Annotated in this window: 54 protein-coding genes and 1 tRNA gene (2 of these 55 only partly in view); 37 read left to right on the top strand and 18 right to left on the bottom strand. The window is 36.1% G+C overall.

The window, feature by feature from the left end; genetic code table 11:
* The 6 genes from LUA90_RS01145 to sppA all read right to left on the bottom strand — a co-directional run.
* Positions 1 to 527, bottom strand: partial view of a DUF4290 domain-containing protein gene (locus LUA90_RS01145; protein ID WP_231489833.1) — the 5' portion only. The gene continues 166 nt to the left of window position 1, outside the view; 527 of the gene's 693 nt are visible here — the first part of the coding sequence; it begins with the start codon at positions 525 to 527; the stop codon falls past the left edge of the window.
* Between the two features lie 544 nt (positions 528 to 1,071).
* Entirely contained in the window at positions 1,072 to 1,569 is a 498-nt protein-coding gene (locus tag LUA90_RS01140; protein ID WP_231489832.1) for a histidine phosphatase family protein, read from the bottom strand.
* On the bottom strand, positions 1,562 to 2,590 hold the full coding sequence (locus tag LUA90_RS01135) for a glycosyltransferase family 9 protein (protein ID WP_231489831.1): 1,029 nt from the start codon (positions 2,588 to 2,590) through the stop codon (positions 1,562 to 1,564). The genes LUA90_RS01140 and LUA90_RS01135 overlap by 8 nt, the downstream gene beginning before the upstream one ends.
* A 92-nt stretch (positions 2,591 to 2,682) precedes the next feature.
* Positions 2,683 to 3,285 carry a DUF4254 domain-containing protein gene (locus LUA90_RS01130; protein WP_231460114.1) on the bottom strand — a complete coding sequence of 201 codons (603 nt, stop codon included), beginning with the start codon at positions 3,283 to 3,285 and terminating at the stop codon, positions 2,683 to 2,685.
* Between the two features lie 140 nt (positions 3,286 to 3,425).
* A complete protein-coding gene (locus LUA90_RS01125; protein WP_231460115.1) occupies positions 3,426 to 5,108 on the bottom strand; it encodes a DNA polymerase/3'-5' exonuclease PolX in 1,683 nt (560 codons plus the stop codon).
* A 129-nt stretch (positions 5,109 to 5,237) separates the two neighbouring features.
* Positions 5,238 to 7,004 (bottom strand): signal peptide peptidase SppA, encoded by a 1,767-nt coding sequence (sppA, locus tag LUA90_RS01120; protein ID WP_231489830.1) that lies wholly within the window; start codon positions 7,002 to 7,004, stop codon positions 5,238 to 5,240.
* Positions 7,005 to 7,054: 50 nt separating this feature from the next.
* On the opposite strand from sppA, the gene folK reads away from it, so the two are divergent.
* Both folK and LUA90_RS01110 read left to right on the top strand, forming a co-directional pair.
* Positions 7,055 to 7,549 carry a 2-amino-4-hydroxy-6-hydroxymethyldihydropteridine diphosphokinase gene (folK, locus tag LUA90_RS01115; RefSeq protein ID WP_231460117.1) on the top strand — a complete coding sequence of 165 codons (495 nt, stop codon included), beginning with the start codon at positions 7,055 to 7,057 and terminating at the stop codon, positions 7,547 to 7,549.
* 17 nt (positions 7,550 to 7,566) lie between these two features.
* Complete coding sequence (locus LUA90_RS01110) at positions 7,567 to 7,950, top strand: Hpt domain-containing protein (RefSeq protein ID WP_231460118.1); 384 nt, start codon at positions 7,567 to 7,569, stop codon at positions 7,948 to 7,950.
* Here LUA90_RS01110 and pssA read toward each other — a convergent pair whose 3' ends face one another.
* Together pssA and rho are read right to left on the bottom strand one after the other, a co-directional pair.
* The gene (gene pssA / locus LUA90_RS01105; protein ID WP_231460119.1) at positions 7,951 to 8,637 is read right to left on the bottom strand and encodes a CDP-diacylglycerol--serine O-phosphatidyltransferase; all 687 of its coding nucleotides are present in this window, start codon (positions 8,635 to 8,637) and stop codon (positions 7,951 to 7,953) included.
* Positions 8,638 to 8,712: 75 nt separating this feature from the next.
* Complete coding sequence (gene rho, locus LUA90_RS01100) at positions 8,713 to 10,422, bottom strand: transcription termination factor Rho (protein WP_231460120.1); 1,710 nt, start codon at positions 10,420 to 10,422, stop codon at positions 8,713 to 8,715.
* Positions 10,423 to 10,847: 425 nt separating this feature from the next.
* Between rho and pyrF the strand changes: the two genes are divergently transcribed.
* From pyrF to LUA90_RS01075, 5 genes are all read left to right on the top strand, one after another.
* Entirely contained in the window at positions 10,848 to 11,678 is an 831-nt protein-coding gene (gene pyrF / locus LUA90_RS01095; protein ID WP_231460121.1) for an orotidine-5'-phosphate decarboxylase, read from the top strand.
* A 152-nt stretch (positions 11,679 to 11,830) separates the two neighbouring features.
* Entirely contained in the window at positions 11,831 to 12,733 is a 903-nt protein-coding gene (locus LUA90_RS01090; RefSeq protein ID WP_231460122.1) for a DMT family transporter, read from the top strand.
* Between the two features lie 119 nt (positions 12,734 to 12,852).
* A complete protein-coding gene (locus LUA90_RS01085) occupies positions 12,853 to 14,136 on the top strand; it encodes a DUF2851 family protein (RefSeq protein WP_231460123.1) in 1,284 nt (427 codons plus the stop codon).
* A gap of 48 nt (positions 14,137 to 14,184) precedes the next feature.
* The gene (locus LUA90_RS01080; RefSeq protein ID WP_231460124.1) at positions 14,185 to 14,400 is read left to right on the top strand and encodes a hypothetical protein; all 216 of its coding nucleotides are present in this window, start codon (positions 14,185 to 14,187) and stop codon (positions 14,398 to 14,400) included.
* A gap of 110 nt (positions 14,401 to 14,510) precedes the next feature.
* Positions 14,511 to 14,729 carry a PspC family transcriptional regulator gene (locus LUA90_RS01075; RefSeq protein ID WP_231460125.1) on the top strand — a complete coding sequence of 73 codons (219 nt, stop codon included), beginning with the start codon at positions 14,511 to 14,513 and terminating at the stop codon, positions 14,727 to 14,729.
* Between the two features lie 122 nt (positions 14,730 to 14,851).
* On the opposite strand, the gene LUA90_RS01070 is transcribed toward LUA90_RS01075, so the two are convergent.
* A complete protein-coding gene (locus LUA90_RS01070; protein WP_231489829.1) occupies positions 14,852 to 15,505 on the bottom strand; it encodes an ankyrin repeat domain-containing protein in 654 nt (217 codons plus the stop codon).
* 237 nt (positions 15,506 to 15,742) lie between these two features.
* On the opposite strand from LUA90_RS01070, the gene LUA90_RS01065 reads away from it, so the two are divergent.
* The 6 genes from LUA90_RS01065 (at position 15,743) to LUA90_RS01040 (ending at position 20,936) form a co-directional block, all read left to right on the top strand.
* The gene (locus LUA90_RS01065) at positions 15,743 to 15,892 is read left to right on the top strand and encodes a hypothetical protein (RefSeq protein WP_231489828.1); all 150 of its coding nucleotides are present in this window, start codon (positions 15,743 to 15,745) and stop codon (positions 15,890 to 15,892) included.
* 218 nt (positions 15,893 to 16,110) lie between these two features.
* On the top strand, positions 16,111 to 18,705 hold the full coding sequence (locus LUA90_RS01060) for a DNA translocase FtsK (RefSeq protein ID WP_231489827.1): 2,595 nt from the start codon (positions 16,111 to 16,113) through the stop codon (positions 18,703 to 18,705).
* A 59-nt stretch (positions 18,706 to 18,764) separates the two neighbouring features.
* Positions 18,765 to 19,415, top strand: a complete 651-nt coding sequence (locus LUA90_RS01055; protein ID WP_231460129.1) for an outer membrane lipoprotein carrier protein LolA — start codon at positions 18,765 to 18,767, stop codon at positions 19,413 to 19,415.
* A 306-nt stretch (positions 19,416 to 19,721) separates the two neighbouring features.
* The gene (locus tag LUA90_RS01050; protein ID WP_231489826.1) at positions 19,722 to 19,994 is read left to right on the top strand and encodes a hypothetical protein; all 273 of its coding nucleotides are present in this window, start codon (positions 19,722 to 19,724) and stop codon (positions 19,992 to 19,994) included.
* 48 nt (positions 19,995 to 20,042) lie between these two features.
* The gene (locus tag LUA90_RS01045) at positions 20,043 to 20,807 is read left to right on the top strand and encodes an MBL fold metallo-hydrolase (RefSeq protein ID WP_231489825.1); all 765 of its coding nucleotides are present in this window, start codon (positions 20,043 to 20,045) and stop codon (positions 20,805 to 20,807) included.
* A gap of 45 nt (positions 20,808 to 20,852) precedes the next feature.
* Positions 20,853 to 20,936 (top strand) — tRNA-Leu (locus tag LUA90_RS01040).
* A gap of 144 nt (positions 20,937 to 21,080) precedes the next feature.
* On the opposite strand, the gene LUA90_RS01035 is transcribed toward LUA90_RS01040, so the two are convergent.
* Positions 21,081 to 21,848, bottom strand: coding sequence for a GntR family transcriptional regulator (locus tag LUA90_RS01035; protein ID WP_231489824.1), 768 nt, complete (start codon positions 21,846 to 21,848; stop codon positions 21,081 to 21,083).
* A gap of 382 nt (positions 21,849 to 22,230) precedes the next feature.
* On the opposite strand from LUA90_RS01035, the gene LUA90_RS01030 reads away from it, so the two are divergent.
* The 23 genes from LUA90_RS01030 to LUA90_RS00925 all read left to right on the top strand — a co-directional run bounded on the left by LUA90_RS01030 (position 22,231) and on the right by LUA90_RS00925 (position 48,355).
* Complete coding sequence (locus LUA90_RS01030) at positions 22,231 to 24,006, top strand: class I mannose-6-phosphate isomerase (RefSeq protein WP_231489823.1); 1,776 nt, start codon at positions 22,231 to 22,233, stop codon at positions 24,004 to 24,006.
* A gap of 5 nt (positions 24,007 to 24,011) precedes the next feature.
* Positions 24,012 to 24,896 carry an MFS transporter gene (locus LUA90_RS19465; protein WP_255717532.1) on the top strand — a complete coding sequence of 295 codons (885 nt, stop codon included), beginning with the start codon at positions 24,012 to 24,014 and terminating at the stop codon, positions 24,894 to 24,896.
* A gap of 47 nt (positions 24,897 to 24,943) precedes the next feature.
* A complete protein-coding gene (locus LUA90_RS19460) occupies positions 24,944 to 25,432 on the top strand; it encodes an MFS transporter (protein ID WP_370635301.1) in 489 nt (162 codons plus the stop codon).
* Between the two features lie 70 nt (positions 25,433 to 25,502).
* Entirely contained in the window at positions 25,503 to 28,655 is a 3,153-nt protein-coding gene (locus LUA90_RS01020) for a TonB-dependent receptor (RefSeq protein WP_231489822.1), read from the top strand.
* Positions 28,656 to 28,678: 23 nt separating this feature from the next.
* Positions 28,679 to 30,301 (top strand): RagB/SusD family nutrient uptake outer membrane protein, encoded by a 1,623-nt coding sequence (locus tag LUA90_RS01015; RefSeq protein WP_231489821.1) that lies wholly within the window; start codon positions 28,679 to 28,681, stop codon positions 30,299 to 30,301.
* A 13-nt stretch (positions 30,302 to 30,314) separates the two neighbouring features.
* Positions 30,315 to 31,442, top strand: a complete 1,128-nt coding sequence (locus tag LUA90_RS01010) for a SusE domain-containing protein (RefSeq protein ID WP_231489820.1) — start codon at positions 30,315 to 30,317, stop codon at positions 31,440 to 31,442.
* Positions 31,443 to 31,490: 48 nt separating this feature from the next.
* Positions 31,491 to 32,696, top strand: a complete 1,206-nt coding sequence (locus LUA90_RS01005; protein ID WP_231489819.1) for a glycoside hydrolase family 76 protein — start codon at positions 31,491 to 31,493, stop codon at positions 32,694 to 32,696.
* Between the two features lie 22 nt (positions 32,697 to 32,718).
* Positions 32,719 to 35,073, top strand: a complete 2,355-nt coding sequence (locus tag LUA90_RS01000; protein WP_231489818.1) for a GH92 family glycosyl hydrolase — start codon at positions 32,719 to 32,721, stop codon at positions 35,071 to 35,073.
* A 19-nt stretch (positions 35,074 to 35,092) separates the two neighbouring features.
* Positions 35,093 to 36,271 (top strand): glycoside hydrolase family 76 protein, encoded by a 1,179-nt coding sequence (locus tag LUA90_RS00995; protein ID WP_231489817.1) that lies wholly within the window; start codon positions 35,093 to 35,095, stop codon positions 36,269 to 36,271.
* An 8-nt stretch (positions 36,272 to 36,279) separates the two neighbouring features.
* Complete coding sequence (locus tag LUA90_RS00990) at positions 36,280 to 37,137, top strand: ROK family protein (protein WP_231489816.1); 858 nt, start codon at positions 36,280 to 36,282, stop codon at positions 37,135 to 37,137.
* Positions 37,138 to 37,413: 276 nt separating this feature from the next.
* Positions 37,414 to 38,091, top strand: a complete 678-nt coding sequence (locus tag LUA90_RS00985; RefSeq protein WP_231489815.1) for a response regulator transcription factor — start codon at positions 37,414 to 37,416, stop codon at positions 38,089 to 38,091.
* Complete coding sequence (locus LUA90_RS00980; protein ID WP_231489814.1) at positions 38,088 to 39,344, top strand: HAMP domain-containing sensor histidine kinase; 1,257 nt, start codon at positions 38,088 to 38,090, stop codon at positions 39,342 to 39,344. The genes LUA90_RS00985 and LUA90_RS00980 overlap by 4 nt, the downstream gene beginning before the upstream one ends.
* 5 nt (positions 39,345 to 39,349) lie before the next feature.
* Entirely contained in the window at positions 39,350 to 40,012 is a 663-nt protein-coding gene (locus LUA90_RS00975; RefSeq protein WP_231489813.1) for a cytochrome b/b6 domain-containing protein, read from the top strand.
* Positions 40,013 to 40,047: 35 nt separating this feature from the next.
* Positions 40,048 to 40,734 carry a VIT1/CCC1 transporter family protein gene (locus LUA90_RS00970; RefSeq protein ID WP_231489812.1) on the top strand — a complete coding sequence of 229 codons (687 nt, stop codon included), beginning with the start codon at positions 40,048 to 40,050 and terminating at the stop codon, positions 40,732 to 40,734.
* Positions 40,735 to 40,983: 249 nt separating this feature from the next.
* Entirely contained in the window at positions 40,984 to 41,409 is a 426-nt protein-coding gene (locus LUA90_RS00965; RefSeq protein WP_231489811.1) for a ubiquinol-cytochrome c reductase iron-sulfur subunit, read from the top strand.
* Between the two features lie 6 nt (positions 41,410 to 41,415).
* Positions 41,416 to 41,850 carry a thioredoxin family protein gene (locus tag LUA90_RS00960; protein WP_231489810.1) on the top strand — a complete coding sequence of 145 codons (435 nt, stop codon included), beginning with the start codon at positions 41,416 to 41,418 and terminating at the stop codon, positions 41,848 to 41,850.
* Between the two features lie 5 nt (positions 41,851 to 41,855).
* Positions 41,856 to 42,788, top strand: a complete 933-nt coding sequence (locus tag LUA90_RS00955) for an FAD:protein FMN transferase (RefSeq protein WP_231489809.1) — start codon at positions 41,856 to 41,858, stop codon at positions 42,786 to 42,788.
* A gap of 2 nt (positions 42,789 to 42,790) precedes the next feature.
* Positions 42,791 to 43,021: a DUF4266 domain-containing protein gene (locus LUA90_RS00950; RefSeq protein ID WP_231460150.1), complete on the top strand. Its 231-nt coding sequence runs from the start codon at positions 42,791 to 42,793 to the stop codon at positions 43,019 to 43,021.
* Positions 43,022 to 43,036: 15 nt separating this feature from the next.
* Entirely contained in the window at positions 43,037 to 44,248 is a 1,212-nt protein-coding gene (locus LUA90_RS00945) for a DUF3570 domain-containing protein (protein WP_231489808.1), read from the top strand.
* 269 nt (positions 44,249 to 44,517) lie between these two features.
* Positions 44,518 to 45,909, top strand: coding sequence for a DASH family cryptochrome (locus tag LUA90_RS00940; protein ID WP_231489807.1), 1,392 nt, complete (start codon positions 44,518 to 44,520; stop codon positions 45,907 to 45,909).
* A gap of 113 nt (positions 45,910 to 46,022) precedes the next feature.
* Positions 46,023 to 46,610, top strand: a complete 588-nt coding sequence (locus tag LUA90_RS00935; protein ID WP_231489806.1) for a Crp/Fnr family transcriptional regulator — start codon at positions 46,023 to 46,025, stop codon at positions 46,608 to 46,610.
* 68 nt (positions 46,611 to 46,678) lie between these two features.
* Positions 46,679 to 47,452 carry a hypothetical protein gene (locus tag LUA90_RS00930; protein WP_231489805.1) on the top strand — a complete coding sequence of 258 codons (774 nt, stop codon included), beginning with the start codon at positions 46,679 to 46,681 and terminating at the stop codon, positions 47,450 to 47,452.
* A gap of 294 nt (positions 47,453 to 47,746) precedes the next feature.
* On the top strand, positions 47,747 to 48,355 hold the full coding sequence (locus LUA90_RS00925) for a GIN domain-containing protein (RefSeq protein WP_231489804.1): 609 nt from the start codon (positions 47,747 to 47,749) through the stop codon (positions 48,353 to 48,355).
* Positions 48,356 to 48,506: 151 nt separating this feature from the next.
* On the opposite strand, the gene LUA90_RS00920 is transcribed toward LUA90_RS00925, so the two are convergent.
* Positions 48,507 to 48,836 carry a hypothetical protein gene (locus LUA90_RS00920; RefSeq protein ID WP_231489803.1) on the bottom strand — a complete coding sequence of 110 codons (330 nt, stop codon included), beginning with the start codon at positions 48,834 to 48,836 and terminating at the stop codon, positions 48,507 to 48,509.
* 227 nt (positions 48,837 to 49,063) lie between these two features.
* Here LUA90_RS00920 and LUA90_RS00915 point away from each other — a divergent pair, with 227 nt between their 5' ends.
* Positions 49,064 to 52,468 carry a glycosyltransferase gene (locus LUA90_RS00915; RefSeq protein WP_231489802.1) on the top strand — a complete coding sequence of 1,135 codons (3,405 nt, stop codon included), beginning with the start codon at positions 49,064 to 49,066 and terminating at the stop codon, positions 52,466 to 52,468.
* 38 nt (positions 52,469 to 52,506) lie between these two features.
* Here the strand turns inward: LUA90_RS00915 and LUA90_RS00910 are convergent, their stop codons facing one another.
* The 7 genes in view from LUA90_RS00910 to LUA90_RS00880 are tightly spaced (at most 47 nt apart) and all read right to left on the bottom strand, a layout consistent with a single transcriptional unit that may run on beyond the window.
* Positions 52,507 to 54,054 carry a cryptochrome/photolyase family protein gene (locus LUA90_RS00910; RefSeq protein ID WP_231489801.1) on the bottom strand — a complete coding sequence of 516 codons (1,548 nt, stop codon included), beginning with the start codon at positions 54,052 to 54,054 and terminating at the stop codon, positions 52,507 to 52,509.
* Positions 54,055 to 54,093: 39 nt separating this feature from the next.
* Positions 54,094 to 55,242, bottom strand: coding sequence for an FAD-binding domain-containing protein (locus LUA90_RS00905; RefSeq protein WP_231489800.1), 1,149 nt, complete (start codon positions 55,240 to 55,242; stop codon positions 54,094 to 54,096).
* 1 nt (position 55,243) lies between these two features.
* Positions 55,244 to 55,528 (bottom strand): TIGR03643 family protein, encoded by a 285-nt coding sequence (locus LUA90_RS00900; RefSeq protein ID WP_231489799.1) that lies wholly within the window; start codon positions 55,526 to 55,528, stop codon positions 55,244 to 55,246.
* Positions 55,529 to 55,562: 34 nt separating this feature from the next.
* Entirely contained in the window at positions 55,563 to 55,715 is a 153-nt protein-coding gene (locus LUA90_RS00895) for a DUF2256 domain-containing protein (protein WP_231489798.1), read from the bottom strand.
* Between the two features lie 7 nt (positions 55,716 to 55,722).
* The gene (locus LUA90_RS00890) at positions 55,723 to 56,559 is read right to left on the bottom strand and encodes a phytoene/squalene synthase family protein (protein ID WP_231489797.1); all 837 of its coding nucleotides are present in this window, start codon (positions 56,557 to 56,559) and stop codon (positions 55,723 to 55,725) included.
* An 11-nt stretch (positions 56,560 to 56,570) separates the two neighbouring features.
* The gene (locus LUA90_RS00885) at positions 56,571 to 57,185 is read right to left on the bottom strand and encodes a MarR family winged helix-turn-helix transcriptional regulator (RefSeq protein ID WP_231489796.1); all 615 of its coding nucleotides are present in this window, start codon (positions 57,183 to 57,185) and stop codon (positions 56,571 to 56,573) included.
* Positions 57,186 to 57,232: 47 nt separating this feature from the next.
* Positions 57,233 to 57,671: the 3' portion of an SDR family NAD(P)-dependent oxidoreductase gene (locus LUA90_RS00880; protein ID WP_231489795.1), read on the bottom strand. 281 nt of this gene lie beyond the right edge of the window; only the last 439 of its 720 coding nucleotides appear in the window; the start codon falls outside the window, past its right edge; it ends in the stop codon at positions 57,233 to 57,235.

The following is a 57,671-nucleotide window of genomic DNA, read 5'->3' as shown; positions in this document are numbered from 1 at the left end:
ACACCCTCATCTAAAGAAAGTAATCCGCCAGATAGATATTTCAAATCTTTAATAATCGTATCGTCGCTCACATTATCCTTATTCCAGGTAACATAAGCCATTTTCATAAAGTTTGCAATACCTTGTACCATTGCTTTTTTGTGCTCCGGATTTTGCTCACCCATCGCTTTTTCAATCAAATTCTCAACCGTTTTACCATAGTGTTTATAGGTAATTCTTTGTTGAGGATAGGGCAGAGGCTCTGGTTTTTTAAAAGCATTTTCGGGCAAAGGCTTTGGATAAGGACTTTCTACATCAATCTGGTAACCAGAAATAATGTGTAAATGGTCCCAAAGTTTGTGCTTAAAATCGGCAACATCGCGTAAATGCGGTTGCAAAAATCCCATCAGGTCAATTACTGCCTGGGCATATTTATTACGTTCTTCAATGGTTGGCAATTCGCAAATATACTTCACCATATTCTGAACATTGCGGCCATATTCCGATAAAATCAAATGGCTACGCGTAGTATTATAATCAAAATTCATGTACAGATAATTTAATGGATAAATCTTCCGGCGATACGAATTATGAAATAACCAGGAGAGATTAGGTTAAGAATTCACCGAAATGTCTATTGCCGGACTTTCGTTATTTATTTTCAAAGATAATTAAATTTACGATTTCAGGGTTACGATTTTAGATTTTATTTTGGAAATGAGCGTTCAGTATTCCTTTGAATCTGCAGTCCTGCTATCACTTCAAGTCCTCGCTCGTTCCTCACTCCGGGCTTTCCGTTTTTATCAGGTTTATTTAACAAAGAACTGTGCTTTCTAGGCTAGTGTACGTCATTGCGAAATCGATTTTTCATCGGTTGAAGCAATCTGTAGAAATAGAAACTGTAAAATAACGTGTTACGGATATAAAATAAAAAAAAATCGTAAAATAAGATTGCCACGGCTGAAGAAGCCTCGCAATGACGAATTCTCAATTTTCCGTGTTTCCGTAGCAAAAAAACAACAAATTTCAAAGATTTCTCGGCTTCGCTCGAAATGACGAGACTATATTTTTCCGTGTTTCCGTGGCAAAAAATTACATTTCATCACTATTCTTCGGATAATCAAAGAAAACCAATTCTCCGGTTCCTTTGCTTACCATCTTCCAAGAATCAAAAGGAAAAGACATTAGCACCATTCCGGCTGTAGGGATGTTGTAAATATCAGCATCACTTAATTCATTGGCTAAATCTGTAAATCCAGGATTGTGGCCAAACATAACTATAATATTGGCAGCATCGTCTAATCCATTCACAACCTTTAAAAGCGTAGTCGTATTCGCTTCGTAGATAGATTCTTCATATCGAATATCATCAACGTTATAAGCTTCCGCGAAAAATTTTGCGGTAGTTTTTGCTCGCTTCGCCGGACTGCTCACTATCAAATCGAATTTAAAGCCTTTTTTCAATAAACGTTCTGCCATTTCAGGCGCATTTTCTTTACCACGTTTGTTTAATGGTCTGTCGAAATCTTTTAAATCTAAATTTCCCCAATCCGATTTTCCATGACGTACCAGAAGTAATTGCTTAGCCATTTAGTTTTTCTTTAATTTTATTTACAACTATTTCAGGATGAATTAAATCCATGCAGTTTTCAACACCGCACAAGCACGGTTTGTTTCCATAAATTGAATTTGGCCTTGCCGGATGGTCGATTTGAATGCAGTCGGTTTCAGATTGACCATAACCTAAAAAACCTGCATAAGGATGTGTTGGTCCCCAAATAGAAACTACAGGCACACCAACCAGGGCAGCCATGTGCATGCCAGAAGAGTCCATGCTTAGCATTAAATCGAGGTTTGAGATAATGGCTAATTCTTCCGTTAAATTAAAATTTCCAATTAAATTATAGGTGTTTAAGTAAACTTTAGCCCATTTCTCAGCAGTGGCTTGTTCGGTTTTACCACCACCAAAAATTAAAAGCTCGTAACCTGCCAAACTTAACGAAGAAATTACCCGCTCCATTTTTTCAAGAGGGTAAACTTTATAAATGTGTTGTGCAAAAGGGGAGATGCCTATTTTTTTTGCATTATTAAGAAATAAATTTTTAGCCTTTGCCGGAATTTTTTGCGGTGCGTTATTAAGCTTATGACTCAAATTAACATCAAAATCTAATTGCCTGAAAACATCTGCATAACGTTCAACAGTGTGGCGCAAAGGCTTAAATATTTTATTAACCGAACGGGTTAAACCTTTTTTTTCAGCTCTGCCTTTATCAATTCTTTTGATTTTTAAGCCTGATAATCTAAAAAAGGTACAAAGCGCTCTGCTCCGCAAATTATCATGCAAATCGGCTATAGAAGTGGGATTGTAGTTTTTAAGTTCCTGAAAAAGCTTATACAAGCCATTTAAGCCTTTATGAATGGTTTTAGGCTTTATGGCATGAAACGTTACATTATCAATACCATTAAAAAACGGTTCAAAAGCCTCTCTGCTAACCATTATCAGCTCTGTTGATGGATGCTGTTCTGAAAATTCCTTTAAAACAGATGCAACCATAGCTACATCGCCCATAGCCGAAAAACGTAAAACGATGATTCTTTTGGTTGTTGCCATGGTATTTTAACTCGGTCGCCATTGCGAGGTACGAAGCAATCTCTCTATAGAACATAGATTGCTTCTTGCCTCGCAATGACGAGTTGAAACTATCATTTTTCTTGATACAAAACCGGGTTTAAACTTGGGTCGTTGTACATTTTCATCTGTTTATACACTTTCATGTATTTTTTGCCGGCCTCAATATCGGCTAATAATTCATCAATACTTTTAGATAAATCATCGCGTTGCGATAATAAAATATTTAGTTTGATTTGGCATGTTTCACGGTGCTCAGCCGAGGCACTTTCACGCCCGGCTTCTTCTTGCATGTGGTAAATTTTCAAAGCCAAAATAGAAAGTCTGTCTATTGCCCAAGCCGGACTTTCGGTATTAACTTTTGCATCCGGCAGAGCCGATATACTTTTGTAAAGATTTAAGAAATAGCCATCAATAAACTCAACCATATCTGTACGAACCTGGTTTTGTGCGTCAATGCGTCTTTTCCAATTTAAGCCTTCAACAGGGTCAATCTGTGGATTGCGAACAACATCTTCCATGTGCCATTGGGCGGTGTCAATCCAGTTTTTAATGTAAAAAAGATGCTCTAAACTATCAGCAGTATATGGGTTTTCAACCAGATGGTCTATATCATCAAACTTATGGTAATCTGTTATAACCTGATTAAATACGCGGTTGGCAATTTCACTTATCATTGGACAAAGATATTAAAAGATTATATAGATTTTTCCTTCGGGTTGATTACACAGATTTTGAGATTGCACAGATTTAAGGATTACACTGATTTTTACCTTTGGTTTGTTTTCCCTAAACCCTAAACCCTAAACCCTAAACCCTAAACCCTAAACCTTTTGCCTTCAAAATACGCTGTTATCTCCTGCAAGGAAAATGCATTAAGGCATTTGTCTGCACTTAAGCCGCCTTTTCTGGCAACCAAAATTCCGTAGCGCATATCATGAAAACCTTCAGTTCTATGTGCATCAGGATTAACAGAAAGCAAAACACCTTTTTCCAGAGCATAATGATGCCAACGCCAGTCTAAATCTAAACGTAAAGGATTCGCATTGATTTCGATAACTACATTGTTGGCGGCACAAGCATCGATAATTTTTTTATAATCTATTGGATAACCTGCACGGCTTAACAATAAACGGCCAGTTGGGTGTCCTAAAATTGTTGTGTATGGATTTTCAATCGCTTTTAACAAACGATTTGTAGCTTTTTGCTCATCCATACGCAAATTGCTGTGAACAGATGCGACCACAAAATCAAATGTTTTCAAAATCTCATCCGAATAATCTAAAGAGCCATCGCTTAAAATGTCGCTTTCTATTCCCTTAAATATTTTAAATGGCGCTAGTTTTTTATTCAGTTCGTCAATTTCCTGATGCTGACCAAAAACACGTTGCTCACTTAAGCCTTTTGCGTAAACAGCAGTTTTTGAATGGTCGCAGATGCCTAGATATTGCAGATTTAAAGTGTCTTTGCAATAAACGGCCATCTGTTCGAGCGTATGTACACCATCACTCCAGGTAGAGTGATTATGCAAACTGCCTTTTAAATCATCGTAGGTGATTAATTTGGGCAGTTTGTTATCCTTGGCTATGTTAATTTCGTCAAAATCTTCACGTAGTTCAGGTTCAATGTAGGCCAATCCGGCTTTGCTGTAAATTTCTTGCTCATTTGCAAAAGGACCATCGCCAGCTAAAGCCAAAACTTTTCCTACATGTTCTGCATTTCCGGTTAATTTAAACCATGCTAAGTAGAAATCAGCTTTATCATAAACATATATCTTAATTCTTAAACCGGCTTCGGTAGTGGCAATAAATGCTTCCTCAGCAGGAATTAGTGAGAGTTTATCGAAATTTGGCAATTCAGCAATAACATCCTCTAAATGCTCTGCACCAATAACAATTTCTAATTCATCAATAATTTCGCAAGCCCTGCGGTATTGTCCCGCAAAAGCGATTAAAGAATGGTTATCAACAGGAATTAACCATCTTGAGAGTTCATCAAGAACAGAAATGGCGAAGGCCTCAACCTGAGCGTATAAAAATCTTCCGTTTGCGGCAAGTTTAAATTCTATAGCATTTTTGATTTCCTCCTGGGTTTTTAAACCAAAGCCTTTGGCTTCAATCAGTCGGTTTTCATTGCAGGCATAATACAATTCCCCAATACTTTCAATTCCAAGTGTTCGCCAAATAATTAAAATCTTTTTAGGTCCGATTCCCTTAATACCAAGCATTTCAATAATGCCTTCGGGTGTTTGCTGAACAATATCATTCAGTTCCTTTAATTCTCCCGTTTCTAATAATTCAATAATTTTTGCCGCCAAACTTTTACCAATGCCTTCAATTTTATCAATCTCATCAACAGGTTTATCTTTTAAAGCAAATGGTAGTTTATCAACCTTAAAATAAGCGTTTGCAATTGATTTTATTTTAAAAGGGTTCTCTTCATGCAGCTCCATTAGCTGTGAAAGCAGGCGCAAAGTACGGGCGATGGTTTTATTTTCCATAAGGAGCTAAAGTTAGAAACAATAATTTTTAAACTGCAAATGTTGCTTTGATTTAAAAAATTCTTTAAAAGAAAAACGCCAGGAAATACAGTAATTCTGGATTTCCTGGCGTCTAATATTTTTTATAATTTATTTTATTACCGCTTCGAAAGGCATTCTGGCTTGAATACCAGAGCTTGCCATTACTTTTTTAACCTGTTTGTAAAGCAAATAATTTTCTCCCAACTCTTGTTTAGCGTAATAAGTTTTAATTCTGTCTGTACCTTGGTCAAGAAAAGATTTTAATGGGTCGATAACATCAGGATATTCTACAACTTTAAAATCTTTTACTTTTGCTTTTCTGGCTGCTGCATTAATGGCATCATTAAAGCTTCCGATTTTATCGGCTAAACCGATTTGAACGGCATCCGTTCCAATCCAAACGTGTCCGCCGCCAATGCTGTCGATATAAGCTTTACTTTTCTTTCTACCATCAGCTACGCGGGTTATGAAACCATTGTAAATTCTATTTAATTCGTTTTGGATGATGAAGCGTTCGCCTTCTGTCATTGGGCGGTTTGTTACCATTATATCAGCATATTTACCCGTTTTAACACCATCAAAAGTAATTCCTAATTTATTGGTCATTAAGTTTTGGAAATTTGGTATCAAGCCAAAAACACCAATAGAGCCGGTAATTGTATTGGGTTGCACGAAAATGCTATCAGCTGCACAACCAATATAATATCCGCCAGATGCGGCAACATCTCCAAAAGAAGCAATTACCGGTTTCTCTTTTTTGGTAAGCACAATTTCTCTCCAGATAACATCAGAAGCCAAAGCACTGCCGCCTGGAGAATTTACACGGATAACGATTGCTTTAATGTCATCATCTAATCTGGCTTTTCTAATCGCTCTTGAAATTCTCTCTGAACCAATTTCAGTATCAGAGCCTTCGCCGCCAGTGATTTCACCACTGGCGTAAACAATGGCTACTTTATTTTTGCTATCGCCAGACGAACTTACATTTTTTGCATAATCATTAATAGAAACGGAGCTTATACTTTGTTTTTTAGTTTTGCCGGAAATTGATTTTAATTCTTCTAAAATCTCATCTTTGTATTTAAGTGCATCAACCATTTTATAGTTCAATGCATCTTTAGGTTCTCTAATTTTATAATTATCAGCTATGCTGTATAAACTATCTTTTTGAATGCTACGTGTTTGAGCAATATCTGTTAAAAAAGTGTTGTATAAACCACCCACGTATGCGGTAACTTGTTTACGGTTATAATCGCTCATTTTATCCAGTATAAAAGGCTCTACCGCACTTTTGTAATTTCCAACGCGAATAACCTGCATTTCTACGCCAACTTTTTCTAATGTTCCTTTAAAGAAAGTAAGTTCTGAACTAAATCCTTTAAACTCTAAAGCGCCTTCCGGATTCAGGTATATTTTATCGGCCGCTGAGGCCAAATAATAAGCGCCCTGGGTGTATACCTCACTGTAAGAAATAATCTTTTTATGAGATTTTTTAAAGTCGATTAATGCATTTCTTACCTCCCGCAAGGTTGCAAAACCAGCATTAGGGCTGCTTACATTAAGATAAATACATTTGATGTTATCATCAGATTTAGCTTTTTTAATAGATTTTAATAAATCCTGTAATCCTATTCCGTCTTTTTCTTCGCCTCCAACAATTGGTAAATTCCCGAATGGATTTTTTGGTGTACGTTCGGTAATGGCTTGGTCGAGGTTTAAATATAATATAGAATTGCTGCTAACCGATACGGTTTTATCATCATCGATTGATGAAATGGCGGCAACAATCACCACAAAGCAAATAACAAATACAATTACAATGGATAGGAAAAAACCTAACATCGAAGCAAATAAATACTTAAAAAAATCTCTCATTTAAATGTTTTAATTTTGTGGTGTAAAGATATAAAATACACAGCGCATATATGGCATTAGAGCAAACAACTGCTTATTTGTTACTAGGTGGAAATTTAGGTGATAGGGAGAGGAATTTAGAAGATGCTATAGAGCTTTTAGATAAAGAAGTTGGTAAAGTTTTAAGTAAATCTTCTGTTTATGAAACAGCGGCCTGGGGAAAAACTGACCAACCATCGTTTTTAAATCAGGCAATTAGCTTAAATACTAAGCAAAATGCGCTTGAAGTTTTGGAAAAAGCACTGGCAATAGAACAAAAACTAGGACGCATACGCAAAGAAAAATGGGGTGAACGACTAATAGATATTGATTTAATTTTATTTGGGGATGAGGTTATTGATATTGAAGGAAAGTTGCAAATTCCTCATCCTCAGATGCAGAATAGAAAATTTGTGATGCAACCTTTGGCAGAAATTGCTCCGGATGTTGTGCATCCAATTATCAAAAAAACCATATCAGAAATAGCCCTAAATATTTCTGATAATTTAGAGGTTAAGAAAATCTAATTGCTTAAGTTTGAAATATGGAAGATAATTATGATAATCATCCCTTAGATTTATCATATCTTGTTGAAATGGTTGGTCATGATCCTGAATTCATGATTGAAATTTTTGAAACATTTATTGAGCAAACACCTTTTTATGTTGCAGAACTTGAAGACGCACTTTACCTGAAAAACTTGAAAAAGGTGGCTGATTGTGCCCACAAAATTAAACCAACATTTACCTACGTTGGCAGAACTGATGTTAGAGAATTTGTGCATACCATAGAGCGTAGCGCCCGCGAGCTGGTAGAACTGGATACCTTGCCTCAAAGGCTAAAGCAACTACATCAAATGCTCGAAACCATTTATATTCAGATAGAGCGATCTATATCAGAAGTAAGAACTAAATATAATATGAGTTAATTATTGTATTGTGCTTTTTGCTTTGAAATGCAAAAAGGATAAGGCAATGTAAAGCACCAAAACAAAGGGGATAGCTGCAAACTTTAATACAGCAATTAAAATGGCCGATAAAATCAGAAAAATAAATTTCATTTTATTTTTTGCCCAGCTTAAATCACTAAATTTTAAAGAAAATATTTTTATTTCGCTAACCAATAAAAAACTAGTTACCGCAGTAATTGCCACTAATAAAATTGTTGAGCCAATTACCTGAGGATAATCAGTGGCGATAAATGGCAAAGAGCAAATAAAAAGCGTATTCATTGGTGTGTTTAAGCCAATAAAATCTTCTGTTTGCCTTTCATCATTATTAAATTTTGCCAAGCGCAGCGCAGAAAATACAGTTATGAAAAAGCCGAGGTATGGAAGGTAGTCTGAGCTGTAATCGCTTAATTTAAATAGTTGAAACATTATTACACCCGGTAAGAAACCAAAACTTACCATATCTGCCAGTGAGTCTAAATCTTTTCCAATTGCCGATTTTACATTCAAAAGGCGAGCAACCATGCCATCAAAAAAATCGAAAATACCTGACAGCACAACAAAATAAGCTGCAGATTGTAAATCGCCTTTAAACGCAAAAACGATTCCGATGCAGCCAGAAAAAAGGTTTGCACAGGTAATCGCATTAGGGATATGCCTTTTCATTAAGTTTTAAGTTATACGTTATAAGTTTTAAGTGGCATGTTTACTTAAAACTTACCACTTAAAACTTACCACTTTCTAGCTGTTCATCGAAATTAAAAATTCTTCGTTGCTTTTTGTGCCTTTTATTTGTGCTTGTACAAATTCCATTGCTTCCTGACTGTTCATATCGGCAAGGTGATTACGAAGAATCCAAACACGTTGTAAAGTATCTCTGTCGTGTAATAAATCATCGCGACGAGTACTCGATGCAGTAATGTCAATTGCCGGGAAGATACGTTTGTTCGATAATTTACGGTCTAATTGTAACTCCATGTTACCAGTACCTTTAAATTCTTCGAAAATTACCTCATCCATTTTAGAACCTGTATCGGTTAGGGCTGTTGCTAAAATTGTTAACGAACCACCATTTTCTATGTTACGGGCAGCACCAAAGAAACGTTTTGGTTTGTGTAAAGCATTTGCATCAACACCACCAGATAAAATTTTACCAGAAGCCGGTGCTGTGGTATTGTAAGCTCTGGCTAAACGAGTAATCGAATCTAAAAGGATAACAACATCATGGCCGCTTTCTACCAAACGTTTAGATTTTTCTAAAACAATATTGGCGATTTTTACGTGGCGTTCAGCAGGCTCATCAAAAGTTGATGCAATAACCTCAGCTCTAACACTTCTGGCCATATCAGTAACCTCTTCAGGGCGTTCATCAATTAAAAGAATAATTAAGTAAACCTCCGGATGATTCTTCGCAATTGCATTTGCAACTTCTTTTAGTAAATTGGTTTTACCTGTTTTTGGTTGTGCAACAATTAAACCACGCTGACCTTTACCAATTGGCGTAAATAAATCCATTATACGAGTTGAATAGTTATTCGTATCCGTAAAAAGATTTAATCTTTCAGTCGGGAAAAGTGGTGTTAAATAATCGAAAGGAACACGGTCGCGAACTTCTGCAGGGATTCTGCCATTAATTGTTTCAACACGAACGAGTGGGAAATATTTTTCGCCTTCTTTTGGCGGACGGATGCTACCTTTAACCGTATCACCTGTTTTTAAACCAAAAAGTTTTATTTGCGATTGCGATACGTAAATATCATCAGGAGAGGTTAAATAGTTATAATCTGCAGAACGTAAGAAACCATAACCATCAGGCATAATTTCTAAAACGCCTTCGTTTGTAATTACGTTATCAAAATCTAAATTCGAATAACTGTTTTCATTTTTATGATGATTACCTCCTCCGGGTTGTTTCTGCTGACGATTGTCATCACGTTGAGGCTTATCTTGTTTTTCTCTCTGCTCTTGTCTTTGTTTAGGAGCCGGAGCCACAACTTCTGCACTTTCTTCTAATAAAGCAGAAATGGGTTTGCTACTTACTTCTTCCGATTCTACTATACGATCTGGTTGTGTTTCTTGTTGCTGATGTTGAGGCTCATCAAATAAGGTGATAGAATCTCTTTTATTTTCAATTGGAGCTGGTGCTTCATCTTTTGATAATCTAGCTCTTTTTTTAACCGGTTTATCAGCAGTTGCAACATCTGCATCAGCTTTAACTGTTTTATCAGCTTTAACTGCTTTGGTTTTTGGTGCAGAAGCTACAACAACAGGTTCGCTTTCACTATAAGGGTCTGCACCTGATTTAGCTGCATTTATAATTTCCTGCTGGTGTAATAGTACTTCAACAAGATCAATTTTTCTTAGAGAATCGGCACCTTCAATGCCATAGGTTTTTGCAAGCTCACGTAATTCGGGAGTGAGCTTTTCATTTAATTCTGTTTTGCTAAACATTCTAAATATATATGTTTCAAGAAATTTTAAATTTTTTTACAACAGATGTTTTCTATTGTAAATCTGCTATGGCTAAAATATTTGTGCTAGTTTTAAAGCCAAGCGGTTAAATTGTGTATAAAATCTTAAAGCCGTAAAACCAGAAGTGAGTGATTTTCTGAGTACTCAAAATGGTTTTAAAGTTGTTTACAAGCTGAATAGAAACGATTAATCGCTTTTAGAAAATGGTAACAAAAAACAAATCTTGATAATTTTTTTCTGGGATATTCAGATAAACGATTGAGAAATTATGTTGCAATTGTATGTATTTGAAACGTAATCCGCAAGAAAAAGTTTAAAATGTTTATAAAAATAATTAATTGGGGCATATTTTAATTGGTCTTAAAACTTAAAAAACCTCATATTTGCAGCAAATAAGCCCATATATGACCAAGCAGCAACTTTTTGAGCAGATACAAAAAAAACGTTCTTTTTTATGCGTTGGATTAGATTCTTCCTTAGAAAAAATCCCTCAGCATCTGCTAAAGTATGAAAATCCTATTCTAGAATTTAATAAGCAAATTATTGATGCCACTAAGGATTTATGTGTTGCTTATAAGCCAAATACTGCATTTTACGAATGTTATGGCAAAAAAGGTTGGGAAACGCTTATCGAAACTTGGAAATATATTCCTAAAGATGTTTTTAGTATTGCCGATGCCAAGCGTGGCGATATCGGAAATACATCTGCAATGTATGCAGAAACTTTTTTTAATGAGCAATCTTCAGAAATGAGTTTCGATTCGGTTACTGTTGCACCCTACATGGGAAGCGATTCTGTAACACCTTTTTTAACTTTTAAAGATAAATGGGTCATTCTTTTGGCCTTAACTTCAAATTCTGGTCATGCTGATTTTCAGTTACAAGAAATAGGAGACGATAAGCTTTTCGAAAAGGTGCTAAAAACTTCTCAGCAATGGGCAACAGACGAACAAATGATGTACGTTGTGGGTGCCACTCGTGGCGCTGCATTTGCAGATGTGCGTAAACTTGCCCCAAATCATTTTCTCTTGGTTCCGGGTGTAGGTGCACAAGGCGGCGATTTAAAAGAAGTATGTAAATATGGCTTGAATTCGCAATGCGGATTATTAATTAATTCATCAAGAGGGATTATTTATGCTGGCAAGGGCGAAGATTTTGCTGAAAAGGCTAGGGAAGAAGCTTTAAAGTTGCAGCAAGAAATGGAAGGGATTTTGGTTGAGGCAAATTTGGTTTAGCCACAGATTTACAGATTTTATTTTTTGCCACATAAGCACTGAAGACACGGAGAAATAAAATTAAAATTCGGTGTTAATTTACGTTTCCATGGTTAAATCCCTTTCTCTTTACGCAAAGCTTGGCATTCTTGGCGGTTAATCTCTACACATATATGAAATCCAAAATAGATTTAAAACTTATCCTTGCCTTAACTGGCGTTGCACTTATTTGGGGCACAACTTATTTGGGCATCCGCGTTGCTGTAGAAAGCATACCAGCTTGGTATGTAACGGCCATTCGCCAAACCATTGCTTCGCTGATTATATTAATCATCCTTATCAAACAAAAAGAATTGAAATGGATTGGCTGGTCGAGCTTTAAGCGCCAGATTTTACTTTCGTTATTAATGGTTGTTATTGCAAACGGAATGACAACTGTTGCTGAGAAGACAATTCCTAGCGGATTAACCTCCTTAATTAATGCAACATCACCACTGTTGGTATTTTTGGGTTGTGTATTTCTTGGTATTCAAAAACCAAGTTTAAAAGGATTTATCGGGGTGTTTATTGGCTTTTTAGGCATTGTATTTATTTTTAGAGATGGTATTAGCGATTTACTCGATCCAGGATATCGTAATGGGATTTTATCTTTAATTATCGCAGTTACCGGGTGGACCATTGGTACAATATACTCTAAAAAACATAGTGGTAAACCTCAGTACATATTCTTAAATCTATTTTATCAATTTGTTTTTTCGGCAATTGTTCAGTTTGGCTTAGCAGTAATTTTTTCTGGCAAAGCCGATGTAAACGCTTGGAAAACCGAAAGCATTTTCGCTGCAGTTTATCTCGCAATTTTTGGTTCGGTTCTTGGGTATTTCTGTTATCATTATGCTTTAAAGAAAGTTTCTGCATCAGAAGTTTCTATTCTTACCTATTTTAATACAGTTATTGCGATTTTTTTAGGCTGGCTTATCTTGAACGAGCATGTAGATGTGGATTTAATTGTTGCAACGGTTTTAATCATTGCAGGCGTTTTTATCACCAATTACAAGAAGAAAGCAGAACTTTCTTAGTCTCAACAAAACTTCATACTTAATTTATTGCAGCATCTCTTTTCTTCGAAACCCTGAAATGAGTTCTGTTGATATGAAAAAGATGATAAAGCTTTTAGGAATAATTTTTATCTTCAATAATGAATTTTCCAGAAGATTTTCTTCATTATGTTTGGCAATTTAGGTCATTTGATAATAGTAATTTACAGACTTCCACAGGCGATGATTTAAAAATTATCCATCAGGGTTTTCTGAATAAAAATTCTGGCCCAGATTTTAGTAATGCCAAAATACAAATAGGTGCGACTATTTGGGCTGGTAATATTGAAATTCACCTCAAATCGTCAGATTGGTTAAAACATAATCATCAAACAGATAGCAGTTATGAAAATGTTATACTTCATGTAGTTTATGAAAATGATGCTGAAGTTAATCGTATTGATGGTTCGGTTTTGCCAGTATTGGAATTAAAAAATCGTATCTCCATTGATTTGATAACAAAATATGAGCATCTGTTTTTAAATCTCACAGACTTTCCATGTATTGGCCAAATTAACACAGTTGATAAATTGATTATTGATTCATTTTTATCCAGAACTTTAATTGAAAGGTTTGAGCAAAAGGCTGAAATTGTTATTAACACGCTGAACGAATTAAATGGTAGTTGGGATGAAACCTTCTACCGTTTCATGGCTCGAAATTTCGGGTTTAAGGTTAATGCTTTGCCCTTTGAACTATTTGCCAAAGCCATTCCACAGCAAATTTATGCAAAACACAAAGACAATCAGATGCAGATAGAAGCGCTGGTTTTTGGTGGGGCAGGCTTTTTAAGTGAGCACTTTACAGAAGATTATCCGCTAAAATTGAAGCAAGAATTTCAGTTTTTGCAGAAAAAATATGCAATTAAGCCTCTTGAAGCCACAATTTGGAAATTTATGCGCATGCGCCCGCAAAATTTCCCAACTATTCGTTTGGCTCAGTTTGCTGCATTAATTGTTAAAGCAAATCATCTTTTTTCGAAAATTATGGAGATTAAAGATATAAATGAGTTGAGAAGCTTGTTTGAAAACCTTCCTGTAAATGATTTCTGGAAGAAGCATTACCATTTCAAAAAAACTGCTCATGGTGTTAATACACAAATAGGCAAAACCTCAATTGATAATATTTTATTGAATACAGTTGCCTTATTTCTTTTTGCTTATGGCAAGCATACCGGAACACAATTTTATATAAGCAGGGCCATAAAATTGTTGGAGAGTTTGCCTACCGAACAAAATGCAATTACAGACAAGTTTGTTTCAGCAGGCGTTAAGATAGAAAATGCTTTCTCTTCGCAGGGCATCATACAGTTAAAAAAGCAATACTGCGATGAGAAAAAATGTCTATCTTGTGGAATTGGCATCAAAATTTTAAAGCAAGCTTAATTTTATAATTCATTCAAAACTTTCTAACTATCTAATGGTTTTAGCATTATGGAATTCCCACACGAATTAAAAGAACTTTATCCAAATAAAATTATCGAAGTAAGAGGAAATGCCGATGCTTTAACGGTTATTTTGAAGGCGGATGTGGATATTGAGCAATTCAAAAATGAACTCAAAAAAAAATATTCTGGCTTAGAAGAACAACAGATTTTATTTATTAAGCACGAAGGCAGGCAAGATTTTGAGAAACTGATTTTGGAATAGATGATTTTCCGTTTGTTTTTAACCAATTATAATTGTTAAATTAGAATTTGATTAATAAATTATTCCGTGTTCTGTAATTGTATTGAAATTAAGATTTAAATAAACTTACAATGTTCCAAAAGATTATTACTTATTTCGAGCAACAAAGCTTTGGCGTATCTACATACTTAGCCAACAAGCTTAATATGAGTACAGCGAAAGTTCGCCTGTTTTTTATTTACTCTTCATTTCTTGCGGTAGGATTTCCAATTCTGTTTTATGTTATGGCAGCAATAGTTTTGGATATAAGGACCTACATGAAAAAGATGAGGTTAAGGATTTGGGAGTAATTTGAAGTTGTACGTATTAGGTTGTACGTATTAGGTTGTACGTTTTAGGTTGTACGTTTTAGGTTGTACGTATTAAGTTGTACGTTTTAGGTTACTTAAAACTTATCACTTAAAACCTACAACTAATCCTCCCTCAAAATCTCTGCAATTTCATTAAATCCCTTTTCAGCGGCCAAATCTGCCGGGAGTTTTCCGCCTTCCATGCGCAAGCTAACTTCAGCGCCATGTTCTAAAAGCAAAATAATTAATTCGATATTACCCAGTTGTGCAGCGGTATGTAAAGGTGCTAACCCAGCTTTCTGACATACGTTTGGATATGCACCAGTATCTAAAAGTAGCTTTGTAATGTTTATATTATTAGCAGCAACAGCAGAATGTATTGGGAAAACATTAAAACCATTTTTAGAAGCCAAATTTACATCTGCACCTTTTAAAACTAAAAATTTCGCCAAATCTTCATGCCCAAAATAACACGCCAATCCAAGCGGCGTAAAGCCATCTTCTGAAAAAGCATTTACAAGCTCCGGATTTTGAAATATCAGCTGAGTGGTTGCATCATATTTGCCAACGGCACAAGCTTCAAATAGCGTAAGGTTATCTACAAACTCTGTAATAAGATTTGCAATGTCTTGCTTTTTATAATAACACGCCAATAATAATGGCGAAACATTATGGGCAGTTTTAGTATTGGCTAATTGCGGATTATTAATCAGCGTTTCTTTTACCGATTGTAAATCTCCAGCTTCAATTTGTTCTTCGAGTTGGCTTATACTCATATAGATTTCTTATTAAATGCGAATTTAAATTAACAAAAAATTAATAAAGTGTAGAAATTTTACTGAAAAGAAGATGCTTATTTTAAACGATAACTATTTATAGTTTTTGATAAGCTTAGGCTGAAAAATTAGTTTAAGAAGATAGGATTGGTTTTTATTTACAGCAAAGACATAAGTTTAATAAACCTGATAGTAATGGAAATACTTTTTGTTGTGCAACAACTTAAATACGCTGTCATGGTGAGGAACGAACCATCTGCAAGCGATGAAAGACCTGCCTGCCGCAGGAAGGGATTCTTCGTTTCTCAGAATGACATAAGTTTAAAAAAGATTGGAATGAATAGCAGGGCTACAGTACCTATGAAAAGCAAAACCGTAATTTTCTAAATAAAAATCCCGTTTAACCTCTCCAGGACCAAACGGGATAAAACCTAAAACAAAATCCGTTTCATTTGACAAACGTGCAAATGTGTGTTGTAAAATAATAGACTAATTTTTCTGTTTAAGGTTTAATAAGCATTTAATAATTTTATTTAATTTGATGCATCATGTAAAACTCGTAACAGATATTTTATATTTGTTCTTTAATCATATTACGATAGAAAATGGCGGTAAGGGGAAACCAATTTAAAAGCAATACATTCCGAGAAAAAGGTGCAGAAAATGCATCAGGCAGGGCGTCATCTGGTCGCCAGGCTAAAGAAAAAAGAGAATACTTGCCAAATTTTGATTTGCAGGATGGACGGGCGATAAAAATTGTGGGCTTATTTTTCGTTATACTTTCACTATACTTTTTAATAGCGTTTACCTCGTATTTATTTACTTGGCAAGATGATCAAAGCTATGTTATCGATGCAAACGGTGGATGGGGAAATCTTTTTAAAACCTCAGATGAATTAAAAGAAGCGGGCGTTACAATTCCTGTTGTTCAGAACTGGTTGGGCAAATTTGGCGCTTTATTATCGCACCAATTTATTTACGAATGGTTTGGAATTGCATCATTCCTTTTTGTATTAGCATTCTTTATTATTGGTTATCGTTTGTTATTTAAGGTTAAAATTTTATCAATTTCAAAAACCTTAGGATACAGCTTTTTCTTCTTATTATTCATTTCTTTAACACTTGGTTTTGCACATAGTTTCTGGTCTAGTTCGCCACACTTTGTAGAAGGAGAATTTGGTTATTGGAGCAACAAATTATTAGCGGCACAAATTGGTGCTGCAGGTGTTGCGGGTTTAATAGCTTTTGCAGGCTTAACCATTTTAATTATTGCTTATAATATAGATTTTAAGTTGCCTGAGCGTAAACAAAAGGAAGTTTACTTAGATAATGAAACCCCTGATTATGTTAATGAGGTAAGAGAAGAATTTTCAAACAGAAGAACCACAGAAGAAATTAATGAGCCAATAGAATTTCCGGTACGTGATAAGCCATCTTTAAATAATGAGCGGAAACAGCAAAATGTTGTTTTACAGCCAAACAGGTTTGAGCAAAAAGAGGAAGAAGAAATTGCTAAGCCAGTTGTTTTAACACCTATGGCAGCAAATTTACCAATAGCTACTGCAGCCGCTGCGGCAATGCCTTTAACGGTAGAGCCAACCATAGAGGAAGAGCATGAGCCTACTTTTACTGTAGAGAAAACTGAAGAAGAGAAAAAATCTGATGATTTAGTAGAACAGTTTGGTAACTACGATGAAAAACTAGATTTATCGGGATATAAATATCCAACGGTTGATTTACTTGAGAATTATGGCACCAATAAAATCTCTGTAAATGCAGAAGAACTCGAAGCAAACAAAAATAAGATTGTAGAAACGCTTAACCATTATAACATCGAAATTGATAAGATTAAGGCGACTATTGGTCCAACGGTTACGCTTTATGAAATTATTCCTGCACCTGGCGTAAGAATTTCGAAAATTAAAAATCTGGAAGATGATATAGCTTTATCATTGGCAGCATTAGGTATTCGCATCATAGCTCCAATGCCTGGTAAAGGCACAATTGGTATTGAAGTGCCAAATCAGCATCCGGAAATGGTGCCAATGCGTAGCATTTTAAACACCGAAAAATGGACCTCGAATACAATGGATTTGCCTATTGCTTTAGGTAAAACAATTAGTAATGAAGTGTTTATTGCCGATTTGGCCAAAATGCCTCACTTATTGGTTGCCGGTGCTACTGGTCAGGGTAAATCTGTTGGTATCAATGCAATTTTAGTATCATTACTATTCAAAAAGCACCCGGCACAATTAAAGTTTGTACTTGTTGACCCTAAAAAGGTTGAATTAACGCTTTTCAATAGGATTGAACGCCACTTTTTAGCAAAGTTACCCGGTGAGGCAGATGCAATTATAACAGATACTAAAAAGGTAGTAAACACGCTAAATTCTCTTTGTATCGAAATGGATCAGCGTTACGATTTGCTAAAAGATGCACAAGTAAGAAACTTAAAAGAATATAACGATAAATTCATCAAGCGCAAGCTAAATCCAAATAACGGGCACAGGTTTTTACCTTTTATTGTATTAGTTGTAGATGAGTTTGCCGATTTAATGATGACCGCCGGTAAGGAAGTTGAGGCGCCTATTGCTCGTTTAGCTCAATTAGCTCGTGCAATCGGGATTCACTTGGTATTAGCAACTCAGCGTCCGTCAGTAAATATTATTACAGGTACAATTAAAGCCAATTTCCCGGCAAGGTTAGCTTTTAGGGTATTGTCTAAAATCGATTCCCGTACTATTTTGGATAGTGGTGGTGCAGATCAGTTGATTGGTCGCGGTGATATGCTTTTATCTACCGGTAGCGACTTAATCAGGCTACAGTGTGCTTTTGTGGATACACCCGAAGTTGATAGAATTTCGGAATATATTGGTAACCAGCGAGGCTATTCTGACGCTTATCAATTGCCGGAATATATTGATGAAGCGGGAGAGGGTAGCAAGGCTGATTTCGATCCGAATGAGCGGGATAAGTTTTTTGAAGATGCTGCGAGATTGATAGTGCTTCATCAGCAAGGATCTACCTCATTAATACAACGTAAATTAAAGTTAGGTTATAACCGTGCGGGTAGAATTATCGACCAGCTAGAGGCAGCAGGTATTGTTGGCCCGTTTGAAGGCAGTAAAGCACGTGAGGTTTTATATCCAGATGAATATTCTTTGGAACAATTCTTGAATAGTATTGATAGCAAGGATTAGATTAAACCAATTTGGGATAATCAACTCTAAGTTTCGAACGAATATTTAAAAAACACAAAATGAAAAAAATAATTTCAGCATTAATGGTTGTTGTAGCGTTTACAACATCAACCTATGCTCAAACAGATGCAAAAGCTAAAGCAATTTTAGCAGAGGTTAGTAAGAAATATAAATCGTATAACATCGTAAAAACCGATTTTTCTTTCACTTTGGATAATCCGAAGGCAAAAGTTAAAGAAACCCAGCAAGGAACTTTGTATGTTAAAGCAAACTCTAATAAATACAAGGTTGCTATGACAAACCAGGAATTATTTAGTGATGGTAAAAGCCAGTGGACTTATTTAAAAAAAGATAAAGAAGTACAAGTAAGCAATGTTGATAATAGTGGTGATGCAATTAATCCTGCTAAAATTTTTACGGTTTACGAAAAAGGCTTTAAATATGTTTACACCGGCGAGCAAAAGTCTGGTGCTAAAACTTATCAGATGATTGACCTCACACCAGTTGATGCAAAAAAATCAATTTTTAAAGTTCGTTTAAGTATCGATAAGGCTGCTAAACAAATTGCTAATGTTGTTTTATTCGATAAAAATGGAAACAAATACACTTACAATGTGAAAACGTTTTCACCAAATGTTAACGTACCAGAAACTACTTTTGCTTTTGATGCAAAGAAATATCCAGGTGTTGAAGTGGTTGATTTAAGATAAAATAATTTCCGCTTTGCGGGATAAAATTTACTAAAGTTCAGTTGGCAACAGCTGAACTTTTTTGTTTAGTATCTAAAATTTTTTGACGCTGAAACACTGAAAATTGATAAGTCGTTATTTCAGGCTCGAATTTCAGGAAGAAATCTTTAAAGTTGGCATACTGTTAAATTTAAAACTTCTCTACATTGCATTGCGCTATGGTCGAGAAGGTGTAGTTCATTATTGATAGGCTTTTCTAAAATTAAAATTCCTTTTGTGATAAAAAGATTATTTGATTGCTGCTTAGATTTCTCTAAGTTTGTTCTAATGTCGTTGCCACTAACAAATCATACTTTAGAGAAATTAGAGCAATTACTTTTTGCAATGGGCTTTAAGGTTCGTTATGAAAAAGGAAACTTTAAAACTGGTTCTTGCCTGCTGGAGCACAATAAAATTATTGTTGTAAATAAATTCTCTAACCTCGAAGGCAAAATTACCGCTTTAGTTACTCTTGTTAAGCAAACTAACCCTGATGAGAATATGTTAGATGAAAAGCAACGTCAATTTTTTCATTCATTACAGCAAACCCAATTATTTTAATGAAGCAGCTACGAGCAATTAGAGATTCAGAAAGGAAAGATTTTTAGGATGAAAGCTACTTTTTTAGGCACTGGTACATCACAAGGCGTTCCTGTTATTGCTTGTAATTGCGAAGTTTGCCAATCTACAGATAGGCGAAATAATCGTTTAAGAACTTCTATTTTATTGGAGCTTAGTGATAAAACCATCGTGATAGATAGTGGTCCGGATTTTAGATACCAATTGCTAAGGGAAAAGGTAAAAGATTTAGATGCTGTTCTTTTTACACACGAACATAAAGACCATATTGCAGGTTTAGATGATATTCGTCCTTTTAATTATTTGCTTCATAAAGTTATTGATGTTTATGCTACAGAGCGGGTTCAAACTGCATTGAAAAGAGAATTTTATTACATTTTCGCTGAAACCAAATATCATGGTTTACCGCAGATTAATCTTCATAGTGTAAATAATGGCGAAGATTTTAAGATAGGCAATAATACAATTACGCCATTTGAGGTGATGCACCATCTTTTGCCTGTAACTGGCTACAGGATTGGTGATTTTACTTATATCACTGATGCTAAAACCATTTCTGATGCCAGTTTTGAAAAAATTGCCGGAACAAAGATTTTAGTTTTGAATGCCTTGCAGAAAGAAGCGCATATCTCTCATTTTACCTTAAAAGAGGCTATTGAATTTGCTAAAAGAGTTGGAGCAGAAACTACTTATCTAACTCATATTAGTCATAATTTAGGTTTACATGATGTAGTGGAGCAAGATTTGCCGGCAAACATCAGGCTGGCTTATGATGGGTTGAAAATTGAATTGTAAATCGCTGTTTTCAGAATCCAAAATTAAATTATATTTGCAACAGAAACTCAGGTGGCGAAATTGGTAGACGCACCAGCTTGAGGGGCTGGCGCCCGTATGGGTGTGGGAGTTCGAATCTCCTCTTGAGTACTTAACGAAGATTTCGTTAATTTTTTAAAGGCTTGCTCGTTAACGAGCAGGCCTTTTTTTTGACTAAAGCCACAACAATGAATGTTTTTTGGGTATTAAGTAAACCTTATGCTGGTTAAATTAGAAGGATAAAATAAATATTTTTTACTCTCTTCGGCTTTCAATCGTGTATACAAAGCTATCGGCTTTATAGTAGCCCAAATTATATTCAATTGGCTTTTCATCGATATCGTACACAAATCTTTTACGGAATAATATTGCTGCACCAACCTCCGTTTCTAATTTACCTGCTATGAATTCATCTGCCAACAGCGCACTTATCTCTTCTTTTGAAATCATAGCGATTATACCATGCGCTTTCTCCAGCATTTCGTAAAGCGGAGCTTTATAATCTTCATCGCCGGTTAAGCCAACAGATGGATGGAAATACGACTCAAAATATACAAATGGCCCCTCTGGTCGGCCACGAAGTCTAACCAATTTTAAAACTTTCTTATCTTCTTTTATATTAAAAAAGCTTGCTATTCTTTTTTCCGGATATACCCAGCTAACATGTAGTTCGAAATTTCTTATTGGAATACCTCTGGCGCTCATTTCTTGAGAAAAGCTCATCCAGTTTTTTGACTTTGAACTTAATGATTTTGATTCAACAACCTTGGTGCCTACCCCTTTTTTTCGGGTTAGTAATCCATCATATACTAACTTATTAATGGATTGGCGAAGGGTTGTACGAGAAATGCTTAAGATTTTGGAGAGCTCTACCTCATTGGGTAGTAATTTCCCATCCACATATTCCGGAGATTCTATTAGTCTCCTAAGTAATTCTTCTGCCTGTACATGTAAAGGGATTTGGCTTTTATGATCGATTTTGAGTTTCATAATCATCACAATAATAAAAAAAATATATTTCATTACCTCATGTCTATACATATTACTTGTAGGTAGGCTATCTATATATCGAGGTATATAAACAGAATAAATTTTTGTTGAAAAAAAATAGTTAAGCACTTGTATTTTAATTTATAAATAATACATTTGTATATACATACTTATAAATGTATGGTCTAGCCAAATTTTTTACGATTTTCTGATTATGTTCGATTATTATTTAAAATTCTCTTTAATACAGTTAAATCACCTCAAAATGGATGTTCTGCTGATGTTAATTAATTTATTGGCTATTCATATATTCATTATTTACACCACTCAATTAATTTTAATTGGATTAAAATTGTAGTTTATTTAAAAGTATGTATGAACAAGTATTAATAAAATAAATAGTCACTTCCCACTTATGTCGATAGAAGAACCAATGAGAAAAACCGAGCAGGAGATTATGCCAGCTCGAGCTAGTCAAATAACAAAACCTTTAGGTTATGATATTTACCCTTACTATTCACTTGGAGATAACAAAATATTTAATGGTTATTCATCGCTTTGCGATTTCATTATTGAACAAAAAACTGTTGTAATTGATGGTTATGTTGGCGTGTACTGGAATAAGCTAATAACGGCTTTAAAGGAAGATTTGATTGATAGGGGTTATGCCTTAAACCTTATTGAAAGCAAGAACTATTTAAAATCTCAGGCGCAATTGAATGAAATGATTGCACCCTTTCTGGGTACAGAAGGTTCGGTTTGGGGAACAAAAACAACATTAACATTGGCCGATTATTTTAATATGCCGGCCTTAACTGAAATTGAAAAAAGTACTTCTGCTGATATAAATATTATTACTGGCTGTGGGGCTTCTCTATCAGATTGGAAAGCTGCTCTAATTTACGTTGATCTCCCTAAAAATGAAATACAGCATCGTATGAGTGCTGGCTCTATCTGTAATCTAGGACTGGACCTGCAAAAGGAGCAAACTGAAATGTATAAGTGCTTCTATTTTGTTGATTGGGTGGTCTTGAATAATCATAAAAAAGCACTTATCAATGACATAGACATTTTTGTTGATGCACAATGGGAAGATAGTATTAACTGGGCATACGGGAAAGACATCCGAAAAGGTTTAGAAAAAATGTCTTCGTCTGTTTTTAGAGCTCGTCCTTGGTTTGCGCCTGGCGCATGGGGCGGACAATGGATGAAGGAACACATGCCTCAATTAGATCGAAATGAGGTAAATTATGCCTGGTCTTTTGAACTTATTGCACCTGAAAACGGAATCGTTTTTGAAAGCAGTAGCTTTCTTTTAGAAGTTTCTTTTGATGCATTGATGTTTGCTCAAAACAAAAATGTTTTAGGTGTGCATGCAGCGAAGTTTGGTGATGAATTTCCTATTCGATTTGACTTTTTGGATACTTTTGATGGTGGGAATCTATCTATACAATGCCACCCAAGTCTAAAATATATTCAGCGTGAATTTGGCGAAAATATTACCCAGGATGAAACTTACTACATTTTGGATTGCAAAGATGATGCAAAGGTGTATCTGGGCTTTCAGGATAATATCAACCCTACCGAGTTTAGAGATACTTTAGAAAAAAGCAATCTTTACAACGAAGAAATTGACATAGAAAAGTATGTTCAGGTTCATCAAGCTAAAAAACATGATTTATTTTTAATTCCCAATGGAACTGTTCACAGTGCGGGAGCAGAAAATTTGGTGCTCGAAATTAGTGCAACTCCATACATTTTCACCTTTAAAATGTATGATTGGGTAAGGTTAGATTTAAATGGTAAACCCCGACCAATAAATATCGACCACGCTTTTAAAAACCTTGATTTTAATAGAAAAGGCGCTACAGTTAAACAAGAATTAATCATTAAGCCTTCAATTCTCTTTGAAGATAATGATTTTATCTGTTACCACTTGCCTACACATAAGGAGCACTTTTATGATGTTCATCGATTAGAATTTGAAGCGGAAGTTGAGGTAGAAACCAATAATGTTTGTCATGTACTGATGCTTGTTGAAGGCGCAGCCATTACTGTAGAATCTGCAGATGGTGCTATCATGACTTTCCCTTTTGCAGAAACATTTGTAATCCCGGCGGCGGCGGGCAGTTATAAAATGATAAACAAAGGAAGTGAAAGGGCGAAAGTGATTAAAGCATTCTTAAAATAATCAGCATGAATAACACTGAAAAAAATATAGTTACTGAAAAAAGTAAGACTTACTTATACCTCGTTTGTCTTGTTGCTGCTCTTGGAGGTTTTCTTTTTGGTTTTGATACAGCAGTAATTTCAGGAACGATAAGTTTGGTAAAAGGCGATTTTGGTCTTGATGCAGTTAGCGAAGGTTGGTTTGTTAGTTGTGCGCTGTTAGGTTGCATCATTGGGGTGAGCGTATCGGGCAAGCTAAGCGACCGGTATGGGCGTAAGATAGTGATGATTTTATCAGCATTTCTTTTTTTGATATCTGCCCTGGGTTGCATGTATTCAGGCTCTTTCTCTGCATTAATTATTTTTAGGCTGGTAGGCGGTATTGGTATTGGAGTTGCCTCTATGGTTTCGCCGCTTTACATTTCAGAATTTGCGCCATCGAGGCTTCGTGGAACTATGGTGTCCTTATACCAACTTGCTTTAACAATAGGTATAGTAGCCGCTTATTTTAGTAATGCGTATTTGGCAAATCATGCCGCAGACCATTATGCTGGCAGTCAATCGATGCGCATATTTTCTTCAGAAGTATGGAGAGCGATGTTAGGGTTAGGCGGTGTACCTGCCTTAATTTTTTTAATTGCCCTTTTCTTGGTTCCAGAATCTCCAAGGTGGTTGCTGGCCCGAGGGAAGAATGATTTGGCAAAAAATATCTTAACAAAAATTGATGGGGAAGCTGCTGCCGAAAAAGAAGTAGATGCGTTTTTATCTCAAAATGAAAATGAAGCAGATGGGTCGCTTAAAACACTATTCAAGCCTGTTTACCGTAAAGCATTATGGATAGGGCTATTACTGCCTTTCTTATCACAAGTTTGTGGTATTAACGCAGTTATTTATTATGGCCCAAGAATTTAGAACAGGCGGGCTTCACACTAAATAATGCTTTAGGCGGGCAGGTTACCATTGGCTTAATCAATGTGCTATTTACTTTTGTAGCCATTTTTAGTGTTGATAAATGGGGGAGGAAACCGCTGCTTTATATCGGTGTTGGTGGTGCGGTAATATCTTTAGTTATTATCGGATTTCTATTTCAGTTCGGTGTGATATCCGGGCCATGGATTTTAATTTTCATTTTAGCCTTTATTGCCTGTTTTGCATTCTCTTTCGGGCCTGTATGTTGGGTAGTTATTGGAGAGATTTTTCCAAATGGCATTCGTGGTAAGGCCATGTCTTTAGCCACACTTACCCTTTGGATTGGCAATTTTTTTGTTGGCCAACTTACTCCAATGATGTTAGAAGGACTAGGCTCTGCATGGACTTTCTGGATATTTGCCATCTGTTGTTCTCCTGCATTATACCTTACCTGGAAACTCATACCCGAAACCAAGGGCCGGTCGCTAGAAGAAATTGATGCCCATTGGCATACCATTCATCAGCAGCAAATCAAATAATTTATCACCAAAAAATATCTAACCTAATATTACTGATGCGCAATAAAGCATCTTAATCAATCCAAATGTTATGAGACTTAAACTTTACCAACTTGAAAAACTAAAGCGATTGCCACATTGGCGATTTGCATTGATGGCCATTCTTGTAATTCCATTTATGCCTAACCAATCTCAGGCTTTAAGTACACCAACTTTAATAAACACCATCAAAAATTTTAACATCACTATAAAAGGAAAAGTAGTTGATGAAAAAGGAATCGGACTTCCGGGTGTGAGTGTGCAAATTAAAGGCACTACAGTTGGCGCAGTTACAGATGCCAACGGGCTTTACACGATTTCAGTTCCTGATAATCTTGCAACAAACAATTTAACATACTCATATTTAGGTTATGTAAGTCAGGAGGTTGCCATTGGTGGTCGAACAACTATTAATATTCAAATGAAAACCGACGCCAATAATTCTTTAGAAGATGTGGTTGTGGTAGGTTACGGCGTACAGAAAAGAGTTTCTGTAACCGGTGCAATAAATACTATAGATGCAAAAAGCATTGAAAACAAACCTGTGTTAAATGTTTATCAGGCATTGCAGGGTGAATCACCAAATTTGATTATTCAGCAAAGTTCATTAAATCCGGGCAGTAACGTTACCGTAAATATTCGTGGTGTAGGTACCTTGGGAGATAATACACCGCTGGTTGTGGTTGATGGTATTGTTGGTGGAAACTTAAATACATTAAACCCTAACGACATTGCAAGTGTAACAGTACTAAAAGATGCGGGCTCAGCAGCAATTTATGGCTCAAGAGCTGCCAACGGTGTTATTTTAGTCACCACAAAAGGTGGAAAACTGAACCAAAAAACTTCAGTTTCTTATAATGGAAGTTACGGGATTCAGGATGCAAACGTATTGGTAAAAAAGGTACCCGCCTGGGAAAACGCTTATTTTAAAAATGAATCTTTAGTAAATTCCGGATTAAGCCCTGCTTACACACCAGACCAAATACAACAACTTAAAGACCAGGGTAATGGCACATGGGATATTGAACACCTATTACGCACTGCACCTCAACAAGCGCATAATTTTAGTATTGTAGGTGGAGGAGAGAAAAGTTCCTTTTACGTATCAGCAGGCTTTCAGGATCAGGGCAGTAATTTTATTGGCAATGGCGGCGAAGGGGCCGACTTTGGTTACCAGAAATACAATTTACGCTTAAACCAGAGCAACGTGATAGGGAAATTTAAAACCAATTTTATTTTACTCTACACTAAAACCCGAAATAAAACCAATAGTGTTGGTGATAACAATATTTTTGCTGATGCTAACCGCGTACCCTTAAATTACAGTTGGCAGGATGAAAACGGTAATTATTTAACCAATCCAGTGGCTTCACAATACAATGAGTATGGTGTTTTGGAAAAAGGGGGTTTCAACCAGGCAGATAATGATGAAATATTCGGAGCATTTAACGGTCAGTTTAACATTACCAATGATTTGAAAATTACTGGTGAATTTGGTGGAACGCTACAAAATAACGGAACATTTTTTCGCCGTACGCAAGTTAATTATTTGCCATCTGGTGTTTATGGAGATGATCGCTCAGTTTTAGACGGAAATAGCAAATCGCAGCTTTTCAATACAAAATTATATGTAGAATATGGTAAAAAAATTGATTTACACGATTTTAAGGTTCAGATTGGTGCTTCAAGTGAAAACTATTCGCAACGTGGATTTCAACTTCAAAAAACATTAACCGACCAGTTATTAGGTACACCTACAACAGGCACATTGGTCGATCCCATTAACTCGAGCAATAGTTTAGCCATAAATTCAAACAGTTTACTTTCTCTATTTGGTAGAGTAAATTATGCTTATCAGGATAAATATTTATTTGAAGCAACGGCGAGATATGACGCTTCATCCAAATTTGCAAAAGGAAACCGTGGAAGTTTCTTTCCTTCAGTAAGTGCAGGTTGGATAATTTCGCAGGAATCTTTTATGCAATCCATAAAAAATACGCTGAGTAATTTAAAACTTCGTGCCTCTTATGGCGTATTGGGTAATCAGAATGTTGGGAATTTCCAATATCAAACCACTTATTTTAATTATGCCAGTGCTTATGGCTTTAATAATGTGCCTGTTGGTGGTGCTGGTACGCTTTTATCTAACAGAGATTTAACCTGGGAAAAAGCATCTACATTAAATATTGGTCTTGATGCTGGTTTCTTCAATAATCGCCTTACCGCATCATTCGATTATTTTAATAAAGTAACCAGAGATATTTTACAACCAAGGCAAGATATTCCGGCAATTTTTGGAGCTGCGACACCAGATTTTAACGTAGCTAAAGTGCGTAGCAAAGGTTGGGAAGCATCTTTAACTTATAATTTACGTGGAGAGAATGTAACGCAAAGTTTCAGCGTAAATGTTGCTGATAATCAAAATAAGCTGCTGCAGCTTTCGGGTGGTGCAACCGAGCAAATTATAAATCAGGATGTTTTTCAGTTATTGAGAAGAATTGGCGAGCCAATAACACAATATTATGGCTATGAAACGAATGGATTTTTCCAAAATCAAACGGATATAAACAATTCACCAAAAATTGCCGGCAACCCGGTAGTGCCTGGCGATGTGAAATTTAAAGACCTTAACAATGATGGAATTATTGATGCCAAGGATAAAGCAGTTTTAGGTAACCCTTTTCCTAGATATACTTTTGGCTTCACCTACAGGCTGGCAGTTAAAGGATTTGATTTGCAGTTGTTCATTCAAGGTGTTGGTAAACGTGAAACATTTTTGCGTGGCGAACTGGTAGAACCATTTCATTACGGATATGGTGCAACGGTGTATGAACACATGACCAATTACTGGACACCCAATAATCCTGATGCCAGATATCCAATTTTTGCAAATATTGGCTCACCATCTAACACCAATAACTGGCGTACAGGCTCCGACCTTTATAAATATGATGCAGCTTATGCTCGTTTAAAAAACGTAAATATTGGCTATACAATTCCGGAAACTGTAACCAAAAAATTCGGTATTCAGCGCTTTAGAGTGTCGCTCATCGGCCAAAATCTCTTTACGCTTTCAAAACTTAAATTTATTGACCCCGAAACTTCTGAGTTTGGAAACAATGTAAGTCTGGGTTCTGGTTCAAATAGTGCCCGTTCATATCCGCTTCCGATATTTTACGGCGCCGGATTGGATATAACTTTTTAATGATAACGGTTAGAATTAATAAAATGAAATACCTAAATAAAATCTTTATAGCAGCAGTTGCAATCGTAATGTTTGCAGGTTGCAGAAAACTAGATATCGCACCAACAGACCGGTTTTCAGATTTAACTTTCTGGACAGTTGATGTGAATGTGAATAACGCTCTTAACAATAATTATAGTCTGCTTTACAATAGTTCGCTATTTTTTGAGCCTGAAGCGCTTTCTGATAATGCATATTCACCTTCTGGCGATCTTAATTTAATAGCAAGCGGAAACGCTACTTCGCTTACTGGTAAATTTCAGGGCGATTGGGCAAGTTATTATCGTACAATAAAATCGGTTAATATTTTTCTGGAGAATATAGATCAGAACAAAACGCTGCCAGCAGCAACCATTGCCAGAATGAAAGCAGAAAATCAGTTTATGAGAGCTTTTGCACTATTTAATTTAACTAAATGGTATGGTGATGTTCCGCTTCCTGACCACAATTTAACTCCCGAAGAAGCGCAGGTAATTCCACGCAGTTCAAAAGCTTCGGTTAATGCTTTTATTGTAAGTCAGCTAGAAAGCGCTATTCCAAATTTGCCAAGTAAAGATCAGCTTCCGGCTAGCGAAAATGGTAGAATTACAAAAGGTGCTGCCTTAGCTTTACAAATGAGAACTTTATTGTACGAGGGAAATAAAACTGCAGAAGTGATTGCGATTTGCGAAAAACTAATCAACAATCAGGCAACCTATGGAACTTATTCATTAGCAGCTAATTATAGTGCTTTATTTAGCGATCCTGCAATCAATAAAAACAATAATGAAAGTATCTTATCGCTACAATATGTACCTACAATAAGAACATGGCAAAATTTTTGGGATTTTGCACCCCGAACAGTTGGTGGCAGGGTGAGTAATATGGCACCTACACAAGAGTTGGTTGACGATTATGTTATGCTGAATGGAAAGGGAATTAAAGAAGCTGGTTCAGGCTACGTAGAAAGTAATCCATACATCAACCGCGATCCACGACTAACCGCCACAGTTGTTTACGATAGATATACTTGGATAAATCCGAATAACAGTACCAAGACCATTTACATAAAACCGGGTACCGATCCGGTTCAACCTGGCCTTGATGAATACTCTCCGGGCTCTCAAAGCGCATCTGCTACAGGTTATTATTGGAGGAAATATTTTGATCCAAGTGCTTTATCAAGTTTTGTTTCAGGTAATAATCTTCATTTGTTTAGATACGCGGAAGTTTTATTAACCTATGCTGAAGCTAAAAACAGCTTAGGACAAATGGATGCTACAATCTGGGCGAAAACAATCGGTGCACTTCGCTCCAGAGCCGGCTTTACTGATGCTGCTGCTTTGAGTTATCCTGGCGGAGATTTGACAAGTATTATCCGCAGAGAACGCAGGGCAGAAATGGCAATGGAAGGTTTGCGTTTAGATGATTTAAGACGCTGGAAAACTGCCGAAATCACTATGAATGGTTTTGCGCATGGGGCTAAATTTGCCGCCGACCAAAATGTTGATAATGGTTATATCCGCACTCAGCAACGCAAATTTAACGCTCAAAGAGATTATTTATGGGCAGTTCCATCAAGCGAAATAAGTCTAAACAAAAATTTAACCCAAAATCCGGGCTACTAAAATATAAAGCAACATGAAAAACTTGAAAGCAATATATGTTTTGATGGCGCTATCATTATTCGCCATTAGTTCATGCAAAAAAGACACAAAAGAACTTAATGAGAATATTAATCCCATTGGAAGTTTAAGCATACCTCAAAATATGCAAAGCCTTAAATTAACACCATCAAACGCATTGGCTACGCAGCAGTTTAAGTGGAACCCAGCGAGCGCTGAAGATGGTGGGCTTATTCTTTACGAAGTAGCATTTGATAAAGAAAGCGGAGACTTTTCAAAACCGGTTTATAAAGTGGTGTCAGATGGCGCCGGTGTGCAGGCTCAGGTTACAATTTCTCATAAAGATTTAACCAAAGTTGCAGCATTATGCGGAATCAATTCATCAAGTACCGGAAATATTAAATGGACAGTAATTGCATCCAAAGCCAGCAACAGAAAACCTGGTCAGGAAAGTAGAACGCTGCAACTTGAACGCCCGGCAGGGTTTGCTGAAGTGCCAACCGACCTTTATCTTATAGGTTCTGCAACAGAAACAGGAGACGACATTAGCAAAGCAATTAAATTTAAGAAACTAGATGAAGGCGTTTTTGAAATATACACAACGCTTAAGCCTGGTACTTATCAGCTAACAGATAAAATTACTGCATCAGGTCGAAAATTCTACACCGAAGGTACATTAGTTAAAGAAGGAACCACATCTGTTACAGTTTCGGGTGTTGCAAAGGTATATTACCTCAAATATGATTTCAATGTAGCCACTGTGGTGGATGTAGTTGAAGTTCAGAGCCTGGGGTTATACATGTCGGCTTACGGTAATGAGATAGGCCAGTTAACATATACTGCAAATGGTGTGTGGCAATCAGGAAATATTCCGGTTGTATTTTATCAATTTTCTTGGGGTAGAGATGAAAGATATAAATTCGCAATGCATACCTCTGGAGGTGTTCGCTATCTGGGAAGCAGTAATGTTAATAATGTTAGTCCTGTTGGCCAAGGTGCAGCTTACTTTTATTTAAATCCGGTTACTAATGATCAATGGAATAATACTTATAAGTTTAATCCTTCAGCCGATAATAAAAGTGTTAAGGTAGTTGTAAGTCTTAACGCTGGCGGGCCATACACCCACACTTTAACTACACAATAATTACGTTGTATTGCCACCGGTTTAAGCCGGTGGCTAAATATTCTAACCATGAAAAAATTATTTTTTAATACTGCTCTGATTTTGTCTATCTTTTTTTTGGCAGCTTGCAAAAAAAATCCCGTAGTTGAGCCGGTTACTCCACCACCTCTTGTGCCACCTACAGGGCCGGGCGTTAAAGTAGACTACCTAAAGCTGGCCCAGGAAACACATACCTTTACCACCAATAATTTGCTTACTGCAAGTTATGGCTATCGTGCAAATACCACAACCCATGCTAACAATTGTTATGAGTGGTACAACGTAAGCCAGATTTATGCAGATGCAGCTATGGTGGCTGCAGGCCAAACCAAACACCTCGCATACATGAATAATACCTTTAAATTCATGGATAATATGTGGGATAAAAAAGACCTCCGAGGTGGTTACTTTGCATCTGTAAATTTAGATGGCACTGGTGCCGGTGGTGATAAATATGTTGATGATAATGCGCTTAGCGGAATGGTTTATCTGGAAGCTTATGAGGTTACTACCGGAGCAGATAAACAAGCTTACCTGGCGAAAGCAAAAGCATGCGGAGATTGGTTAATCAATAGTGGTTTGTGGGATAATGTTTACGGTGGTGGATTTTATTGGAATACACTTAAGCCTGAAAAACCAACGCAAACCAATGGCCTAACACTACAGCTATTTTTAAAACTTTATAGTTTAACCGGCGAAAGCATTTATCGAGAATGGGCGATCCAGGTTAATAATTGGCTGAATACAAAAATGTTTGATCCGATTAGTGGTTTATACATCTGGAAAATTGACGGAGCCGGCGAGGGTAAGAAACACACGGATAAATTTACTTATGATAATGCCATCATGGTTGAGGCTTTTTTGTTGTATAGCACAATCATGAGCGACCCGTCTTATCTAACCAGAGCACAAAATATTGGTAAAGCCATGAATATCACCCTGTGGAATGCTGCCTGGAAAGGCTATATTTTTAATACCAATGAAACCAGAATTAACCCGGCTTGGTGTGCTTGGGGGTCTCAGGCAATGATTAGATTATACGAGGCAGATAAAAATGAAAACTGGCTGGTTTATGCTAAAGAAAATATTAATCGTTTAAATATTGCAAATAGAAATCAATCAACATTTGCTTATTATTTCTTTGCTGGTTTTGACGGGCAAAACCGCTCACCAGAAATAGAAACTGTAGATCAGGCATGGATGCAACGAATTCAGGCCTTGTTATCAAAATATTAGTTCAATTTTAATTCCAATACCTATGAAAACGGCCAGCCAATCCTTCTTAATTTTAATGCTTTCTCTTTTCGTGATGCCGTGCGTGTTTGCTCAGGATCTTTTAAAATATGTAAATCCAAATATTGGTACTGCCCACAGTAGATGGTTCTTTTACACGCCTGCAGCAGTGCCTTATGGAATGGCTAAACTTGCACCATCAACCAACGGAAGTTACGGCAACTTACAGGGTTGGGAGGCAGTAGGTTATGATACACGTCATAATTCTATTGAAGGTTTTGTACACTTTCATGAATGGCAAGTGGGCGGTATTAGTTTTATGCCAACTGCCGGCGACCTTAAAACCGTTCCCGGATTACTTGATAAAGCGAACAGTGGATATCGTTCGGTCTTTGACCGAAAAAATGAAATTGCCCAACCAGGCTATTATTCGGTGTTACTTGATGATTTTAAAATCAAAGCAGAACTTACGGCAACCAAAAGAGTTGGCTTTCATCGATATACCTTTCCAAAAAGTGAAAACTCCAGAATTATCCTTTCTATTGGTAACATTCAGGGAGAAAGTGGGCCAATAACAGATGCATCTGTAAAAATGATTGATGAGACCCATTTTGAAGGCTTTGTAATTACTTATCCGAAATATGTTAAAACCTATGATGAAGGCGGTAAGGTAGCCATGTATTTTTATGGAATCCTTGACAAGAAACCAAACAGTGTGGGTGCCTTTAATCAAAAAGAAACTAATTTAAACGCTAAAAATGCTTCAGGCATAGGTGCTGGTTTATTTTTGGGTTATAAAACTACAGAAAATGAAAGTGTAGAAATTAAAGTGGGTTTATCTTATACCTCTACACAAAACGCTAAGAACAATTTGATGGCAGAAGCATCTGATCTAAATTTTGATGGCGCAAAAAAGGCTGCTCAATCAGAATGGCAAAATGAATTGGGAAAAATGAAGGTTTCTGGACAAAACAATGCTGATTTGGTTAAGTTTTATACTGGTTTGTATCATGCTTTGCTTGGCCGTGGTATTGCAAGTGATGTAAATGGAAATTTTCCCCGGCATAATGGTTCAATCGGACAATTACCGAAAGATAAGAACGGCAAATTCAGTTATAATTTTATGAATACTGATGCTATTTGGGGCGGTTTTTGGAACATAACGCAATTGTGGTCTTTAGCGTATCCATCACACTACAGCGATTTTGTACATACTCAATTAGAAATTTATAAAGAGCGAGGTTGGTTTGGCGATGGAATTGCCAATAGTAATTTTGTATCTGGGGTAGGTACTAATTTTGTCGGGCTGGCAATAGCAGGTGCTTACCAGTCAGGCATACGTGATTACGATTTGGATTTAGCCTACAAAGCGGTATTAGGAAATGAACTTAATTACAGAAACAGGTTGGTGGGTTCTGGTAAAACAGATACCAAAAGCTTTGTAAATAATGGCTTTGTACCATATCTGGAAGCCGATAAAACAGATTCAACAGGTTCACATTTTTCTGGTTCGCACACAATGGAATACAGTTATAGTGCATTTGCTGCAGCTCAGCTTGCTAAAAGTATGGAGAAGATTAAAGATTATAAAAGGCTGATGGGTTTATCCAACGGGTGGCGATTATTGTTTGATAAGGAATTAAAGCTTATCAGGCCAAAAACTGATGATGCAAAGTTCATAGATAAATTTAATCCTTTGGAGGCTTGGAGAGGTTTTCAAGAAGGTAACGCAACACAATATACTTTCTATGTGCCACAAAACCCTAAAGCGTTAATTGCAGAAATCGGAACTAAAACATTTAACGAGCGCCTGGATAATATTTTTAAAACTTCTCAGAAAAACGCATTTGGCGGAGGAAAAACAATTGATGCTTTTGCTGGTATTCAATCTTTATATAATCATGGTAACCAGCCCAATCTGCACATAAGCTGGCTTTTTAATTATTCATCATCACCTTGGTTAACACAAAAATGGACGAGGGCAATTTGTGATGAATTTTATGGCACCGAAAGTATTCATGGATATGGCTATGGTCAGGACGAGGACCAAGGCCAGTTGGGTTCATGGTACGTTATGGCTTCGGTTGGTTTATTTGATGTAAAAGGCTTAACGGATGGTCGCCCAACACTTCAGATTGGAAGCCCTGTTTTTGATAAGTCAGAAATTCGACTGGGCAATGGTAAAAAACTATTCATCAAAGCCAGCAATAATTCTAAGCAAAATGTTTATGTACAATCGGCTTTGTGGAATGGTAAAGTGCTTGATAATGCCTGGCTCTATCGCGATGAAATTATGAAAGGCGGTACACTAACTTTAAAAATGGGCAGTAAGCCAAATCAAAAGTGGGGTGTGAAATTGCCGCCGCCTTCGGTCCAGTAAGTTCTTTATCAAATTTCAAATGATGAAATATTTATTTTTTCTTATCTGTATCACGTTCTGCTTAAGGGGCTATGGTCAGGAATTAAATCAAAATACGATATATAAAAGCAGAGCTGATGCTATGTTCGAAAAAATTTGGCAGCATTACCGGGTAAAAAAATATCCTGGTTTATTTACCGAACATTATCCATCTGAACAAAAAATTACACTGGATTATTTTCAAGGTGCAAACGTTAATGAAAAGACGGTAAGTTTTCTTTGGCCATTTTCCGGGATGTATTCTGCAGCAAACGTGTTAGTTCGATTTCCTGAATTAAAGCAGAAATACAACAAATATTTAGATACGCTATCAATTGGCGTTTGGAGTTACAGAGATACAACCCGAAGTCCGGTAGGCTATCAGGCTTTTCCAGCGATGCTGGAAAAATCAGATAGGTATTATGATGATAACGCTTTGGTTTGTATTGATTACCTGGAAGCTTATTTGAATACTAAAGACCAAAAATACATTTTAAAGGCAAAAGAAGTTTTCGATTTTATTATTAGTGGATGGGATGAGCAGCTAGGAGGCGGTGTATATTGGTTGGAAGGACATAAAGATCAAAAACCGGCCTGTAGCAATGGAATGTCAACGCTGGCGGCATTGAAACTTTATCAATGTACAAATGATACATTTTATCTTGATTGGGGTAAAAAATTTTATAACTGGATGTTCATCACTTTACGAAACCCGGATGGGATATATTACAATGATGTTAAAATGAATGGCATACCTAACAAGGTTTATTACACGTACAATACTGGTTCAATGCTCGAATCGTCTGTTTTACTTTATGGATTTACTAAAGAACCAAAGTATTTAAGCGAGGCTGAAACTGTTGCGAAAAGTGCTCATCGCTTCTTTGCAAATAAAAATAAAACACAGGCGAGTTATTATAATATCGATTTGCCTTGGTTTGTTACCGTTTTGTTTCGCGGTTACGAAGCACTTTATCATCTAAATGGCAATCCAACTTACATCAATGCGGTAGCTTCTGATTTGGATAAAGCGTGGCAAAATTCATCAGATAAGTACGGTTTTTTGACTGCAAAGTGGGCAAGAGATAAGGTATCGAAAGCGAAACCAAAATGGTTGCTAGATGAGGCTTGTGTAGCAGAATTATACGGCAGATTAAGTTTGTTAAATATTAAAAAATAAAATTCTACGTGAAAGAGCATATAAATTTAGGTGTAGATATTGGCGGTTCGCACATCACTTCGGCCTTAGTCGATGTTTCAAATGGAACCATATTAGAAGGCTCATGGCAGAGAGCTAAAGTAGATTCGCAAGCTGGCGCCAAAGATATTGTTTCAACCTGGTGCGCCGTAATGAAAAAAAGTTTAGCATCTTTTAAGTATTCTGGTAAAGTTGCAGTTGCTATGCCGGGTCCGTTTGATTACCTTAATGGTATCTCTTATATGAAAGGAATGGGGAAGTTTGACGCTCTTTATGAACAAGATATAAGAACATTAATATTGAATGGCATGGAAGGTTTGGTTAATGAAATTTCATTTGTTAATGATGCCGGATGTTTCTTAAAAGGAGAATTAGTACACGGTGCAGCCTCAGCTTATAAAAATGTAATGGGTTTTACACTCGGTACAGGCTTTGGTTCTGCAATTGGAATTGAAGGTGTTGCAACCGATGGTGAGTATTGGAAACATCCTTTTATGAATGGGATATGTGAAGATTTCTTTTCTTCTAAATGGTTAGTTTCAAAGTATAACAGTTATTCAGGGCAAGCCGTTTCTAACGTTAAAGAAATAATTGAGGGTGTAGAAAAAGCAGATCCATTTTTTCAGGTTTTTGATGAATTTGGAATTAATTTGGCAACGTTTTTATCTAAATTGCATAGAAGTAACCCATTAGATTGTGTAGTTTTTGGTGGTAACATTGCAAAAGCATCTATTCATTTTCTACCTCAATTAAAATATTACCTCAGCGCCAGAGCTATATCATTTCCAATTTACATATCAGAAAAGGGAGAAAATGCAGCATTGATTGGAGCAGCATGTGCGGCATAAATATTTTACTTTCGCAAAGGTTAAAATCAACATCTTTTTCATTGTTCAAAGATTAATAAATACACATTCATCAAAATAATTTTAAGGTTTAATCACATAACTATTTAATGATGTTTTTATCTTAAATAACTTTTCCTGAAATCTTAATTTGATTAGATATGGTTTTCGCTAATGTGCTTAAACGAAAACCATTTAATTCTACCTTCCTCAATAAATAAATTTATTTTTTAGCAAAACTTCAAATTGTCTTCAATATCTTGATGGATATTTGATTATATGAAGATTCTTATCATAGAAGATGAACCCGGTTTGCAAAGAAGTATTAGTGAATACTTAAGCGGAATGGGTAATGTTTGTAGCGTAGCCTCTTCTTATATGCAGGCATTAGAGAAACTGGAATTGTATCATTACGATTGCCTGCTTTTAGATTTAGGTTTGGGTGATGGTGAGGGTTTACAATTATTAAGTTTTTTAAAGCGTACAGATAGGGCAGAAGGCGTAATCATTATTTCTGCCAGAAATTCTTTAGATGATAAGCTTACGGGGCTGAGTTTGGGTGCTGATGATTATTTAACAAAACCCTTCCATCTTTCAGAACTTAATGCCCGAATCCTTGCAGTTATGCGCCGCAAGAGTGCTATGGGAGAAAGACACATCAGTTTTAAAGAAATAAGAATTGACTTAGATGCTAAAGAAGTTACCGTTAATAACAAAGGTGTTTATCTAACTAAAAAAGAATTTGATTTACTATTATACTTTATATCCAATAAGGGTAAAGTAATCTCAAAATCGGCGGCTGTAGAACACATTTGGGGTGATGATGCAGATATGGCAGATAGTTTTGATTTTATCTATACACACATAAGAAATATTAGAAAGAAACTTTTGGATGCCGGTAGCGGCGATTATTTTCAGTCGGTTTATGGTGTTGGATATAAATTTACAAGTGAATGAAGCTTTTCTCTAAATATAACCGCATCCTTATTCTAATCAGCTTTGTTGGTTTATTGGTTATTGGTCTGCTTTTTTACCAGATGCTTATATTTTACCTTAACCGCCAGCTAGATCATGATATGGTTGAGGAGGTAATGGAAGTTAAAGAGTATTCGGTAAAAGGCAAGTTCTACACACCGCATGAATTTGAAGATTTAGTGGTGCAATACAAACCTATTCAGAAGGTTAGGTCGTACTCGCAATATGGCGATACCCTTTTCTACAATTCGCTTAAACATCAAAATGAACATGCCCGATTTTTAAGAACGGAAATGATGCTTGATGGTGAGGCATACCAGATAATCGTTATAGCATCGAAAATGGAAAGACAAGAGCAGATAAAAAATATCTGTCTGATTATTCTATTGCCAGTCTGCATCTTACTCATTGTTGTTTTACTGGTTAACAGGATGTTGCTGAAGAAAATATGGGATCCTTTTAGCCAAATGTTAAAGAATATAAACGACTTTAATATCAACCATGAAAAGCCTTACAGATCGGTTGATATGCCTGTAGAGGAATTTAAGCAACTCAACCAGGTGTTAATCGATTTATCTGGTAAAGTAAAAAAGGACTACGAAGAGATAAAACTTTTTACTGAAAATGCTTCGCATGAGATGATGACGCCGCTTGCAGTAATTAATTCAAGGTTGGATAATATGCTGCAATCCAGTAACCTTGATACTAAAGAGGGAGAAATGCTTAGCGAACTTTATCAGGCAACTTCACGTTTAACCAGGCTAAACCAATCCCTTTTGCTTTTGGTTAAAATTGATCATAATTTACTACAGGAGCATGAAGATATCGACCTTTGCCAGCTTATTCAAGAAAAAACTCATTACTTTCATGAGCTTTTGCAAGAAAGGTCTATTCAGCTTAAAACTACGCTTTTACCGTCCCGGATTATCGCTAATCGCCAGCTGATAGAGATTCTCATTAACAATCTTTTTAGTAATGTTATTCGTCACAATTACGAAAAAGGAAGCATCGAAATTTATTTAGATAGCAATCAAATTATTTTTGCAAATACGGCTCATCATGGTGCCCTGGATGCTGAAAAGATTTTTGATCGCTTTTACAAAGGCATTGCTTCTGAAGGTACAGGCCTTGGGCTGGCCATACTAAAGCAAATCTGTATCCGTCAGCATTACTTATTAAATTATACATACCAACACAACCTACATACCTTTACTATAACTTTTAATAATGAATAAATCTTATGGCTGTTATCGAACCATTAAACCAAGAAATTCTTGGAGGTAAGCAAGGTAAAAAATATCCTTCTTCCACCCGTTTATGGCATTGGCTTAACTTTATTATGATTACCGGATCGTTGTTAACCGTTGCAATAAACTCTACATTGTTTGATCGGGCACAACGTAACTTCGTAAAATCAGAACTGATGGATGCAGGCGCATCTGTTAGCAATAAGCAGGCGGGTGCTGCACTACACGGACTTGAAGACCAGGTTTGGGGCATACACATCTATTTTGGCTATACCCTTGCTGCACTTTTTTTATTTAAGTTGATGGCTGAATTCTTCATGCCTCCAGCACAAAGGATTACGCCAAAAATTAGGAAGGCTTATCAGGCTTACTTTTTTTTAAAAAAAGAACGGGAAGCTGCCAAGCATGAATTGGTGGTTAAAGGCCTGTATCTGATATTTTATGCATTGCTGTTTATAATGGTTTGCACAGGTTTATTACTCGCTTTTGAGGATTATACTGGCATCCCACGAGATATTAATCATACTATTAAAGAATTTCATGGATTTTGTATGTACCTGATACTTGGTTTTATTGTGCTTCACTTAGCTGGGGTTTTTCTGGCTGAGCGAAAAGATGGAAAAGGAATCGTATCTGATATGATAAATGGTGGTTAAGAAAAGCAGAATGATAAACTCTAATTGGTAATGATATGGCTCATAAAGAAGAACACCTAAAGAGCTCTGCTTTTATATCCGATATTGTTATCGGGATGAGTGATGGACTAACCGTACCCTTTGCGCTTGCTGCAGGTTTAAGTGCTGCCGTAAATAGCAATTCAATTATAATAACCGCTGGTATTGCTGAAATTATTGCCGGTTGCATTGCTATGGGCTTGGGCGGTTACCTTGCAGGGAAAACCGAGCAGGAACATTATGAAAGTGAATTAAAAAGAGAATATCTGGAGGTAGAAAATGTGCCCGAAAAAGAGAAATTAGAAGTTAAAGAGATTTTTGCTGAATATGGACTGGATAGTAAAGCTCAGGATCTTATTGTTAATCAACTAAGCACAAATAAAAAACATTGGGTAGATTTTATGATGAAATTTGAGCTTGGCCTGGAAAAGCCAGACATCAACAGAGCCCGTAACAGTGCGCTTACCATAGGGTTTTCTTATTGTGTAGGAGGAATGCTGCCACTATCTGCATACTTTTTTACCGAAAAACCGCAAGAAGGACTGATACTTTCTGCTGTGCTTACCATCATTTGCCTTTTTGTATTTGGCTATTTCAAAAGTAAAGTTACAGGCCAGCCGCCAATAAAAGGTGCGTTAAAAGTAACCGCTATTGGGATTATTGCTGCCGCTGCCGCATTTTTAATTGCCAGACTTATCAGCTAAATAATAAGCAACAAAAACTTTGTGCGGATTATTAACACATATTTAACATATTGAATTTAAAACTTCAGAATTTCTTCAGACTTTATATATATTTTTGTTACAAACATTATAGCTAAAATTTAATGTTTTAAAAATCATCCTCAACCAAACTCATTTTTATAGATAAAACTCTACATCTAATATTCTCCTTTAAAGATATTTTAAAGGCATTTAATTTAATTGTTATCTGATATTATCTATAAAAAAATTATGGACAGAAAAGATTTTCTCAATAGTATTGGTATGAGTGCTGCAGCCTTTGCACTAATCAACTGCGTTGGTTGTAAAAAGAGCGACACAAGCAGTTCTACAGGAACTACCGGGCCAACTGGTGTAAATTTCTCACTTGATTTAAGCTTGGCAGCAAACGCTGCCTTGTTAAACAATGGAGGTTCGCTGGTTTCAAATGGAGTTATCGTAGCCAAAACAAAAATGGGTTCGTACATAGCAGTTCAGCAATCATGTACGCACGAGAGTTATACGTTAAGCTATCAATCGGCAAATAGCCGCTTTTATTGCCCTAACCATGGCGCAACTTTTTCTGAGAACGGAGCAGTTACCAATGGGCCGGCCACCAGAGCGCTTACCGTTTACAACACCCAGTTAATAGGAACTACTTTAAAAATTTATTCGTAATAAATTATGAAATTACTTTTTATTGCCCTTTTAGGGATATTTACAATACCGGCATCCTGGATGGGCAATTTTTCTGAAGCGCAAAAACAAGCGAAAGCATCGCATAAACAGATTTTGATTAATTTTTCCGGTTCAGATTGGTGTGGCCCATGCATTCGCCTTCGCAAAGAAATACTTGAATCTGAAAGCTTTGAGCAATATGCCTATGGTAATCTTCTTCTAGTCAGAGCTGATTTTCCGCGGCAGAAAAAGAATCAGTTATCAAAAGAACAGGTTAAGCTTAACGAATCTTTGGCAGAAGTTTACAATAAGGATGGCAAATTTCCATATACTGTTTTGGTTGATGAAAATGGTAAAGTGCTAAAAAGCTGGGATGGTTATCCAGATGAAAGCGCTCAGGCTTTTGTAGCAGAAATCAATAAAATAAAAAATAAACTATAATAAGAATGGCAAAATCTGTTGCTGTAAACAGAATACTAAAACTCATGGGAAATCGCTTTGAGTTTACCGTAATCTCTGCAAACGAGCAAGTAGGGAATGCTGCAATAGATAGTGCAATTGATGAAGTGAGCCGCATAGAGCGGTTGCTTACCACTTTCAGCAATGATAGCCAAACAAGCCTTATTAATGAAAATGCTGGCCTTGCCCCGGTAAAGGTTGATGATGAAGTGATTAGCCTTATCGAACGCTCTGTTAAAATATCTGAAATTACTGACGGAGCTTTTGACCTGACATACGGTTCGATAGATAAACGGCTCTGGAATTTTGATCAGAATATGACCAGCCTACCGGATGTGGAGACGGCTTTGGCATCTGTAGAACTTATAGATTACCGAAATGTGATTTTGGATCAAAAACACTCAACAGTAAAGCTTAAAAATAAAGGAATGCGCCTTGGCTTTGGTGGGATTGGTAAGGGTTATGCCGCAGACAGGGCTAAAAAGATACTTCAAAATTTAGGTATTGAAAGTGGAATTGTAAATGCTGCGGGCGACTTAATTACATGGGGCACTCAAATCAACGGGCAACCGTGGACAGTTGGTATTGCAGATCCTGAACAAACCAATAGGCCTTTTTCTGCGCTGAAAATTAGTAATATGGCGATTGCAACTTCTGGCAGCTATGAGAAATATGTTACCATTGATGGTAAACGCTACTCGCATACTATCGATCCAAAAACAGGATTGCCTGTGAGCGGTGTTAAAAGTGTGAGTATAATTTGCCCGAGTGCTGAACTGGCTGATGCATTAGCCACGCCAATTGTAGTTATGGGTGTAAAAGTTGGCCTCGAACTGATAAATCAGATAAAACATGTAGCCTGTATTATCATCGATGATGAGGATAGGGTATTTACTTCAAAAAATATTAATGTGATATAATTATGAAAATTTCCAGGATGTTTTTCCTTTCGATGCTTACTGCATTTTCCTTAAGCAGTATGCTTAGTGCATGCAGTAGCGTAAAGCCTTACCAAAAAAATAAGATAAATGATGCAGACATGACCTTATCTGCAAGGAAAGTGCAAAAGTTTGAACAAAGTTTCCAGCTTTACAGAGAAGGTGCTTCGGGAGCAAACGGGGGCAAAAGCGGTGGTGGCTGCGGCTGTAATTAATTTCAGAATCAAAAAATGAGAAAAATATATCTCCACGTGCTTTTTATGTACTTCGGTATATTAAGCACTTATGCGCAAAACAAACCAGAACCACCGAAAATTGATAGCAGTAAATATCAATCGAGGAAACTTAAAATTGATGAAATAAATCTGGTTTCAGCTTATTACCATCAGGATGGAAATAATTCTGCTGTAACAGGCGGTATAGGTACAGAGAAATTGAGCGACTTTGCGAATACCATTGATCTGCAAATGTCGAAATTTAATAAAAGAGGCAAGAAAAATACCTTTCTTTTTGAGCTTGGTGTAGATCATTACACCTCAGCATCTTCGGATAAGATAGATCCAAATACCATATCTTCTGCGTCATCTGCAGATACACGCATTTACCCTTCACTAAACTGGACACAATCTAATGAAGAAACTGGTAATTCTTTTGGCTTTACCGGCTCATATTCAACAGAATTTGATTACCAGTCGTTAGGTGCCGCTTTTAATTTAACGCGGTTATCTAAAGATAAAAATACCCAGTTTGATTTTAAGGCACAGGCATTTTTAGATCAATGGACGGTAATTTTGCCGATTGAATTGCGAACGGGCAATACCGGAAAAGGTGGTGAGCAATACGAAACCGCACCGAGAAATTCATTTAGTGCCTCATTTTCCTTATCTCAGGTTATTAGTCAAAAGTTTCAGGCTTCCTTAATTTTAGAGCCATCCTATCAAAAGGGTTTACTCGCTACAAAGTATCAGCGTAATTATTTTACAGATGGTTCACTTCGTTCAGAAACCCTGCCGGATAAGCGGTACAAACTTCCTATTGGGCTGCGGATGAATTACTTTTTGAATGATATGTTTGTGATACGTACTTTTTATCGATACTATATGGATAATTGGGGTATAAGGGCACACACTGCAGAACTCGAAGTACCGGTAAAGATTAATTCATTTTTTTCAATAAGTCCGTTTTACCGATACAATAATCAGGTAGGTACCAAATATTTTGCGCCATACGGTCAGCATGCTCCATCAGCACAATATTTTACCAGCGATTACGATTTATCTACTTTAAACAGTGATTTTTACGGAGCAGGCGTCCGCTTTGCTCCACCAAAAGGTGTTTTTGGCTGGCAACGATTAAATATGCTGGAGTTGAGATATGGTCACTATTCGCGTTCTACAAGCTTGGTTTCCAATATCGTATCATTAAACCTGAAGTTTAAATAGGATGAATAATGTTCTGATGTATCTCTAAGAATAAGTATTGAATATCATTTAATAATTTTTTGGCAGCCTGCTCATTGTTTGAGCAGGCTTCCTTGTTTATTTACCTGTTTATTTGATGGTGAAATTAAATATAAGGCAAGTAAAAGAACATATTTCTTTTTATGATGTTCACTATAAGTGATTTCGATTTTGCATATCCAATCTCAATATTCCCCCTTGCAAAAACGAATAGAAGCTTCAAATATTAATCATCTGTAAAATAGCATAAAATGAAAAAACGAGGTTTAGTCTGGTTCAAAAACGACCTTAGGTTACTTGATAATGAAGCCTTAACTAAAGCTCAGGAAGAGTGTGCTGACTTGATTTTTTGTTTTTGCTATGAGAAAAAATGGTTTAAAGAATTAGAGCTCGGCTTTAAAAATATGGATGCCGTCAGGTTAAAGTTTTTGCAACAATCTATTTTATCGCTAAAAAAAGAATTAGAAGATATTGGCGGTCACTTAATTATTGGAACAGAATCTGCAATTGACACCATACCGGCGCTAATTAAAGATTATGGCGTTACAGATGTATATGCAGAGGAAGAATATGCCAGCTACGAGTTAGATTTAGTTAACAAAGTAATGCAGGCATCAGCTGATGTAAAGTTTCATTTTTTTTGGGGCAAAACGCTTTACCATAAGGATGATATTCCTTTCAGCATTTCAAAAATTCCGCTTACCAGTAAAGCTTACAGAATCCCGGCAGGGCGAGAAGCAAAACCCCGGGTAATTTTTGAAAAGCCCACTAAATTAAAATCTGTTCCAGGTGTCAAATCCGGCAAAAATCCATCTTATAAAGATTTTAGTTTTGCAAAAGAAGAATATGAAAGCGCTGAGCCATTTGTTGCCGGAGGTGAAGATAAAGCCTTAGAAAGATTGGAATATTATACTTTTAAATCAGAACTTTTAACAGGATATAGATGGAGCAGAAATAAATCTGACGGGCTTGATTACAGTTCAAAATTTTCACCCTATTTGGCATTGGGCTGTTTATCAGCAAGGGTAATTTACGAAAAGGTACAAGCGTATGAGGCAGAGGTGAAGAAAAATCAAAGTACCTGGTGGTTGGTTTTTGAATTGGTATGGAGAGATTATTTCACTTTTAAGTCGATGCGATTCGGAAATTCGGTTTTTAGTAGCGATGGGTATAAAAACAAAAAACTAACCTGGGAAAATGATACTCAAAAATTTGAGAGATGGTGTAAAGGCAATACAGGCATTCCTTTTATAGATGCTCACATGCGCCAGCTGAACAAAACCGGTTTTATGAGCAATAGAGGCCGGGTAAATTGTGCCAGTTATTTGGTTTATGATTTAAAAATAAACTGGACATGGGGCGCTTATTATTTCGAATCTAAATTGATAGATTATGATGTAAGTTCGAACTGGATGAATTGGCACATGCAGGCATTTGAAATTTGGTACACCAATCCTGTTCATCAATCTAATAAATACAAAGCGCAAAATTTTATCCGAGAATGGATACCCGAACTATCTGCAAAGAACAATGTTGAAGTTTTAATACCCTGGGAATTTGATATTTCAGATTATCCAAAGCCAATCGAAGTTTATAAAAAATGGGATAGGGCTATTAAACTCATCAAAGAAATCGCAATATAAATCATTAATATAGAATTATTTACAGAGAATTTTGCAAAGATAAATCATGCTTACTGAAGTATGTTTGCTCGAAAAATTTATAATTATTTTAAGCTTAGCTGTATCTTCGATTTATGCAAAAGAATGTTGTTAGTGCAGTAACTAATCTGGTTAATTTTGATGATAGTGAACTGCTAATCTTTTTGGAAAAGCTTAAGCCACGAAAAATTTTGAAAGATGATTATCTGTTAAGGGCAGGTGATGTTTGCAAAGCAATGGTAATTATTAACTCCGGCGTACTCAGGTATTTCACCATTACTGAAAAAGGGGAACAAAGCCATTGGTTTGCCTTTGATGGTGAGTGGCTGGGCGATTATGAAAGCTTTTTAACACGGCAGCCATCATCAAACTTTATACAGGCCTTAGAGGACACAGAAGTGTATTGTTTAAGCTATGATGACATGCAACAGCTTTATTCAATTGGCGCTAAATACGAACGTTTTGGCAGGCTGATGGCAGAAAATCTTTTCGTTAGCGTTGGGCGTTCAAGGAATGATTTGGTAAGCTTATCAGCCGAAAAAAGATATCTAAACTTAATAAATACTTACCCAAATATCGTAAAACGGATACAAATACAGCATATTGCAACCTATCTGGGTATACATCCTCAAAGTTTAAGCCGCATAAGAAAAAATCTTGCGAAGCAAAAAAATTTGGGATGATATTATCCGTAAATAATAAGTAACCTATGTTATTTTGGAGCTGATACTTTTTAAAGAATTTAGCGCCAATGAAAGTATTATTCAATCTCCTAAAAAATCATGAAAAGGCTGCAAGGCCTTTGTTCTATCTGGGCATTTTCCATCTGATATTGGCCATATTATTTTTGGCTATTTTACCGTTCGAGCATCGAAGGTTATTGGGCATAAATTTGTGGATTAAACCATTAAAGTTTGCACTTTCTATCGGCATTTATTCCTTTAGCTGGGTATTAATTTTTCCTTACCTCCGCGGTGAAAAAATTAAAAAATATTTCGCCCGATTTACTGTATTTGCAATGGGTTTTGAGATGCTTTGTATTGCTTCTCAGGCTGCAAGGGGCGAATTATCACATTTCAATCAATCCGGAACTTACAATATTATAGTTTATGCTTTGATGGGAATTGTTATCACTGCTCAAACAATTTTCTCCCTATGGATATCTATTCAGCTATATAAAGATACGCCACCTAATATGAGCATTTTGATGCTTTGGGCTTTACGTTTTGGCATTTTTATTTCTATTTTTTTCGCTTTACAAGGCGGTTTTATCGGACAGCGAATGGCGCATACTGTTGGTGGTGGAGATGGCGGACCCGGGATTTTATTTTTTAACTGGAGTACAAAACATGGTGATTTAAGAATTGCTCATTTTCTGGGATTACATGCACTTCAAATTATACCTGCCTTTGCATGGATTTTTAAAGGCAAGCGAGAAATTTATGTTATCACCTTCGGTTTACTATATTTCTTGTTTGTAAGTTTTGTTTTTTATCATGCCTTAATGGGAAGGAGTTTATATTAACGGTTAACGTGTAAATTGATTACTGCATTTATCTTACATGGATTGAAACACGTAAAATGCTGATTTTGTTATAGTTAAGATTTTGTTATACATACTCGAGACTCATAGCCCAAAATAAATACCAATAAGGTTGAATAATATGTACTGCGGTTGGTATGGTCTTTTTGCCCGTTGGTCGATTAGTCTGTATCGCTGGTCTAAAACAGCATATTTCGCTGAAACGTTTCTGAACTGCTTGCGTCTTATCTACAAAACAATCAATAAAATATTATTCATCCTTAAAATAAAAGCATTATGAAAACTTCAATCAAAACTTTATTCGCAACTTCATTAACAGTTATTACCTTAACAACTTCAGTTTTTTCTACAAGCTTAATGGCTAATGAGAAAAAAACAGTAACAACAGTTTCATCACCTAGTAATTTCAAAAGAATTTCGGTTCAGGGAAATGTAGAAATTAAAATTGTACAAAGAAAAAGCGAAGCGGTAACTTACGCAGAAGATAATTTGGGTAAAGCAAAAATTACTCAAGAAGGCGACCTTTTAAAAATTACATCATCTGATAAAGAAGTTAGTAAAATAACCGTTTATGTAGCAGATATTTACAGAATAGAAGCTGCCGATAATGCAGTTGTAAAAACTGAAGGCAAAATAAAAGCTAAATTTTTACAGGTATTTTTAAAAGGTAATGCGCATGCAGTAATTAATTCGAGCACAGAAGGTTTATACACAGTAATAAAAGACGATGCCGATTTAAAACTTAGCGGAGCAACAGATAACCATACAGTAATTATGGGCGATACGCAAAAATTAACAATGGATAGATTTGCGGCACTTAAAACAAACATCCAATCTACTGAAGATATGGGTGCAATAACAGAAACGGTAGCCGTTATAAAATAAAAAACGAAACAATGACATTAAAAGCGAAGAGGTTTCTCTTCGCTTTTTTTTTATATAATTGATAAGCCTTGCCGCTATAAATATTTAACTTTCTAAAAAGCCTGATATTTTTTTTAACAATTTATATACTGATTGGTTCGTTTGAATAAGATTATGCCCAAATTATGAAATACTTTAAGATGATTTCTTTTTGCTTTATTACCGCCACTATTTTTAGTTTGATAAGCATATTCATATTACAATCAGTCGAGGTTATAGGCACAGCCAATACAGATTTTAAAAACCTTCCGTATGGAATTGCTATTGGTATAAATTTCTTTCTATTTTTATCGAGCTTTACTGTATTACTTAATCTTAATGAGCATATTAAAACTAACCCTTTGTGGTGTTTTTTAAGCTTTTTCCTCTTGCCTGGTGTTTTCGTAATCCTGGTGTTCCTGGCTATGTGGGATGAACCCTGGCCCGGCATGCTTTTCATCATTCCTTATCTTCTGGTATTAACAACTACTTTTTTGCGTTTTCGAAAAAGCGTAACAGTTGAATCAGTAAAATCTAACTTTTAGTTGCTTCCACGGCTCCATAACTGCATTTTTTAATTATTTAAATACTTAATATTCAAATCGATAGGTGGTAAATCGTGGCTGTTTTCTTGTTTCATCAAATCTTCATATTACTTTTTGAAGTTTGTTGCATCAATCAGATCAGAAAATGTCCGGAAAACAAATATTTCAAACTGAAAATAAGAAAAGATGGAATACCTTTACTTGGGTAAGTCGTTCATTCTTTATCATTTTTATTGGCGCCATCATTTGTGTTGCCCTTACACTGTCATCGGTACAATATCCAAAATTACCCTACATAAATACTAATGCGCCATTAACCACAAAGCAATTAGAAAAGCTTAAGAAATCGAAAGAATATAGGCCATTCACTATTGCCAAATCAAAACTCGTAAAGATTAAAAAAGACCGTGAACTTCGTTTGCAAACCCATCATGGCGAAAAAAAGCGCATAAATATGGCTTTTTATGTAAGTTGGGCCGGTACGGTAGATAAATCTTTGCCAGACTTGAAACGCAATATTGGCCATTTAGATATGGTGGCGTTAGAATCATTTTTCTTAAATGGCGATTCAGTGGTCGATAAGTCTGATACAGCAGCTTTAAAGGTGATAGCCAAAGCAAAGAAATCAGCAATTGCAGTGGTATCTAATTTTAACAAAGAACGTTGGGATGGAGCAGCAGTAAGAAGATTGTTAAACAATACACCAGCTCAGCAAACGCTGATTACCAATTTAATTCAGCTGACAAAAAAACATGGCTATAAAGGAATTAATATAGATTTTGAGGAGTTAAACTTAGAAAATCGTGAGGGCTTTAATAGCTTCATGAAAAATTTATATGCGCAGTTTCATGCTCAAAAGCTAATCGTTTCGCAAGATATTTCTCCGGAAAATGATGATTACAGCCCGCAAATTTTACAGCATTACAACGATTACATCGTACTTATGGCTTACGATCAGCATACCGAGGGCAGTAATGCCGGCGATATCTCCAATCAACAATGGGTAGAGGAGAAGCTGGATGACATTTGTAGTAAAATGAATGCTGATAAAGTTATCCTTGCTTTAGCCTGCTATGGATACGATTGGCCAGATAAAAGTGTAGGTACGCCAGTTACATACGAAGCCGCAATAACCACAGCGGTAAATTTTAAGGCTAAAGTAAATTACGATGAGGCCTCTGCTAACCTAAATTTTAGTTATGAAGATGGCAGTGGCATAAACCATAAAGTTTATTTTACAGATGCGGCTACCAATTTCAATTTAATTCGCAAAGCGGATGATTGGGGTATTGGCGGTATTGCTTTATGGAGATTAGGTTCTGAAGATAAACGTTTATGGAGCTTTATTTCCAGCGATTTAAGCTTAACATCTTTGAAAAGTAAACCTGTAGATCTTCGCAAAATAGCTCAGTTAACTATGGGTGGTATAGCTTATATTGGCGATGGAGAAATTTTAGATTTGATTTCTTCCCCAAAACCAGGAACGGTTAAAATTACCCTGAATAAGGATGATTTTACCATTCAAAATCAGGTTTATACTCGTTTACCTTCTCAATATGTGATAAAAAGATTTGGCGAAGCTGATAAAAAAATTGTTTTAACCTTTGATGATGGTCCCGATCCGGTTTACACACCACAAGTTCTGGATATCTTAAAAAAAGAGCATGTTCCCGGTTGTTTTTTTGTTGTTGGAATAATGGCAGAAAAAAACATGGAGCTACTTAGAAAAGAGTATGATGATGGTTACGAGATTGGCAACCATACATTTTTTCATCCTGATATGTCTGCAATTGGTCCGGCGAGGGTTAAGTTTGAACTGAATGCTACACGCAGATTAATTGAAGCGGTTACCGGTCATAGCACCATCTTATTTCGTGCTCCTTTTAACGCTGATGCTGAACCTCAAAATACATCAGAAATTTTACCTGTTGCACAAAGTCGCAAAGAAAATTATTTAAATATTGGTGAATTAATAGACCCTGAAGACTGGCAACCTGGAAAAACTGCTGATCAGATTTATAAAGAAGTAGTTAAGCAACAAGATAATGGCAACATTTTGCTTTTACATGATGCCGGCGGCAACCGTCAGGCAACAGTTGAGGCACTTCCAAGAATTATCCAATACTTTAAACAAAAAGGCTACACATTTACAACTGTAGGAGATTTAATGGGTAAAAAAAGGTCAGGGTTAATGCCGGCTGTAAAATCTGATGCAAATACGGGTTTTCTAGGTTCAGGAGATTTTTTCTTCATCAATTTCTTTTACTATGGAAATATTTTTTTAAATGTAGTTTTTAGTGTTGCAATTGTTCTGGCTATTCTTCGCACAATTTTTATTGCCTATCTGGCTATTAAGCAGCGAAAAAAATCAAGATTGAATGCGAATGTTCTGCTAAAAAATCCTTCACAAAAAGTTAGCATTATAATCCCGGCTTATAATGAAGAAATAACAGCGGTGCATACGATAAATAGCTTACTGAAAACGACTTATCCGGATTTTGAATTAATTTTTGTAGATGATGGTTCAAAAGATAAAACTTTTGACAAAATAAATGAAAAGTTTGCAAATCATCCGCAGGTTAAAGTTTTTAGAAAAGAGAACGGCGGCAAAGCATCGGCTTTAAACTTTGGTATTGGTAAAGCAAGCGCTGATTTTATTATTTGTATTGATGCTGACACTCAATTGAAAACAGATGCTGTAACCGAATTAATGCGTTATTTTCATAACCCTAAAATTGCGGCAGTTGCAGGAACTGTAAAAGTTGGTAATGCAAATAACATCATTACAAAATGGCAATCGATAGAATATATCACTTCGCAAAATATGGATAGGAGGGCTTTCGATTTGCTTAACATTATAACCGTAGTGCCGGGCGCTATTGGTGCTTTTCGTAAAGATGTAGTATTGGAAGTTGGCGCATTTACAACAGATACACTTGCAGAAGATTGCGATCTTACCATGCGTATTTTGAAAGCAGGTTACCAGGTGAAAAACTGCGATACTGCCATTGCATACACAGAAGCACCGGAAACTGTAAATATGTTACTGAAGCAGCGTTTACGCTGGAGTTTTGGCGTTATGCAGAGTTTTTGGAAAAACCGTAAAACTTTATTCAACAAAAAATATGGTTATTTTGGGATGGTTGGTATGCCGAATATTTTACTTTATCAAATAATACTGCCTTTGTTTTCTCCTTTGGCCGATTTGTTTATGCTTCTGTCATTAATAAGCGGTATTTTCTCTTTAAGTGCAATCAATAACTTAACGCTAACGGGCTTTTCCGGTATTTTAAGTTTGCATAATGGTTTCGGACAAGTGCTTTTTTATTACCTTATTTTTATTGTTGTAGATATGTTTTTTGCCGCAATTGCTTTTAAAATGGAGAACGAAAAATATAATAATCTTCTCTATATTTTTCCGCAGCGATTTTTCTGGAGACAGCTAATGTATTTAGTTTTATTTAAATCAATAAGAAAAGCAATTAAAGGCGAGTTAGGCACCTGGGGAACTTTAAAAAGAACAGGAAATGTAAGTCAGGTTGCCGTTTAATGATGTATGGTAGAATTGGTGCGATTTTAGCCCAATGGCTATAGTTTATCCAGGTTTTCTAAACAATATTCTGCTCTTTTTAGAACGGCATGTTTGGTTTCGGCTTCCATTTTATCCCAGATTTTATAAACCATACCCAAGCGATAATTGTGTTGAAGTTTTTCACGGTTCCTATCATGAAAATCCCAATATAAACTATTAAAAGGGCAGGAATTATCACCTATTTTATCGTTACGGTTGTATTTGCATTTTTCACAGTAGTTACTCATTTTATTAATGTAATTAGCAGAGCCTGTGTAAGGTTTTGAGCCAATAATACCGCCATCGGCATATTGGCTCATACCTCTGGTATTGGTTATTTCTACCCACTGTATGGCATCGACATAAATGCCCAAATACCAAAAATCAACTTCATCTGGATTGATACCTGCGAGCAAGGCAAAATTGCCGGTAACCATTAACCGTTGGATGTGATGCGCATAGGCAAATTCTAAAGATTGGTTAATAGAATGCTTCAGGCAATTCATATTTGTTTCACCGTTCCAATACCATTCTGGTAGTTTTCTGCTGTGGTTAAAAAAATTTAAAGTTTCGAACTCCGGCATCTTCATCCAATAAATTCCACGCATATATTCACGCCAACCCAAAATTTGCCTTATAAATCCTTCAATCTGATTAAGCGCTATTGATGTTTTATTTTTTCTCCAGTATTCGATTGCATAATTAACCACTTCGATTGGTGAAAGGAGTTTGGTATTCATGCTGAAAGAAAGGCGTGAATGATACAAAGACCATTCTTCTGTATGCATGGCATCTTGAAAAGTGCCAAATAGTTGTAATCCATTTTCGCAAAAATATTTTAAAAGTTTTAAAGATTGCGCCCTATTTATTGGCCATTCTAAATATTTAGCATCAATTTTTCCAATCGTTTTAATTTTTGCATCTGTAATTCTCTGCAATTGTTTTCTTACATCGTTTTCAAACAAAAGAGGTGGATTTGCTTTGTGGTTTTTAGGAAGTTTTTTCCGGTTTTCTGCATCAAAATTCCACTGACCACCTTGCGGGTCATCGCCATCATCTACTAAAACATGGTGCTTTTTACGCATTGCCCGATAAAAACTCTCCATCAAAAATTCTTTTTTGCCCGAAAATAAATCGGCCATTTCATGTCTTTTTGTATAGAAATGTTCGGTGTCAAATACGCTGTGTTTTATTTTTAAAGTGTTGCAAAATTTCTGCAACGCTGTATCTAACCTATACTCATCCGGTAGTTGATAATCAAATTCTTCGATTCCAAATTTCTTAATGATATGGGATAGATTTTCGGAAAAATTTTGTTGGTTTTCAGCATCATCTAGCTTAAGGTAAATCGTATTAAAGCCTTTATCATTAAGTAGTTCTGCAAAATTTTCCATTGCTGCAAAAAATGCGCAAATCTTTTGAATATGGTGCCAGGCATAATCCGTTTCTGTTCTAACTTCCATCATAACATGAAGTGTATCTGGAGCAGCTTTTTTAAACCATGAATGTTCAATATTAAGCTGATCGCCTAGAATTAACCTTAATATTTTGTATTTTTTCTTCATTGTTTGGGGTTTGAAATGATTTGGTTGTAAATACAGATTTTAAGTGTTGCGGTTGGAATGATTCATGGATTTAACAAGAAACGATCTGCAAAGTTTCCAATATTTAAAGAAGGATGGGTAAGCACCGGTAACCTCTGGAAACATCCATTCGTAGCTATCTTTAATACCTGTGTAATGAAGAAATGCAGGATGCGCTTTGGAAATAAAAATTTTATCAGACTGAAGCGTACTCGTTTTATATAAACTTTCTATTTCTGAGAATTCTCCGGCAAAAATTTGAATGCCTGGAATATTTTCAGATAGACTAATTATAAAATCAATCACCTGCTCACTTACCGGATATTTAGTGAAATGGCTGGGTTCTAAAAGTAATATCCTGTTTGCATCATCACTTTTTCTCCAAACTGGGTCTAGATTGTAACTGTTATAAATTATTGTCGGTTTTGATTGGTCAATGTTAGGGATATCCGTTTTAGGCAGAACAGTTTTTGATGGTATGGTAGTGCGTTCTTTTAAAACTTGAGGAATTTCCATTAGCGGAAGCTCTTCATAACTTTTATCTAAAAATGTATTTTCTTGATAACTGGAAGTATATTTATTGATGTTTTCCTGATTGCAATAATATTTTTTGCCTGAAAACGCTGCCGATACCCATTGCCAACTTGCATTATTGCTGGCAATATCTCCATCCAAAAGGTAATAATAGAGCCATTTAGATGGTTGTTTCCAATAGATTTTGCCAATATTACATGTTACAGATGCTACATACATCCTGATATGATTATGCATATATCCAGATTGATAAAGTTCTTGTATTCCATTGTCGATAGCATTTATCCCGGTTTCAGCCTCGATAATTGATGTAATCATATCATTAGATACAACATCTGGTTGTGGCTTGCTTAAATCTTCCCAAATCAGCTCTTTTTTTTCTTGCCAGATACGCTGATAATATTCTCTCCAGGCCAACTCCTGAAGAAATTTTTCTGCAGCTTCAAAACTTGTTCCCTTATCTATTATTGCCTGTAAGATTTGTTTAAGGCTGATTACCCCCCGAGATAGGTATGGTGAAAGGCGACTAACAGCACCATCGGTAAAATTTCTGGTTTTAGCATACTCAATGGTATCCAATTCCTCAATCTGTCTTAATATCTGCTGATAATCGGTGGTAAATTTAACTTTCCCCATATTATCGTTTTGTAATTTTATTATTAGAAATTGCCCGCTGACGGTCACATTTAAAACGAGTTGATACCTGACTACGCAAAACAGCGTGTTTTGTAGATTTATTTGTCATCCTCTTCCTCCACATTTTAAAACTGCTCTCCTTCATCTGCTTTCTCATTAGGGTAATTACTTCCTGATGTTTTAAGCCAAATTGAACCTCAATAGCATCGAAAGTGGTGCGGTCTTCCCAAGCCATTTCTATAATTCTATCAATTTCTTGTGCCGAAAATTTGCTAATGTCAATCATTTTTTAGGGTTGATGTATTGAATTGTGCTAGTTTTTAACTATTTGAAACAGTTTTGCTGCTTCTACATTTATCACTGCAATATTTAACCTCCGTCCACACTTTTTCCCACTTTTTACGCCAGGTGAATGGTCTGTTGCAGGTAACACAGATTTTTGATGGTAAATTTTGCTTTTTTACGCCTTTCATGTTAATATCAAATGCCGTAATATCTGCTTCTAAATACCGAACTAAGCATTAATACGAATTTGTGGGAATTTGAAATTCTAATTCGTTCGTTCATGATTTGATTTGCGGTTTTCTTCTTAATCTTATCAAAAAGCTTTTTGTAATAGATGTAAGCCAGATAAACGCCTCTGCGTGATGATTTTGGCAATTGCCTTATGCCATCTAATGCTGCATCAAACTCGGCAGCTATTTCTTGCTCAATCAAAAGCTTTTCGTTAATAGAAAATGTAGACAAATCAACTCCCGGAAAATAACTTCGGCTTAATAAATAATAATCAGCTTTTAAATCGCGTAAAAAGTTAACTTTTTGGAATGCTGAACCAAGTTTCATTGCAGATTCCTTTAATTGTTCGTAACGCTGATTATCACCTTTTACAAAAACCTGCAAGCACATTAGGCCAACAACCTGTGCCGAGCCTAATATGTAACGATCATATTTTTGAGGTGTATATTCTTCTTTTTTAAGATCCATTTCCATGCTCTCCAAAAAAAGATCTATCAACTCTCTTTTTATCTGGTATTGATTTACAACTTTTTGAAAGGCATTAAGTATCGGGTTTAAGCTGATTTTTTCTTCAATGGCTTCATAGCAATCCCTTTTAAATTTATAAAGTAGGGTAGGCTTATCGTAATCGTGAAAACTATCAACTATTTCATCAGCAAGCCTCACAAATCCATATATCGAATAAATTGCTTCCCGATGGGTTTTGTCAAGAAAACGTATACCCAAAGAAAAGCTGGTGCTGTAAGTTTTGGTTACAACCTTACTGCATTTCGCAGATACACTATCAAAAATAACTTTCATGTATTTTTTGTTTAATTCTTTTCAAAGTTTTGTACGTAGTGGAAATCTTCAAGTTTTTGAAGCAATGTTATTAACTGTGTTTTTTCGTCTGCAGTAAGTGCACCAGTAACATTTGCAGATGCTGCACGTATTTTATCCATGTATTTATTTAATTCTTCAATTCCCTTTTTTGTAATATTTAATATCATATTCCGCTTATCAACTGCTGATGGTTGCTGACTAATCAAGCCTTTATCCAATAGCCTTTGAATGATTAATGTTCCAGCAGGCTTATCATGGATATTTTCTTTGATTAATGCAGATTTAGTCATATTTCCACCAGTATTTAGGTTAATCAGGTAAATGAAATCATCCGGCGTAGAGAAAACACTTTCGCTTATGGCTGCCTTCGCCTGTATTTTTGCATATCTGTATAGATGCACCAGTGAAGTGTTGATAACGCTATCTGCCGATCTTCCCTTAATTTTTCCAGGCCAATCGGGTTCTTTTGCTGAAATTTCTTCAGGCTTAAGGGCTTGCGCATTCATCCAGTTTAAAAAAGAATTCAAATCATCTTTAGCACCTGCATTATGCTGTTCGTAGGTTTTAACTAATGATATTAAATTATCTAAGAGGTTGTACATCATCGCATTTAATTCTGAGGTTTTACGATTTGATTAATCTTTATATTGTGCTAAAACGTTGTTTTCAAATTGCCAAGTCCGCCATTAACTGGGATAATTTGTCCTGTTATCCAACCGCTGTCTTCTGATAGCAGGAAGGCAATGGCAGAACTGATGTCTTTAGCTGTTCCATATTTTCCTAAAGGGTGTCTTTTTGCTGAGGCTTCCATCTTTTCAGGGCTGTTGAGCAATTTCGATGCAAGCGGTGTATCTGTTAATGATGGAGCAACTACATTAACTCTAATTTGATTAGCACTGAATTCTGCAGCAAGGGATACAGCCAACCCTTCAATTGCAGCCTTCGAAGCAGCGATGCTGGCATGAAAACCCATTCCGGTTCTTGCTGCAACCGAACTTATTAAAACTATAGATGCTGCAGAAGAATTTTTTAAAGATTTTAACGATTGCTGTATGCAGGAAGCCGCTCCAACCACATTTAGTTTAAAATCA

This window comes from Pedobacter sp. Leaf170 (genome assembly GCF_920984665.1).
Lineage (GTDB): Bacteria > Bacteroidota > Bacteroidia > Sphingobacteriales > Sphingobacteriaceae > Pedobacter.
The sequence above is the reverse complement of the archived record's forward strand: the minus strand, read 5'-3'. Positions and strand labels throughout refer to the sequence as shown.

Bases quoted from the DNA above. Each gene is read 5' to 3' on its own strand.
- LUA90_RS01140 (WP_231489832.1), bottom strand. From the start codon at position 1,569: ATGGCTAAGCAATTACTTCTGGTACGTCATGGAAAATCGGATTGGGGA.
- LUA90_RS01135 (WP_231489831.1), bottom strand. From the start codon at position 2,590: ATGGCAACAACCAAAAGAATCATCGTTTTACGTTTTTCGGCTATGGGC.
- LUA90_RS01130 (WP_231460114.1), bottom strand. From the start codon at position 3,285: ATGATAAGTGAAATTGCCAACCGCGTATTTAATCAGGTTATAACAGAT.
- LUA90_RS01125 (WP_231460115.1), bottom strand. From the start codon at position 5,108: ATGGAAAATAAAACCATCGCCCGTACTTTGCGCCTGCTTTCACAGCTA.
- sppA (WP_231489830.1), bottom strand. From the start codon at position 7,004: ATGAGAGATTTTTTTAAGTATTTATTTGCTTCGATGTTAGGTTTTTTC.
- folK (WP_231460117.1), top strand. From the start codon at position 7,055: ATGGCATTAGAGCAAACAACTGCTTATTTGTTACTAGGTGGAAATTTA.
- LUA90_RS01110 (WP_231460118.1), top strand. From the start codon at position 7,567: ATGGAAGATAATTATGATAATCATCCCTTAGATTTATCATATCTTGTT.
- pssA (WP_231460119.1), bottom strand. From the start codon at position 8,637: ATGAAAAGGCATATCCCTAATGCGATTACCTGTGCAAACCTTTTTTCT.
- rho (WP_231460120.1), bottom strand. From the start codon at position 10,422: ATGTTTAGCAAAACAGAATTAAATGAAAAGCTCACTCCCGAATTACGT.
- pyrF (WP_231460121.1), top strand. From the start codon at position 10,848: ATGACCAAGCAGCAACTTTTTGAGCAGATACAAAAAAAACGTTCTTTT.
- LUA90_RS01090 (WP_231460122.1), top strand. From the start codon at position 11,831: ATGAAATCCAAAATAGATTTAAAACTTATCCTTGCCTTAACTGGCGTT.
- LUA90_RS01085 (WP_231460123.1), top strand. From the start codon at position 12,853: ATGAATTTTCCAGAAGATTTTCTTCATTATGTTTGGCAATTTAGGTCA.
- LUA90_RS01080 (WP_231460124.1), top strand. From the start codon at position 14,185: ATGGAATTCCCACACGAATTAAAAGAACTTTATCCAAATAAAATTATC.
- LUA90_RS01075 (WP_231460125.1), top strand. From the start codon at position 14,511: ATGTTCCAAAAGATTATTACTTATTTCGAGCAACAAAGCTTTGGCGTA.
- LUA90_RS01070 (WP_231489829.1), bottom strand. From the start codon at position 15,505: ATGAGTATAAGCCAACTCGAAGAACAAATTGAAGCTGGAGATTTACAA.
- LUA90_RS01065 (WP_231489828.1), top strand. From the start codon at position 15,743: ATGGTGAGGAACGAACCATCTGCAAGCGATGAAAGACCTGCCTGCCGC.
- LUA90_RS01060 (WP_231489827.1), top strand. From the start codon at position 16,111: ATGGCGGTAAGGGGAAACCAATTTAAAAGCAATACATTCCGAGAAAAA.
- LUA90_RS01055 (WP_231460129.1), top strand. From the start codon at position 18,765: ATGAAAAAAATAATTTCAGCATTAATGGTTGTTGTAGCGTTTACAACA.
- LUA90_RS01050 (WP_231489826.1), top strand. From the start codon at position 19,722: ATGTCGTTGCCACTAACAAATCATACTTTAGAGAAATTAGAGCAATTA.
- LUA90_RS01045 (WP_231489825.1), top strand. From the start codon at position 20,043: ATGAAAGCTACTTTTTTAGGCACTGGTACATCACAAGGCGTTCCTGTT.
- LUA90_RS01035 (WP_231489824.1), bottom strand. From the start codon at position 21,848: ATGAAATATATTTTTTTTATTATTGTGATGATTATGAAACTCAAAATC.
- LUA90_RS01030 (WP_231489823.1), top strand. From the start codon at position 22,231: ATGTCGATAGAAGAACCAATGAGAAAAACCGAGCAGGAGATTATGCCA.
- LUA90_RS19465 (WP_255717532.1), top strand. From the start codon at position 24,012: ATGAATAACACTGAAAAAAATATAGTTACTGAAAAAAGTAAGACTTAC.
- LUA90_RS01020 (WP_231489822.1), top strand. From the start codon at position 25,503: ATGAGACTTAAACTTTACCAACTTGAAAAACTAAAGCGATTGCCACAT.
- LUA90_RS01015 (WP_231489821.1), top strand. From the start codon at position 28,679: ATGAAATACCTAAATAAAATCTTTATAGCAGCAGTTGCAATCGTAATG.
- LUA90_RS01010 (WP_231489820.1), top strand. From the start codon at position 30,315: ATGAAAAACTTGAAAGCAATATATGTTTTGATGGCGCTATCATTATTC.
- LUA90_RS01005 (WP_231489819.1), top strand. From the start codon at position 31,491: ATGAAAAAATTATTTTTTAATACTGCTCTGATTTTGTCTATCTTTTTT.
- LUA90_RS01000 (WP_231489818.1), top strand. From the start codon at position 32,719: ATGAAAACGGCCAGCCAATCCTTCTTAATTTTAATGCTTTCTCTTTTC.
- LUA90_RS00995 (WP_231489817.1), top strand. From the start codon at position 35,093: ATGATGAAATATTTATTTTTTCTTATCTGTATCACGTTCTGCTTAAGG.
- LUA90_RS00985 (WP_231489815.1), top strand. From the start codon at position 37,414: ATGAAGATTCTTATCATAGAAGATGAACCCGGTTTGCAAAGAAGTATT.
- LUA90_RS00980 (WP_231489814.1), top strand. From the start codon at position 38,088: ATGAAGCTTTTCTCTAAATATAACCGCATCCTTATTCTAATCAGCTTT.
- LUA90_RS00975 (WP_231489813.1), top strand. From the start codon at position 39,350: ATGGCTGTTATCGAACCATTAAACCAAGAAATTCTTGGAGGTAAGCAA.
- LUA90_RS00970 (WP_231489812.1), top strand. From the start codon at position 40,048: ATGGCTCATAAAGAAGAACACCTAAAGAGCTCTGCTTTTATATCCGAT.
- LUA90_RS00965 (WP_231489811.1), top strand. From the start codon at position 40,984: ATGGACAGAAAAGATTTTCTCAATAGTATTGGTATGAGTGCTGCAGCC.
- LUA90_RS00960 (WP_231489810.1), top strand. From the start codon at position 41,416: ATGAAATTACTTTTTATTGCCCTTTTAGGGATATTTACAATACCGGCA.
- LUA90_RS00955 (WP_231489809.1), top strand. From the start codon at position 41,856: ATGGCAAAATCTGTTGCTGTAAACAGAATACTAAAACTCATGGGAAAT.
- LUA90_RS00950 (WP_231460150.1), top strand. From the start codon at position 42,791: ATGAAAATTTCCAGGATGTTTTTCCTTTCGATGCTTACTGCATTTTCC.
- LUA90_RS00945 (WP_231489808.1), top strand. From the start codon at position 43,037: ATGAGAAAAATATATCTCCACGTGCTTTTTATGTACTTCGGTATATTA.
- LUA90_RS00940 (WP_231489807.1), top strand. From the start codon at position 44,518: ATGAAAAAACGAGGTTTAGTCTGGTTCAAAAACGACCTTAGGTTACTT.
- LUA90_RS00935 (WP_231489806.1), top strand. From the start codon at position 46,023: ATGCAAAAGAATGTTGTTAGTGCAGTAACTAATCTGGTTAATTTTGAT.
- LUA90_RS00930 (WP_231489805.1), top strand. From the start codon at position 46,679: ATGAAAGTATTATTCAATCTCCTAAAAAATCATGAAAAGGCTGCAAGG.
- LUA90_RS00925 (WP_231489804.1), top strand. From the start codon at position 47,747: ATGAAAACTTCAATCAAAACTTTATTCGCAACTTCATTAACAGTTATT.
- LUA90_RS00920 (WP_231489803.1), bottom strand. From the start codon at position 48,836: ATGATGAAAAGCATGCCGGGCCAGGGTTCATCCCACATAGCCAGGAAC.
- LUA90_RS00915 (WP_231489802.1), top strand. From the start codon at position 49,064: ATGTCCGGAAAACAAATATTTCAAACTGAAAATAAGAAAAGATGGAAT.
- LUA90_RS00910 (WP_231489801.1), bottom strand. From the start codon at position 54,054: ATGAAGAAAAAATACAAAATATTAAGGTTAATTCTAGGCGATCAGCTT.
- LUA90_RS00905 (WP_231489800.1), bottom strand. From the start codon at position 55,242: ATGGGGAAAGTTAAATTTACCACCGATTATCAGCAGATATTAAGACAG.
- LUA90_RS00900 (WP_231489799.1), bottom strand. From the start codon at position 55,528: ATGATTGACATTAGCAAATTTTCGGCACAAGAAATTGATAGAATTATA.
- LUA90_RS00895 (WP_231489798.1), bottom strand. From the start codon at position 55,715: ATGAAAGGCGTAAAAAAGCAAAATTTACCATCAAAAATCTGTGTTACC.
- LUA90_RS00890 (WP_231489797.1), bottom strand. From the start codon at position 56,559: ATGAAAGTTATTTTTGATAGTGTATCTGCGAAATGCAGTAAGGTTGTA.
- LUA90_RS00885 (WP_231489796.1), bottom strand. From the start codon at position 57,185: ATGATGTACAACCTCTTAGATAATTTAATATCATTAGTTAAAACCTAC.